At 64.4% G+C, this 46,544-nt stretch carries 46 protein-coding genes and 1 pseudogene; 38 read left to right on the forward strand and 9 right to left on the reverse strand.

Going from position 1 to position 46,544, the window contains the following annotated elements; genetic code table 11:
• Positions 1 to 2 precede the first annotated feature (2 nt).
• The 7 genes from mgtA (at position 3) to AB7E35_RS09650 (ending at position 8,313) form a co-directional block, all read left to right on the forward strand.
• Complete coding sequence (gene mgtA / locus AB7E35_RS09620) at positions 3 to 2,570, forward strand: magnesium-translocating P-type ATPase (protein ID WP_428167472.1); 2,568 nt, start codon at positions 3 to 5, stop codon at positions 2,568 to 2,570.
• Positions 2,571 to 2,676: 106 nt separating this feature from the next.
• On the forward strand, positions 2,677 to 4,029 hold the full coding sequence (locus tag AB7E35_RS09625; protein ID WP_428167473.1) for a replication-associated recombination protein A: 1,353 nt from the start codon (positions 2,677 to 2,679) through the stop codon (positions 4,027 to 4,029).
• Between the two features lie 204 nt (positions 4,030 to 4,233).
• Positions 4,234 to 5,163: a branched-chain amino acid ABC transporter permease gene (locus tag AB7E35_RS09630; RefSeq protein ID WP_428163678.1), complete on the forward strand. Its 930-nt coding sequence runs from the start codon at positions 4,234 to 4,236 to the stop codon at positions 5,161 to 5,163.
• Positions 5,164 to 5,176: 13 nt separating this feature from the next.
• Positions 5,177 to 6,253, forward strand: coding sequence for an ABC transporter permease subunit (locus tag AB7E35_RS09635; protein WP_428167474.1), 1,077 nt, complete (start codon positions 5,177 to 5,179; stop codon positions 6,251 to 6,253).
• 31 nt (positions 6,254 to 6,284) lie between these two features.
• Positions 6,285 to 7,097, forward strand: coding sequence for an ABC transporter ATP-binding protein (locus tag AB7E35_RS09640; protein ID WP_428163680.1), 813 nt, complete (start codon positions 6,285 to 6,287; stop codon positions 7,095 to 7,097).
• A gap of 12 nt (positions 7,098 to 7,109) precedes the next feature.
• Positions 7,110 to 7,838 (forward strand): ABC transporter ATP-binding protein, encoded by a 729-nt coding sequence (locus AB7E35_RS09645; protein WP_428163681.1) that lies wholly within the window; start codon positions 7,110 to 7,112, stop codon positions 7,836 to 7,838.
• 112 nt (positions 7,839 to 7,950) lie between these two features.
• Complete coding sequence (locus AB7E35_RS09650) at positions 7,951 to 8,313, forward strand: DMT family protein (RefSeq protein WP_428163682.1); 363 nt, start codon at positions 7,951 to 7,953, stop codon at positions 8,311 to 8,313.
• 70 nt (positions 8,314 to 8,383) lie between these two features.
• On the opposite strand, the gene AB7E35_RS09655 is transcribed toward AB7E35_RS09650, so the two are convergent.
• Both AB7E35_RS09655 and AB7E35_RS09660 read right to left on the reverse strand, forming a co-directional pair.
• Positions 8,384 to 8,830: a hypothetical protein gene (locus AB7E35_RS09655; protein ID WP_428163683.1), complete on the reverse strand. Its 447-nt coding sequence runs from the start codon at positions 8,828 to 8,830 to the stop codon at positions 8,384 to 8,386.
• Between the two features lie 26 nt (positions 8,831 to 8,856).
• Positions 8,857 to 9,384 (reverse strand): N-acetyltransferase family protein, encoded by a 528-nt coding sequence (locus AB7E35_RS09660; protein WP_428163684.1) that lies wholly within the window; start codon positions 9,382 to 9,384, stop codon positions 8,857 to 8,859.
• A 124-nt stretch (positions 9,385 to 9,508) separates the two neighbouring features.
• Here AB7E35_RS09660 and rpsP point away from each other — a divergent pair, with 124 nt between their 5' ends.
• The 6 genes from rpsP (at position 9,509) to AB7E35_RS09690 (ending at position 13,602) form a co-directional block, all read left to right on the forward strand.
• The gene (gene rpsP, locus AB7E35_RS09665) at positions 9,509 to 9,763 is read left to right on the forward strand and encodes a 30S ribosomal protein S16 (protein ID WP_428163685.1); all 255 of its coding nucleotides are present in this window, start codon (positions 9,509 to 9,511) and stop codon (positions 9,761 to 9,763) included.
• Between the two features lie 91 nt (positions 9,764 to 9,854).
• The gene (gene rimM, locus AB7E35_RS09670) at positions 9,855 to 10,427 is read left to right on the forward strand and encodes a ribosome maturation factor RimM (protein ID WP_428163686.1); all 573 of its coding nucleotides are present in this window, start codon (positions 9,855 to 9,857) and stop codon (positions 10,425 to 10,427) included.
• Positions 10,428 to 10,444: 17 nt separating this feature from the next.
• Entirely contained in the window at positions 10,445 to 11,212 is a 768-nt protein-coding gene (trmD, locus tag AB7E35_RS09675) for a tRNA (guanosine(37)-N1)-methyltransferase TrmD (RefSeq protein WP_428163687.1), read from the forward strand.
• 118 nt (positions 11,213 to 11,330) lie between these two features.
• Entirely contained in the window at positions 11,331 to 11,714 is a 384-nt protein-coding gene (gene rplS, locus AB7E35_RS09680; RefSeq protein WP_428163688.1) for a 50S ribosomal protein L19, read from the forward strand.
• Between the two features lie 136 nt (positions 11,715 to 11,850).
• On the forward strand, positions 11,851 to 12,534 hold the full coding sequence (locus AB7E35_RS09685; RefSeq protein WP_428163719.1) for a CoA pyrophosphatase: 684 nt from the start codon (positions 11,851 to 11,853) through the stop codon (positions 12,532 to 12,534).
• A gap of 78 nt (positions 12,535 to 12,612) precedes the next feature.
• A complete protein-coding gene (locus AB7E35_RS09690) occupies positions 12,613 to 13,602 on the forward strand; it encodes a CobD/CbiB family protein (RefSeq protein WP_428163689.1) in 990 nt (329 codons plus the stop codon).
• Between the two features lie 76 nt (positions 13,603 to 13,678).
• Here AB7E35_RS09690 and rsgA read toward each other — a convergent pair whose 3' ends face one another.
• From rsgA to AB7E35_RS09705, 3 genes are read right to left on the reverse strand one after another with little or no spacing between them, the layout of a single operon-like run.
• Positions 13,679 to 14,647, reverse strand: coding sequence for a ribosome small subunit-dependent GTPase A (gene rsgA / locus AB7E35_RS09695; protein ID WP_428163690.1), 969 nt, complete (start codon positions 14,645 to 14,647; stop codon positions 13,679 to 13,681).
• Between the two features lie 7 nt (positions 14,648 to 14,654).
• Positions 14,655 to 14,993 (reverse strand): 4a-hydroxytetrahydrobiopterin dehydratase, encoded by a 339-nt coding sequence (locus AB7E35_RS09700; RefSeq protein WP_428163691.1) that lies wholly within the window; start codon positions 14,991 to 14,993, stop codon positions 14,655 to 14,657.
• Positions 14,990 to 16,303: a M48 family metallopeptidase gene (locus tag AB7E35_RS09705; protein ID WP_428163692.1), complete on the reverse strand. Its 1,314-nt coding sequence runs from the start codon at positions 16,301 to 16,303 to the stop codon at positions 14,990 to 14,992. The genes AB7E35_RS09700 and AB7E35_RS09705 overlap by 4 nt, the downstream gene beginning before the upstream one ends.
• Positions 16,304 to 16,341: 38 nt before the next feature.
• Between AB7E35_RS09705 and orn the strand changes: the two genes are divergently transcribed.
• Together orn and AB7E35_RS09715 are read left to right on the forward strand one after the other, a co-directional pair.
• Entirely contained in the window at positions 16,342 to 16,932 is a 591-nt protein-coding gene (gene orn, locus AB7E35_RS09710) for an oligoribonuclease (RefSeq protein WP_428163693.1), read from the forward strand.
• Between the two features lie 305 nt (positions 16,933 to 17,237).
• On the forward strand, positions 17,238 to 19,109 hold the full coding sequence (locus tag AB7E35_RS09715) for a DEAD/DEAH box helicase (protein WP_428163694.1): 1,872 nt from the start codon (positions 17,238 to 17,240) through the stop codon (positions 19,107 to 19,109).
• A 38-nt stretch (positions 19,110 to 19,147) separates the two neighbouring features.
• On the opposite strand, the pseudogene AB7E35_RS09720 reads toward AB7E35_RS09715, so the two are convergent.
• From AB7E35_RS09720 to AB7E35_RS09730, 3 genes and pseudogenes are all read right to left on the reverse strand, one after another.
• Positions 19,148 to 19,265 (reverse strand): annotated as a pseudogene (locus AB7E35_RS09720) (alpha/beta hydrolase); the annotation flags it as partial.
• Positions 19,266 to 19,322: 57 nt separating this feature from the next.
• Positions 19,323 to 21,977: a DNA mismatch repair protein MutS gene (gene mutS / locus AB7E35_RS09725; RefSeq protein WP_428163695.1), complete on the reverse strand. Its 2,655-nt coding sequence runs from the start codon at positions 21,975 to 21,977 to the stop codon at positions 19,323 to 19,325.
• Between the two features lie 177 nt (positions 21,978 to 22,154).
• On the reverse strand, positions 22,155 to 23,678 hold the full coding sequence (locus AB7E35_RS09730; RefSeq protein ID WP_428163696.1) for a diguanylate cyclase: 1,524 nt from the start codon (positions 23,676 to 23,678) through the stop codon (positions 22,155 to 22,157).
• Positions 23,679 to 23,850: 172 nt separating this feature from the next.
• Between AB7E35_RS09730 and surE the strand changes: the two genes are divergently transcribed.
• The 23 genes from surE to AB7E35_RS09845 all read left to right on the forward strand — a co-directional run bounded on the left by surE (position 23,851) and on the right by AB7E35_RS09845 (position 46,289).
• Positions 23,851 to 24,633 (forward strand): 5'/3'-nucleotidase SurE, encoded by a 783-nt coding sequence (gene surE / locus AB7E35_RS09735; protein WP_428163697.1) that lies wholly within the window; start codon positions 23,851 to 23,853, stop codon positions 24,631 to 24,633.
• The gene (locus tag AB7E35_RS09740) at positions 24,633 to 25,409 is read left to right on the forward strand and encodes a protein-L-isoaspartate(D-aspartate) O-methyltransferase (protein WP_428163698.1); all 777 of its coding nucleotides are present in this window, start codon (positions 24,633 to 24,635) and stop codon (positions 25,407 to 25,409) included. Before surE ends, AB7E35_RS09740 begins: the two co-directional genes overlap by 1 nt.
• Positions 25,410 to 25,420: 11 nt before the next feature.
• Positions 25,421 to 26,263, forward strand: a complete 843-nt coding sequence (locus AB7E35_RS09745) for a peptidoglycan DD-metalloendopeptidase family protein (RefSeq protein ID WP_428167475.1) — start codon at positions 25,421 to 25,423, stop codon at positions 26,261 to 26,263.
• Complete coding sequence (locus AB7E35_RS09750) at positions 26,260 to 27,288, forward strand: RluA family pseudouridine synthase (protein WP_428167476.1); 1,029 nt, start codon at positions 26,260 to 26,262, stop codon at positions 27,286 to 27,288. Before AB7E35_RS09745 ends, AB7E35_RS09750 begins: the two co-directional genes overlap by 4 nt.
• Positions 27,289 to 27,457: 169 nt before the next feature.
• A complete protein-coding gene (scpB, locus tag AB7E35_RS09755; RefSeq protein ID WP_428163720.1) occupies positions 27,458 to 28,174 on the forward strand; it encodes an SMC-Scp complex subunit ScpB in 717 nt (238 codons plus the stop codon).
• Between the two features lies 1 nt (position 28,175).
• Positions 28,176 to 29,540 (forward strand): pseudouridine synthase, encoded by a 1,365-nt coding sequence (locus AB7E35_RS09760; protein WP_428163701.1) that lies wholly within the window; start codon positions 28,176 to 28,178, stop codon positions 29,538 to 29,540.
• A gap of 79 nt (positions 29,541 to 29,619) precedes the next feature.
• Positions 29,620 to 30,045, forward strand: a complete 426-nt coding sequence (gene ndk, locus AB7E35_RS09765) for a nucleoside-diphosphate kinase (RefSeq protein WP_428163702.1) — start codon at positions 29,620 to 29,622, stop codon at positions 30,043 to 30,045.
• Positions 30,046 to 30,133: 88 nt separating this feature from the next.
• Positions 30,134 to 31,258, forward strand: coding sequence for a 23S rRNA (adenine(2503)-C(2))-methyltransferase RlmN (rlmN, locus tag AB7E35_RS09770; protein ID WP_428163703.1), 1,125 nt, complete (start codon positions 30,134 to 30,136; stop codon positions 31,256 to 31,258).
• Between the two features lie 29 nt (positions 31,259 to 31,287).
• On the forward strand, positions 31,288 to 32,121 hold the full coding sequence (gene pilW / locus AB7E35_RS09775; protein WP_428163704.1) for a type IV pilus biogenesis/stability protein PilW: 834 nt from the start codon (positions 31,288 to 31,290) through the stop codon (positions 32,119 to 32,121).
• Positions 32,114 to 33,043 (forward strand): helix-turn-helix domain-containing protein, encoded by a 930-nt coding sequence (locus AB7E35_RS09780; RefSeq protein ID WP_428163705.1) that lies wholly within the window; start codon positions 32,114 to 32,116, stop codon positions 33,041 to 33,043. Before pilW ends, AB7E35_RS09780 begins: the two co-directional genes overlap by 8 nt.
• Entirely contained in the window at positions 33,044 to 34,321 is a 1,278-nt protein-coding gene (ispG, locus tag AB7E35_RS09785) for a flavodoxin-dependent (E)-4-hydroxy-3-methylbut-2-enyl-diphosphate synthase (RefSeq protein ID WP_428163706.1), read from the forward strand.
• 101 nt (positions 34,322 to 34,422) lie between these two features.
• A complete protein-coding gene (gene hisS / locus AB7E35_RS09790; protein WP_428163707.1) occupies positions 34,423 to 35,712 on the forward strand; it encodes a histidine--tRNA ligase in 1,290 nt (429 codons plus the stop codon).
• Positions 35,713 to 35,726: 14 nt separating this feature from the next.
• Positions 35,727 to 36,407: a YfgM family protein gene (locus AB7E35_RS09795; RefSeq protein ID WP_428163708.1), complete on the forward strand. Its 681-nt coding sequence runs from the start codon at positions 35,727 to 35,729 to the stop codon at positions 36,405 to 36,407.
• A gap of 5 nt (positions 36,408 to 36,412) precedes the next feature.
• The gene (gene bamB / locus AB7E35_RS09800; RefSeq protein ID WP_428163721.1) at positions 36,413 to 37,549 is read left to right on the forward strand and encodes an outer membrane protein assembly factor BamB; all 1,137 of its coding nucleotides are present in this window, start codon (positions 36,413 to 36,415) and stop codon (positions 37,547 to 37,549) included.
• 19 nt (positions 37,550 to 37,568) lie between these two features.
• Positions 37,569 to 38,912, forward strand: a complete 1,344-nt coding sequence (gene der / locus AB7E35_RS09805; RefSeq protein ID WP_428163709.1) for a ribosome biogenesis GTPase Der — start codon at positions 37,569 to 37,571, stop codon at positions 38,910 to 38,912.
• 77 nt (positions 38,913 to 38,989) lie between these two features.
• Positions 38,990 to 39,238, forward strand: coding sequence for an RNA chaperone Hfq (gene hfq / locus AB7E35_RS09810; RefSeq protein ID WP_428163710.1), 249 nt, complete (start codon positions 38,990 to 38,992; stop codon positions 39,236 to 39,238).
• Positions 39,239 to 39,302: 64 nt separating this feature from the next.
• Positions 39,303 to 40,484, forward strand: a complete 1,182-nt coding sequence (gene hflX / locus AB7E35_RS09815) for a GTPase HflX (protein WP_428163711.1) — start codon at positions 39,303 to 39,305, stop codon at positions 40,482 to 40,484.
• Between the two features lie 53 nt (positions 40,485 to 40,537).
• Positions 40,538 to 41,908: an FtsH protease activity modulator HflK gene (hflK, locus tag AB7E35_RS09820; protein ID WP_428167477.1), complete on the forward strand. Its 1,371-nt coding sequence runs from the start codon at positions 40,538 to 40,540 to the stop codon at positions 41,906 to 41,908.
• Positions 41,909 to 41,917: 9 nt separating this feature from the next.
• Positions 41,918 to 42,823, forward strand: coding sequence for a protease modulator HflC (hflC, locus tag AB7E35_RS09825; RefSeq protein WP_428163713.1), 906 nt, complete (start codon positions 41,918 to 41,920; stop codon positions 42,821 to 42,823).
• Positions 42,824 to 42,852: 29 nt separating this feature from the next.
• The gene (locus AB7E35_RS09830) at positions 42,853 to 43,038 is read left to right on the forward strand and encodes a DUF2065 domain-containing protein (protein WP_428163714.1); all 186 of its coding nucleotides are present in this window, start codon (positions 42,853 to 42,855) and stop codon (positions 43,036 to 43,038) included.
• Between the two features lie 74 nt (positions 43,039 to 43,112).
• Positions 43,113 to 44,270 carry an ATP phosphoribosyltransferase regulatory subunit gene (locus tag AB7E35_RS09835; protein ID WP_428163715.1) on the forward strand — a complete coding sequence of 386 codons (1,158 nt, stop codon included), beginning with the start codon at positions 43,113 to 43,115 and terminating at the stop codon, positions 44,268 to 44,270.
• Between the two features lie 46 nt (positions 44,271 to 44,316).
• Positions 44,317 to 45,693 carry an adenylosuccinate synthase gene (locus AB7E35_RS09840; RefSeq protein ID WP_428163716.1) on the forward strand — a complete coding sequence of 459 codons (1,377 nt, stop codon included), beginning with the start codon at positions 44,317 to 44,319 and terminating at the stop codon, positions 45,691 to 45,693.
• A 71-nt stretch (positions 45,694 to 45,764) separates the two neighbouring features.
• The gene (locus AB7E35_RS09845) at positions 45,765 to 46,289 is read left to right on the forward strand and encodes a phosphoribosyltransferase (protein ID WP_428163717.1); all 525 of its coding nucleotides are present in this window, start codon (positions 45,765 to 45,767) and stop codon (positions 46,287 to 46,289) included.
• A gap of 69 nt (positions 46,290 to 46,358) precedes the next feature.
• Here the strand turns inward: AB7E35_RS09845 and AB7E35_RS09850 are convergent.
• The coding region (locus AB7E35_RS09850; protein WP_428167478.1) for a hypothetical protein at positions 46,359 to 46,544 on the reverse strand (186 nt) is incomplete at its 5' end.

The following is a 46,544-nucleotide window of genomic DNA, read 5'->3' on the forward strand; positions in this document are numbered from 1 at the left end:
CGATGACCCTGGACAACGTGGAGCCACCAGCCGCCAGCGCAGGCCTGACCAGCGCCCAGGCGGCGCAGCGGCTGGCGCAATTCGGCACCAACCAGCTCAAGCCCCGGCGCCAGAATCTGCTGCTGCAGCTGCTGGCGCGTTTTCGCAACCCGCTGGTGCTGGTTTTGCTGGCGGCCAGTTCCATATCGGCCGCCACTGGCGACGCCACCAGCGCTGCGGTGATCGTGGTGATGGTGCTGCTGTCTGTGGTGCTCGACTTCGTGCAGGAACATCGCGCCGGACAGGCGGCACAAAAGCTGGCCTTGCAGGTCGCGCTCAAGGTGCAGGTGCTGCGCGACGGCCAGCCGCAGGAGCTGCCGGCCGCCGACCTGGTGCCCGGTGACGTGCTGCTGCTGTCGGCGGGTGACTTGATTGCGGCCGATGCGCAGGTGCTGGAGGCCAAGGACTTCTTCGTCAACCAGGCGCTGCTGACGGGCGAACCCTATCCGGTGGAGCGGCACGCAGGCCCCCCGGTGGAGGACGCGGCCTGGGATGCCGAGGCCGACAGCGCCATCTTCATGGGCAGCTCGGTGGTCAGCGGTTCGGCGCGCGCGCTGGTGATGCGCACCGCCAAGCGCACCGCCATCGGCCAGATTGCCACCAGCCTGGAAAAACCGCCGCCGCCCACTGCCTTCGAGATCGGCACGCGCCAGTTCGGGCTGCTCATCATGCGGCTGACGCTGCTGCTGGTGCTGTTCACGCTGCTGGTCAACGTGGCCTTTCACCGGCCGCTGCTCGAATCCTTCCTGTTTGCGGTGGCGCTGGCCGTGGGCCTGACGCCCGAGCTGCTGCCGATGGTGGTGTCGGTCACGCTGGCGCGCGGGGCGATGCGCATGGCAGAGGCGAAGGTGATCGTCAAGCGCCTGACCGCGATCCAGGACATGGGCGCGATGGATGTGCTGTGCACCGACAAGACTGGCACGCTGACCGAGGCGCGCATCCGGCTGGAAAGGCACGTCGATGCGCAGGGCGCCGACAGCGACAGGGTGCTGGAGCTGGCCTACCTGAACAGCTATTTTGAAAGCGGCCTGAAAAGCCCGATGGACGACGCCATCCTGGCGCACCAGCACATCGACGTGTCGGGCTGGACCAAGATCGACGAGGTGCCGTTCGACTTCGAGCGGCGCCGCGTGTCCGTGCTGGTGGAGCGCCGCGACGATCCGGGCAGCGACCGGCTGCTGGTCGTCAAGGGCGCGCCGGAAGACGTGCTGCGCCTGTGCACGCACTATGAAGTTGATAGCTTCTCGCGCTTGCCAGGCGTGGGTCAGCAGCCAAAAACATTCGATGATGCGGCGCGGGCACGGGTCCAGGCGCTGTTCGATCGCCTGGGCGCCGAGGGCTTTCGCGTGCTGGCCGTGGCCTACAAGCGCGAGCCCGAGACGCTGGTCGATGCCGTGGTGGATGACGAGAGCGAGCTGGTGTTCGCCGGCTTCGCTGCCTTTCTTGATCCGCCCAAGGCCAGCGCCAAACCCGCGCTGCAGGCGCTGGCCGCCGCGGGCGTAGCGGTGAAGATCATCACGGGCGACAACGAGCAGGTGGCGCGCCATGTGTTTGCCGAGCTGGGCATCGAGGTCACCGGCGTACTCACCGGCGCCGAGATCGGCGCCATGAACGATGACGCCCTGCGCGCCCGCGTGGAAGACGTCAACCTGTTCGCGCGCGCCAACCCGCAGCAGAAAAATCGCGTGCTGCTGGCTCTGAAGGCGCGTGGCCATGTGGTGGGTTACCTGGGCGACGGCATCAACGACGCGCCTTCTTTGCACACGGCCGACGTCGGCATCTCGGTGGACAGCGCGGTTGACGTGGCCAAGCAGGCCGCCGCCATGATCTTGCTGGAAAACGACCTCAACGTGCTGCATGCCGGCATCCGCGAGGGCCGGCGCACGTTTGGCAACGTGCTGAAGTACATCATGATGGCCACCAGCTCCAACTTCGGCAACATGTTCAGCATGGCCGCAGCCACGCTGTTCCTGCCCTTCCTGCCGATGCTGCCGCTGCAGATTTTGCTCAACAATTTTCTGTATGACCTGTCGGAGCTGCCGCTGCCGCTGGACCATGTGGACGAGGAAGACCTGGTCAGTCCGCGCCGCTGGGATATGGGTTTCATCCGCAACTTCATGATGAGCATCGGCCCGATCAGTTCGGTCTTCGACTTCCTCACCTTCTGGCTGCTGCTGAAGGTGCTCAATGCCGACGAGCGGCTGTTCCACACCGGCTGGTTCGTCGAGTCGCTGGCCACGCAGGTGCTGGTGATCTTCGTCATTCGCACGCGCGGCAGCCCCTTCCAGAGCCGGCCGCATCCTGCCTTATTGCTGACGTCGCTCGCCATCGTGGGCCTGGCGATGGTTCTGCCGTTCACCCCGCTGGCGACTGTGCTGGGCTTTGAGCCGCTGCCGCCCGCATTTTTTGGTCTGCTGGCCGGGCTGATGGTGGTCTATCTGACCCTGGTTGAAGTCATCAAGCGCTGGTTCTACCGCCGTCTGTCGGGCCATCGCGCACGGGCCGCAAGCGTCGGGCCTCTGGCGCACTGATCATTTTTGATAGCTGCTCGCGCAAGGTGGAAGGGCGTTAGGGCCTGATTTTGCCCGGGTTGATCGAGGAGAACGGTTTGGCCGCTACCATCGGCGTCTGCTCCCCATGCCAACCGTGAAGCCCTTGCACTCCGCCCACCAACCCCTGGCTGAACGCCTGCGCCCGCGCACCTTGGCCGAGGTGATCGGCCAGCAGCATGTGCTGGGGCCGGGCATGCCGCTGCGGCTGGCGTTTGAATCGGGGCGCCCGCACAGCTGCATCCTGTGGGGGCCGCCGGGCGTGGGCAAGACCACCATTGCGCGCCTGATGGCCGATGCGTTCGATGCGCAGTTCATCAGCATCAGCGCCGTGCTGGGCGGCGTCAAAGACATCCGTGACGCGGTGCAGCTGGCAGAAAACGCCCGCGGCGGGCTGCACGCGGGGCCGCAGGGCTCGCTGATCCAGGAGCCGCAGCGCACCATCGTGTTCGTCGATGAGGTGCACCGCTTCAACAAGAGCCAGCAGGACGCCTTCTTGCCGCACGTCGAAAGCGGGCTGTTCACCTTCATTGGCGCCACCACCGAGAACCCGTCGTTCGAGGTCAATTCCGCCCTGCTGTCGCGCGCCGCGGTATATGTGCTGCAACCGCTGTCCATCGACGAGCTAAAGCAAATTGTGGCTCTGGCCCAGGCGGAACAAGCGCTGCCAGCTATCGAAAATATAGCTATTGACCGGCTGGTGGCCTATGCCGATGGCGATGCGCGGCGCCTGCTCAACACGCTGGAGACCCTGGCCATGGCGGCCGCGCAGGACAAGCTGCCCGAGATCACCGACGCCTGGGTGATCAAGGTGCTGGGCGAACGCATGCGCCGCTACGACAAGGGCGGCGAGCAGTTCTACGACACCATCAGCGCGCTGCACAAGTCGGTGCGCGGCTCCGACCCCGACGCCGCGCTGTACTGGCTGGTGCGCATGCTCGACGGCGGGGCCGACCCGCGCTACATGGCGCGGCGCATCGTGCGCATGGCCTGGGAGGACATTGGCCTGGCCGACCCGCGCGCCATGCAGATCGCCAACGAGGCCGCGCAGACCTACGAGCGCCTGGGCTCGCCCGAGGGCGAGCTGGCCCTGGCGCAGGCCGTCATCTACCTGGCCGTGGCGCCCAAGAGCAACGCGGGTTACATGGCCTACAACAAGGCCCGCGCCTTCGTCAAGCAAGACAGCACGCGGCCCGTGCCGCTGCACCTGCGCAACGCGCCCACGCAGCTGATGAAGCAGCTGGACTACGGCCGCGACTACCGCTACGCGCACGACGAGGAGGGCGGCTTTGCCGCCGGTGAAACCTATCTGCCCGACGGCATGGAGCCGCCGGGCTTTTACGCGCCCGTGCCGCGCGGGCTGGAGATCAAGATCGGCCAGAAGCTGCAGGAGCTGCGCGCGCGCAATGCGGCGGCGGCCGATCCGCCGCAGCGCGATTGACCCGGCAAGCACACCTTGCAAGCAAGGGAAAACACCGTCCGAACGCTGGTTCGGCGCCGCACATCCCGTGACAAAATTCTTGCACCAAACCCGCGCAGGCCTTTGACTGGCGGGTTTTTTGCTGGTTGACCGACAGGCGCGCAAAGCAGCACCGATGGGCGGTGCCTTGCCAGGGCGCCCGTGGCACGACAAAGGACCTGATTTATGGACATCTTGCTGCAGCAGATCATCAATGGTCTGGTTCTGGGCAGCATGTACGCCTTGATAGCCCTGGGCTACACCATGGTGTACGGCATCATCCAGCTGATCAACTTTGCGCATGGCGAGGTGCTGATGGTGGGGGCGCTTACCAGTTGGAGCTGCATTGGCCTGATGCAGCAGGCCATGCCCGGTGCGCCCGGCTGGGCCATTTTGCTGCTGGCCACCTTGATTGCCTGCGTGGTGGCGGCGGCGCTTAACTTCACCATCGAAAAGATCGCCTACCGGCCGCTGCGCAACAGCCCACGCCTGGCGCCGTTGATTACCGCCATCGGCATGTCCATCCTGCTGCAGGCGCTGGCAATGATCATCTGGAAGCCCAACTACAAGCCCTATCCCACGCTGCTGCCCTCGGCGCCGCTGCAGGTGGGCGGCGCGGTCATCACCACCACGCAACTGCTGATTCTGGGCGTGACGGTGGTGGCGCTGGCCGCCATGGTGTACCTGGTCAACTACACGCGGCTGGGCCGGGCCATGCGCGCCACGGCCGAGAACCCGCGCGTGGCAGCGCTGATGGGCGTCAAGCCCGACATGGTCATCTCGGCCACCTTCATCATCGGCGCGGTGCTGGCGGCCATTGCCGGCATCATGTGGGCGTCCAACTACGGCACGGCGCAGCACACCATGGGTTTTTTGCCGGGACTCAAGGCGTTCACCGCGGCGGTGTTTGGCGGCATTGGCAACCTGGCGGGCGCGGTGGTGGGCGGCCTGCTGCTGGGGCTGATCGAGGCGATTGGCTCGGGGTACATCGGCACTCTCACGGGCGGGGTGCTGGGCAGCCACTACACCGACATCTTCGCCTTCATCGTGCTCATCATCATCCTGACGCTGCGCCCCTCGGGCCTGCTGGGTGAGCGCGTGGCCGACCGCGCCTGAGGAGCCAGCAGCCATGAAGAACAACAAAATCCAGTGGATTCTTGGCGCCATCGCGCTGCTGGTGCTGCCCCTGGTGCTGCAGTATTTCGGCAACGCCTGGGTGCGCATTGCCGACCTGGCGCTGCTGTACGTGATGCTGGCCCTGGGCCTGAACATCGTGGTGGGCTACGCGGGCCTGCTGGATCTGGGCTATGTGGCGTTTTATGCCGTGGGCGCCTACATGTTCGGCCTGCTGGCATCGCCGCACCTGGCGGACAACTTTGCCTGGTTTGCCGCGCAGTTCCCCGATGGGCTGCACCTGTCGCTGTGGCTGGTGATACCGCTGGCCCTGGTGCTGGCGGCGGCCACGGGGGTGCTGCTGGGCATTCCGGTGCTCAAGCTGCGTGGGGACTACCTGGCCATCGTCACGCTGGGCTTTGGCGAGATCATCCGCATCTTTCTGAACAACCTGGATCATCCGGTCAACATCACCAACGGCCCCAAGGGCCTGGGGCAGATTGATTCGGTCAAGATTTTTGGGCTGGACCTGGGCAGGCGGCTGGAGCTTTTGGGCTACGACATCAACTCCGTCACGCTCTACTACTACCTGTTTCTGGCGCTGGTGCTGGTGACCGTTGTGGTGTGCTACCGGCTGCAAGACTCGCGCATCGGCCGCGCATGGATGGCCATTCGCGAGGACGAAATCGCCGCCAAGGCCATGGGCATCAACACGCGCAACATGAAGCTGCTGGCCTTTGGCATGGGCGCGTCGTTTGGCGGCGTGGCGGGGGCGATGTTTGGCGCCTTCCAGGGCTTTGTGTCGCCCGAGTCGTTCAGCCTGATGGAGTCGGTGATGATCGTCGCCATGGTGGTGCTGGGCGGCATTGGCCACATTCCTGGCGTGATTTTGGGCGCGGTGCTGCTGTCCGCACTGCCCGAGGTGCTGCGCTATGTGGCCGGCCCGCTGCAGGCCATGACCGACGGGCGGCTGGACGCATCCATCCTGCGCCAGCTGCTGATTGCGCTGGCCATGATCACCGTCATGCTGCTGCGCCCGCGGGGGCTGTGGCCCGCGCCCGAGCATGGCAAGAGCCTGGCCCGCAAGTCCTGAAGCTTGTGGCAAAAACCGGCAAAGCAAACACATGGCAGACACAAGCGACCAGGCACGCAACACCGCAGACGACGGCAATCCGGTGGTGCTGAAAGTGGCCGGCATTTCCAAGCGTTTTGGCGGTCTGCAGGCGCTGGCGGACGTCGGCATCACCATCCGGCGCGGCCAGATTTACGGCCTGATAGGCCCCAACGGCGCGGGCAAGACGACGTTCTTCAACGTCATCACCGGCCTATACACGCCCGATACGGGCAGCTTTGAGTTGGCGGGCCGGCCCTACGAGCCCAAGGCAGTGCACCTGGTGGCCAGGGCGGGCATTGCGCGCACCTTCCAGAACATTCGCCTGTTTGCCGACATGACGGCGCTGGAGAACGTGATGGTCGGGCGGCATGTGCGCACGCGCTCCGGCCTGCTGGGTGCCATCTTGCGCACCCCAAGCTTCAAGGCAGAAGAGGCGGCCATTGCCCGGCGCGCCCAAGAGCTGCTGGACTACGTGGGCATCGGCAAGTTGGCCGACTACAAGGCGCGCACGCTGAGCTATGGCGACCAGCGCCGCCTGGAGATTGCCCGGGCGCTGGCCACCGACCCGCAGCTGATCGCCCTGGACGAGCCCGCCGCCGGCATGAACGCCACCGAAAAGGTGCAGCTGCGCGCGCTGATCGACCGCATCCGCAACGACGGCCGCACCATCTTGCTGATCGAGCACGACGTGAAGCTGGTGATGGGCCTGTGCGACCGCGTCACGGTGCTGGACTACGGCAAGCAGATTGCCGAGGGCGCGCCCGCCGACGTGCAGAAAAACGACAAAGTGATCGAGGCCTACCTGGGCACCGGTGGGCACTGAGGGATGCGAGCAATGGTCGAAGAAAACAAACCCGTTTTGCTGCAGGTCAGGGGCCTGAAGGTGGCCTACGGTGGCATCCAGGCCGTCAAGGGTGTGGACTTTGAAGTGCGCGAGGGCGAGCTGGTGTCGCTGATCGGCTCCAACGGCGCCGGCAAGACCACCACCATGAAGGCCATCACCGGCACGCTGGGCATGAACGACGGCGACATCGAATACCTGGGGCGCAGCATTCGGGGCAAGGGCGCGTGGGACCTGGTCAGGCAGGGCCTGGTGATGGTGCCCGAGGGACGCGGCGTGTTCGCGCGCATGACCATCACCGAAAACCTGCTGATGGGCGCCTACACGCGCCGCGACAAGGCGGGCATTGCCGCCGACATCGAAAAAATGTTCACCATCTTTCCGCGCCTGCGCGAGCGCAAGGATCAGCTGGCAGGCACCATGTCGGGCGGCGAGCAGCAAATGCTGGCCATGGGCCGCGCGCTGATGAGCCAGCCCAGGGTGCTGCTGCTCGACGAGCCCTCCATGGGCCTGTCGCCCATCATGGTGGACAAAATTTTTGAAGTAGTGCGCGATGTGTATGCGCTGGGCGTGACCATCGTGCTGGTGGAGCAAAACGCCAGCCGGGCCCTTGCCATTGCCGACCGCGGCTACGTGATGGAGTCGGGCCTGATCACCATGACCGGCGCGGGCCAGGAGCTGCTGCACGACCCGCGCGTGCGCGCTGCCTACCTGGGTGAGTGAGGCTGGGCGAGTGAGGGTATTCAGCGCTGCAGTGCTTTGTTTTTCATAGCTGCTCGCGCTTGTTGCATATGCGCTAGAGTGCGATTTGGCTTGTAAACAGTATTGATGCGCCATGCACACCCTGCAGTCCCTGCCCATTCCCCTGCAAACCATCTTGCTGCTGGTGGCCAGCAATGTCTTCATGACCTTTGCCTGGTACGGCCACCTGAAGAACCTGGCCACCGCGCCCTGGTACGTGGCGGCGCTGGTCAGCTGGGGCATTGCGCTGTTCGAATACCTGTTGCAGGTGCCGGCCAACCGCATCGGCCACACGCAGTTCAGCCTGGGGCAGCTCAAGATCATGCAGGAGGTGATCACGCTGACGGTGTTTGTGCCCTTTGCGGTGTTCTACATGAACGAGCCGCTGAAGTGGGACTACCTGTGGGCGGGGCTGTGTCTGGTGGGTGCGGTGTATTTCATCTTTCGTAGCGCCTGATGGTCGCTGCGAAAATTGCTATTAAATAAAGAGCTTTCAGCGCTTGATTCATAAGCGCTACAGGCACTTTTTATTGTGAAATTTTGCGCGCTTCCTCGATCTGGTATTCAAAGTAGCGCTGGAAGCTGAAGGCAATGCTGGCCATTAGCACCGTGGTGCCCACCAGCAGCGACAAGCCGATGGCAAACACCGTGAACCAGTGGGTGCGCCCCGGCGGCGCGTCGGGCGCGGCAGCGGGGTTGAAGCGCGCGTTCCATTTCTCGGCAGGCATCAGCCCGTACACGATGGCGCGCAGCGCGCAGCCCGCGATGGTGAAGCCCAGCAGCGGAATCAGCGCCCAACTGAGCTGGTCGTCCTGCCCCCACTGCTGCACGCGCTGCAGGCCGTACACCCCCAGCGCCGTGGGCACTGGCAGCAGCCAGCCGGGCAGGTCGCCCAGGCCATGCAGGTAAAAGCGGTGCAGTCCCAGGGGGCCGCCCACAAAGGCGAGCCAGGCGGCGATGGTCTTGTTCTTCATGTACGGTGATTATTGGCGCGGCGTGATCAGGAGGCTTCGGGGGCGGTGCTGTCGCCCGCGCCCAGGGGCTTTTGCATCAGCACGATGTCGCGCCAGGCGCCGAACTTCCAGCCCACCGAGCGCATCACGCCCGCTTCGGTAAAGCCCGCGGCGCGGTGCAGCCCGATGGAGCCGGCATTGGCTGAGTCGCCAATCACCGCCAGCAGCTGGCGCACCCCCGCGGCCTCGGCCTGCGCGGCCAGGGCATCGAGCAGCAGGCGGCCCAGACCCTGGCCGCGCAAGTCGTCGGCCACGTAGATCGAGTCTTCGGCTGAAAAACGATAGGCCGGGCGCGGCTTGAACCAGTTGCAGTAGGCAAAGCCCAGCACCCGCCCCGCGTCTTCGGCCACCAGGTAGGGCAGCCCCTTGGCCAGCACGTCGGCGCGGCGCGCCGCCATGTCCTGCGCCGTGGGTGGGTCGATCTCGAAGGTGCCCGTGCCGTGCAGCACGTGGTGGGCGTAGATGGCGGTAATGGCGGTGACGTCGTCGTCCCGGCTGGCGCGGATGGTGGGCATTTTTTGCGTTGTGGATATAATCGCGGGCTTTGCAGCGTGTCGCTGGCCGGGTGGCCAAGTCGCGTGTCTCAAACGCCGCAAAAACTCGTGCAGCCCGTGCTGCTCACCACCCGAAGGATTCATTATGGTCGTCATTCGACTCTCCCGCGGCGGCTCCAAGGGCCGTCCGTTTTTCAACATCGTTGTCGCCGACAAGCGCGTGCGCCGCGACGGCCGCTTCATCGAGCGCCTGGGTTTCTACAACCCTTCCGCCAAGGGCGGTGAGGAAGGCCTGCGCATCGCCCAGGATCGCCTGACCTACTGGACGGGCGTGGGCGCGCAACCCTCTCCCACCGTGGAGCGTCTGATCAAGCAAGCCGCCAAGCAGCTGGCTGCCTGATTTTTTCGCAGTCCCTCTAAGGGCGGGCTCCGTTGGTAAAACTGACGGAACCCGCCTTTTTTATTTGTCGCCAACCCGTTTTATTGCCGCCATGCCCCAGCTGCCCGTTCTGGAACCCGCACAACTGCCCGACGACGCCGTGGAGGTAGGCCGCATCACCGATGCCTGGGGCGTGAAGGGCTGGTTCAAGGTGCTGCCCTACAGCAACGACCCCGAGGCGCTGCTGGCCGCCAAATCCTGGCTGCTGCAGCCCGCGGAAAAGGGTGGCAAGAGCTTTTTTGCCGGCACCGTGCAGCTGCCCATCCGCCAGGCGCGCACGCATTCCGACTCCGTCGTGGCCTGGGCGCAGGGTGTGGACGACCGGGACGCTGCCGAGGCGCTGCGCGGCGCGCGCATCTTCGTCTCGCGTGCTGCCTTTCCGGCCGCGGGTGATGACGAGTATTACTGGGTGGACCTGATCGGCCTGGCCGTGGTCAACCGCGAGGGCGTGGTGCTGGGCACGGTGCGCGACCTGCTGCCCACCGGGCCGCAAACCACGCTGGTGCTGACCTACGAGCACGAGGGCAAATCGCACGAGCGCATGATTCCCTTCGTGTCCGCCTATGTGGACAAGGTGGATCTGGCCGGGCGCTGCATCACCGTGGACTGGCAGCCCGACTACTGAGCCAATCGATCCACGCCATGCGTTTTGACGTCATCACCCTGTTTCCCGAGCTGTTCGGGCCGTTTCTTGCCAGCGGCGTGACGCGGCGCGCCTACGCGTCGGGCCAGGTGCAGGTGCGGCTGTGGAACCCACGCGACCATGCTGACGGCAACTACCGCCGCGTGGATGACCGCCCGTTTGGCGGCGGCCCGGGCATGGTCATGATGGCCGAACCCCTGTCGCGCTGCCTGGCGGCCATCCGCGCCGACCGCGCCGAGGCGGAGGGCGCCCAGGCACCGCTGGTGCTGTTCTCCCCGATTGGTCAGCGCCTGGATCACGCGGCCGTGCAGGGATGGTCTGCGGGCGCGGGCGCCGTGTTGCTGTGCGGGCGCTACGAAGGCGTGGATCAGCGCTTCATCGACGCCCATGTCGATGTGCAGATCAGCCTGGGCGACTTTGTGCTTTCGGGCGGCGAGATCGCGGCCATGGCGCTGCTGGATGCCGTGGCGCGCCTGCAGCCGGGCGTGCTGCATGACGAGGGTAGCCATCAGCTGGACAGTTTCAACCCCGCGCTGGACGGCCTGCTGGACTGCCCGCACTACACCCGGCCAGAGGAGTGGGCGGGCCGCGCCGTGCCCGCGCCGCTGCTGTCGGGCCACCATGCGCACATCGAGCGCTGGCGGCGCGATCAGCGCCTTTTGATCACCGCGCGCCACCGTCCGGATTTGCTGCAGGCTGCGCGCGAGCGCGGGCAGCTCACGCGCGCGGACGAGGCGGTTTTGGCGCAAAACCAAGCCGCGCTATAATCGCGGGCTTTTCGATCCTCTGGCCGGCCGCTATGAGCCATAGTCCTTCATAGCCACAAGGCGCCAATAGGGGCGCCAAGCCAATTCTGGCGCGGACACGATCGTTGGAAAACTAGCCATGAACCTGATTCAGATTCTCGAGCAGGAAGAAATCGCCCGCTTGAACAAGACCATTCCTGCATTTGCGCCCGGCGACACCGTCATCGTCAGCGTGAACGTGGTGGAAGGCACCCGCAAGCGTGTGCAGGCCTACGAAGGCGTGGTGATCGCCAAGCGCAACCGCGGCCTGAACAGCGGCTTCACGGTGCGCAAGATCTCCAGTGGCGAAGGCGTGGAGCGCACGTTCCAGACCTACAGCCCGCTGATCGCCGGCATCGAAGTCAAGCGCCGTGGCGACGTGCGCCGTGCCAAGCTGTATTACCTGCGCGAGCGCAGCGGCAAGTCGGCACGTATCAAGGAAAAGCTGCCGTCCCGCATCAAGCCCGCTGCCACCGCCGCGTAAATCCCGCAGCGTCGGCATCTGTGCCATCGAGCCGCTACAGTGCGAAAGCCTGTGGCGGCTTTTTTGTTTCCGCTTCATCGCCAGAGAACCCGCCGTGAACTCCCCACGCCCTCGCTCCGAAGACGCTGCGCCAGTCATGCCGGCACTGTCCGCACTGCCTCATTTCGACCCGCGCGACGTGCCGCTGGTGGGGGTGGATGACCATCTGCCCGCAGTGCCGGCGCAAGCCCAGACGCCCGAGGCGTTGCGCCAGCGCTTTGCCGCGCCGCCGCCCTGGGTGCCCGAGGTGCAACGCGAGCGCAAGTTCATGGAGCGCGAGCCCGCACTGGCTGCGGTGCTGGTGCCGATCGTGCTGCGCGAGCGGCCCACGGTGCTGCTTACAGAGCGCACGGCGCACTTGTCCACCCATTCCGGACAGGTGGCCTTCCCGGGCGGGCGCAGCGACCCCGAAGACCGCGACGCGGCCGCTACCGCACTGCGCGAGGCACAGGAAGAGGTGGGCCTGGAGTCCGCCCGCGTCGAGGTGCTGGGCAGCTTGTCCACCTACATCACGGGCAGCGCTTTTGTCGTCACGCCAGTGGTGGCGCTGGTGCGACCAGGTTTTACGCTCCAGCCCAATCCGCATGAGGTGGCTGACGTGTTCGAGGTGCCGCTGGACTTCTTGCTCAACCCTGCACACCACCAGCGCCATGCGCTGCAGTGGCAGGGGCTGCGGCGCGAGTGGTTCGCCATGCCCTACCAGGACGGTGCCAGGACGCGCTACATCTGGGGCGCCACCGCAGGCATGCTGCGCAACTTCTATCGTTTCCTGATGGCCTGAAGGGCCTTCTGGTGGCGGGCTGGCGCGGGGTCACAGCATGTGCACAAGCGCGTCAACAGGCGCCAGTATGATTGCCGCATGAGTTTCTTTGCCATCCTGTTCGCTTTGCTGATCGAGCAGGCACGCCCCCTTGCCCGCAGCAATCCCATCCACGAAGGTTTGCGTGCCTGGGCGCTGTCGGTCGGCCGCAATTTCGACGCGGGCCAGGCGCACCACGGCTGGGTGGCCTGGAGCATGGGAGTGCTGGTGCCGCCGCTGGTGGTGCTGGGGGTGCATTGGGCGCTTTTCTATTTTTTGGGCTGGCCGCTTGCGTTGCTGTGGAACGTGGCGGTGCTCTACGTGACGCTGGGCTTTCGCCAATTCAGCTACCACTTCACCGGCATACGTGACGCGCTGGAAGAGGGCGACGCCGCCGATGCTCGTGCCCGCCTGGCGCAATGGAAGCAGGTGGACGCCAGCGAGCTGCCGCGCAGCGAGATCGTGCGCCACGTCATCGAGCATTCGGTGATCGCGGCGCACCGCCATGTGTTTGGCGTGCTGGCATGGTTTTCCATCCTTGCCGCGCTGGGGCTGGGGCCCACCGGGGCGGTGCTGTACCGGATGGCAGAGTTTGCGTCGCGCCACTGGAGTGCGCGCGTCGGCGCAGCCACGACGCATCCGCCCAGCGCGTCGCTGCAGCAGGCGTCAGCCCAGGCATGGATGGTGATCGACTGGCTGCCCGCGCGGCTGACGGCGCTGTGTTTCGCGGTGGTGGGCAGCTTCGAGGAAGCCATCGAAGGCTGGCGTTTTCATGCTCAGCGCTTTCCCAACGACAACGACGGTGTGGTGCTGGCAGCCACGTCCGGGGCCATCAATGTTCGTCTGGGTGGCGAGGCGCTGCGCAGCCGTGCCGGGGCGCCGGTGCAGCCGGGTTTCGAGGCCGATGCCGAGATCGGCGACAGCGACTTCACCCCCGGCCGCGAGCCCGAGGTGGGCCACCTGCGAAGCGTGGTGGGTCTGGTCTGGCGGTCGGTGGTGGTGTGGATGCTGTTGCTGGCGCTGCTCACCTTTGCACGGTTGCTGGGGTGACAGCTGCCCGCGCCTGTGCCTGGCGCATGCAGGCAGTGGCCGGGCTGCCGGGGTTGCAAAGATCCCGAACAAGCGGTCAATACGGGCTTTGGCTCAGCTCTGCAAACAGCTCGCCATAGATGCGGTGGCGCTGTGGGCTGATGGCCTCTGCGTCCCGTCCTTCGCGCACCTGCGCCATCACGGCGCAGCCGGGTTCGTGCAGGTGGGTGCAGTTGTAGAAGCGGCAGCCGCCCGCATGCGCGGCAATGTCGGGCATGTGGCGCGCCAGATCGGGCGGGGCGATGTGACGCAGGCCAAACTCTTGAAAACCGGGGGAGTCAATCAGCGCCGTGGTGCGCTGTGCGTCAATCCAGTACAGCGTGGTGGTGGTGGTGGTGTGCCGGCCTGAGTTGAGTGCCTGCGAGATCTCTCCCGTCTGCACTGCAGCGCCGGGCACCAGCAGGTTGACCAGCGTGCTTTTGCCCGAGCCCGAGGGGCCTAGCACCAGCGTGGTCTTGCCCGCCAGCAGCGGCATCAGCACATCGCGATCCACTGCGCCCGATTCGGTCAGCGACAGCGGCAGCACCCGGTAGTGGTGCCGCGTGTCTTGCTCCCCGCCCATGTGCCGGTAGGGCCACAGACGCTCCCAGGCGCGGGCGAAGGGCTCGACCAGGTCGCTTTTGTTGAGTGCGATCAGCGGCGTGATGTGCGCGGCCTCGGCGGCAATGAGGGCGCGCGCAAGCTGGCTTTCGGAGAATACGGGCTCGGCCGCTATCAGGATCAGCACCTGATCCAGGTTGGCCGCAAATGATTTGGTGCGCACCTCGTCCTGGCGGTACAGCAGGTTGCGCCGCTCCAGCACCCGCTCGATGGTGCCTTCGTCGCCCTGTCCTCGGCCCTGGCCGGGCGCGGCGGGCTGCCACAGCACGCGGTCGCCCACGACGGCCTGGCTTTTCTTGCCGCGGGGGTGGCAGATGCGGCGCTCGCCACCCGGGCTTTCGACCACGCAATGGCGGCCGTGGCTGGCGACCACCAGGCCTTCGAGGTGTGCTGGGGGGGGGCTCATGGGGTTCTCAGTCGGCCAGCAACGCGTCGATACGCGCGGCGCAGTCGATGTCGGTGGCAGAAATGCCACCCACGTCGTGCGTGTTCAGGCGCACCACACAGCGGTTGTAATGCACCGATAGATCGGGGTGGTGGTCTTGCGTGTGCGCAATGAAGGCCACGGCGTTCACAAACGCAATCGTCTCGTGGTAGTTGGCAAAGCGGAAGGTCTTCTCCAGGGCCAGTTCGGCACCATCCCCGGACAGTTGCCAATCTTGAAGATCGACCATTTTTGCTACGATTTCTGTAGCTTTCAGCGCGCGGCGGGTATGGGCTGACCAGTCTTTTTTTATCAACATTGAGCTCATGGCTGCAAGGCTGCGGGCAGGCGCGCCAGGCGCTCCGTGGCAGGCGGGTGGGAGTAGTAGAACCTGGCGTACACCGGATCAGGCGTCAGCGTGGAGGCGTTGTCCTCGTAGAGCTTGAGCAGTGCAGATGCCAGGTCGGCGCCACTGCTCTGGGTGGCCGCGTAGGCGTCGGCCTGAAACTCGTGGCGGCGCGAAATCTGCGCCAGCAGCGGCGTGACAAACACTGTGAATACCGGTGCCGCCAGCAAAAACAGCAGCAGCGCCAGCGCGTCGTTGGGCGCGCCACCCGGCAGGCCGGGCAGCATCAGGTTGGGCTGCACGCCCAGCCCCGTGTAGAACCAGGCGCGCGCGGAAAGCCAGCCCAGCAGCGCGAAGCCTGTCAGGCTGATGGCGAACATGCCGATCAGGCGGCGCGTGATGTGCTTGTGCTTGAAGTGGCCCAGCTCATGCGCCAGTACGGCTTCGACCTCACCCGGCGATAGCTGCTTGAGCAGCGTGTCATAGAAAACCACGCGCTTGGCGGCGCCAAACCCTGTGAAGTAGGCGTTGGCATGCGCGCTGCGGCGGCTGCCATCCATCACAAAAAGCCCCTTGGCCGCAAAGCCGCAGCGCTGCATCAGTGCCGTGACGCGCGCCTTCAGAGACTCGTCCTGCAGCGGTTGAAACTTGTTGAACAGTGGCGCAATGAATAGCGGAAACACTACCATCAGCAACAGATTGAAGCCCATCCAGGTGCCCCAGGCCCACAGCCACCACAGCGGCCCCGCTGTGCCCATCAGCCAGAGGACGAGCGCCGCCATTGGCAGGCCGATAACGGCGCCCAGCAGCGTGGACTTGAACAGGTCTGCCAGCCAAAGGCGCAGCGTCATCTGGTTGAAGCCAAAGCGCTGTTCGATCACGAAGGTCTGGTACAGCGCGACCGGCAGGTCGATGGAGCCGCCAATCAGCGCAAAGCAGGCCAGCAGCGCCAACTGCTGCACCATGCCGCCGCCCAGCCAGTCCAGCAGCGCCTGGTTGAGTGCATCCAGCCCACCCAGCAGCGTCCAGCCCAGCACCACGGCGGTGGTCAGTGCCATCTCCAGCAGGCCAAAGCGTGCCTTGGCAATGGTGTAGTCGGCAGCCTTCTGGTGCGCGGCCAGCGGGATGCGGTGGGTGAAGGCCGCGGGCACGACGCCGCGATGCCGGGCCACGTGGCGCACCTGGCGCGAGACCAGCCACAGGCGTAGCGCCAGTCCCGCCAGCAGCAGGGCGGCAAAGACCAGCGTCGTCAGGGTGGAGGGTGCGAGAAAAGAGGCGTTGGTGGGAGGCATGAGCGCGGGAGTTTAGGCCATCGGCGACAATTGCCTGCATGTCTGATACCGCCAACCCTGCTGCCAACCCCACTGCCGCCGTCCTTGCCAAATCTGACCAGAACCTTGTCTGGCTGGACTGTGAAATGAGCGGCCTCAACCCCGAAACCGAACGCCTGCTGGAGATCGCCGTGGTCGTCACCAGCGCTGACCTGACGCAACGTGTGGAGGGGCCGGTCTTTGCCATCCATCAAGCCGACGCCGTTCTGAATGCCATGGATGCCTGGAACAAAGGCACGCACGGGCGCAGCGGCCTGATCGAGAAGGTGCGCGCCTCTACCATCACCGAGGCCGATGCCGAGCGCGAACTGCTCGCCTTCCTCAAGAAATATGTGCCCAAAGGCGTGGTGCCCATGTGCGGCAACAGCATCGGGCAGGATCGGCGCTTTCTGGTCAAGTACATGCCCAAGCTGGAGGCGTACTTTCACTACCGCAACGTGGACGTGAGCACCCTCAAGGAACTGGCCAAACGCTGGAAGCCCGACGCCTACAACTCTTTCAAAAAAGCGCAGCGCCACACGGCCCTGGCCGATGTGCACGAGTCCATCGACGAGTTGCAGCATTACCGCACCCATCTGCTGGCGGTGTAACGCTACTTTCATAATTGTTTGCGGGAAAACCCGGAACGTGTGATAATCGCCGGCTTGCGTTAACACGATCAGCAAGCCCACGCAATTTCAAGCACGGGCTGCCCGCATAGCGCAATATTTGCGCATCTCCCTTCTCACACTGGGCTGCAAGCCACTCATAAAACAGCTTTTGCTGTTTTGGTGTCTGCATCAATAGCCCACCCGCCCGGCCCCTTTGCCGGCGCAGGTTTCGTTAGATGGTTGATGTTTTGATGAACCACTGACGAAGCCGCCGCGGATTGCATCCGCGCGCTTCCACATACGACATGACAGATACCATGCACCTGCAGGGCGAAATCGCGCCTGCACAATCCTCTATGGCCGCTTCATTTGAGGCGCCTGATTCCGGCCCCGTTTCCGGGTCTGTTTCCACTCCCGCCGCCGCTGCGCCTGCCTTGCCGGCAGGTTTCATCGAGCTGGGCCTGGCGCCCGAACTGGTGCAGGCTGTGGCCGACCTGGGCTACACCGAGCCCACGCAGGTGCAGACCCGCGCCATTCCGCTGGCCATGGGCTCGGGCGAAGACGCCCAGTTCATCGACCTGATGGTGTCCAGCCAGACGGGTAGCGGCAAGACCGCCGCCTTTTTGCTGCCCGTGCTGCATACGCTGGTTCGCCAGCAGGCCGAGGCTGAAGCCGCCGAACGCGCCGCATTCGAGCGCGCCGCAGCCGACGCCGCCGCGCGCGGCGAGGCAGCCCCCAAGCGTGCCAAGCGCAAGAACCCCCTGCAGCCGCGCAACTTCAAGGCGGCCACGCCCGGCGCGCTGATTCTGTGCCCCACGCGCGAGCTGGCCCAGCAGGTGGCGCAAGACGCCATCGGGCTGGTCAAGCACTGCAAGGGCCTGCGTATCGCCAACGTGGTGGGTGGCATTCCTTACCAGCTGCAGATTGCCAAGCTGCAAAACGCCAACCTGGTGGTGGCCACGCCGGGCCGCCTGCTGGACTTGCAGCGCTCCATGCAGATCAAGCTCGATCAGGTGCAGTTTCTGGTGGTGGACGAGGCCGATCGCATGCTCGACCTGGGCTTCTCCGACGACCTGGCCGAGATCAACCAGCTCACCGCTCAGCGCAAGCAGACCATGATGTTCAGCGCCACGTTCGCGCCGCGCATCCAGCAGCTGGCCATGCGCGTGATGCACGACGGTGGCGCCTCGGTCAAGAAAATCCAGATCGACTCGCCCCAGGAAAAGCACGCCAACATCAAGCAGATGCTGTACTGGGCCGACAACGCCCAGCACAAGCGCAAGCTGCTGGACCACTGGCTGCGCGACACCTCCATCGACCAGGCCATCGTGTTCGCCAGCACCCAGGTGGAGTGCGACGGGCTGGCCAACGACCTGCAGCAAGAGGGCTTTTCTGCCGTCGCGCTGCACGGCGCCCTGAGCCAGGGTCTGCGCAACCGCCGCCTGATGGCGCTGCGCAACGGCCAGGTGCAGATCCTGGTGGCCACCGACGTGGCCGCACGCGGCATCGACGTGCCCACCATCACCCACGTCTTCAACTTCGGTCTGCCCATGAAGGCCGAGGACTACACCCACCGCATCGGCCGCACCGGCCGCGCCGGTCGCCAGGGCCTGGCCGTCACGTTTGCCGAATTCCGCGACCGTCGCCGCATCTCCGACATCGAAGGCTACAGCCGCCAGCAATTCAAGGCCGACGTGGTGGCCGGCCTGGAGCCTGTGCAGCGCCCCCCTCAGTCGCGTCCTGACTTTGGCGGACGTGGGCCTGGCGCGGGCCGCGGCTCGCGCGACCAGCGATTTGGCCGTGGCGGCAATGACCGCGGTCATGGCGATCGCGGCGGCTTTGGCGATCGCAACGGCTTTGCGGACCGCAAGGGCCCCGGCGACCGTGCCGGCTTTGGTGACCGCAACGGCTTTGCGGATCGCGGCGGGTTTGCAGATCGCAATGGCCCCGGTGGTGACCGCGGCGCGCGAGGTGGCAGCTACGGCGGCCGCCGTGATGCCGAGGGCTTCGGGCGCAAGAGCGGCTTTGGCGATACCGGCCGCGGCAATGGCACTGGCTCGGCAGCGCCGCGCGGTGACTTTGGGCGGCCAGCTGCGTACGGCAAGCCCCAGGGCGCCGGCAAACCCTTTGTGCCGCACGACGCACGCAAGCGCTCGGCGCCGCGCACCAGCCGCTGATCACGTATCTTCAGCGACGGCCTGAAAGCCCACGCCGGATTCAGCAGCGTGGCTTGGATGGCGGCAGCCCTTTCCAGGGAGTGCCATGGGAAACCAGTGGCTGCCGTCCAGCATCGTGATGCGCCCGCAGGTGACGCGCCGCGTCATGTCCATACCCTTGCCTGATTCCCCCTTTGGCCTCTGGCGCCAGCTGGGGCGTTCACGCCTGGGGTGTCAATGCCCCGCCAGGTTCTTGAGCTGGTACAGCGCGTCCAGCGCCTCCCGTGGGCTGAGCTGGTCGGGGTGGATGGTGGCCAGCGCGGCTTCGACAGGGCTGTGGGCCGTCACCTCGGGCTCCGGGGGCTGGGCAAACAGGTCCACCTGCAGTTCGCCTTCGCCGGCGCGTTCTTCGAGCGCCGCCAGCGCATGGCGTGCGTGGTGCAGCACCGGTGCGGGCACGCCGGCTAGTTTGGCCACCTGGATGCCGTAGCTGCGGCTGGCGGGGCCGGGTTGCAATTCGTGCAGAAAGACAATGTCGGTGCCCGCCTCGGCCGCGGCTACGTGCATGTTGACGGCGTGGCGTGCCTTGGCGGGCAGCTCGGTCAGCTCGAAGTAATGCGTGGCAAACAGCGTGAAGGCGCGGGTCTTGTCGTGCAGGTGCGTGGCGATGCCGCTGGCCAGGGCCAGGCCGTCGAAGGTGCTGGTGCCGCGGCCAATTTCGTCCATCAGCACCAAACTGTGCGGCGTGGCGGCGTGCAATATCTGCGCGGCCTCCACCATCTCCAGCATGAAGGTGGACTGCGCATTGGCCAGGTCGTCGGCCGCGCCAATGCGGGTGTGGATGGCGTCGATCGGCCCCAGCCGGCAACTGGCGGCGGGCACATGGCTGCCCATGCTGGCCAGCAGCACGATGAGTGCCACCTGCCGCATGTAGGTCGATTTACCGCCCATATTGGGCCCGGTGATGATCTGCATGCGCGTGTTGGCGTTCAGTCGCGTGTGGTTTGCGATGAAGGCGCCGCTCGAGACCTCGGCCAGGCGCGCCTCCACCACGGGGTGGCGGCCGGCCTCGATCTCGATGCAGGGCTCGGGCACGAACTGTGGTGCGCACCAGCCCAGCGTGAGCGCGCGCTCGGCCAGGGCGCACAGCGCGTCCAGCGTGGCCAGCGCCTGGGCCAGGCGGGTTAGCTGGGGGATGTGCGGCTGGAGCTGGTCCAGCACCTGTTCGTACAGCCATTTCTCGCGGGCCAGTGCGCGCTCGCTGGCCGACAACGCCTTGTCCTCAAACGTTTTCAGCTCGGGCGTGATGAAGCGCTCGGCGTTTTTCAGCGTCTGGCGGCGGCGGTAGTCTTCGGGTACTTTGTCGAGGTGGCTGCCGGTCACTTCGATGTAGAAGCCGTGCACCTTGTTGAACTGCACGCGCAGGTTGGGAATGCCGGTGCGCGCTTTCTCGCGCGTTTCCAGGTCGAGCAAAAAGGCGTCGCAGTTGGTCTGGATGGCACGCAGTTCGTCCAGTTCGGCATCAAAACCGCTGGCGATCACGCCGCCGTCGCGCACCAGTGCGGCGGGCTCTTCGGCAATGGCGCGTTGCAGCAACTGTGTGCACCCTTCGGGCGGTTGCAGGTGGCTGAAAATTTCAGCCAAATAGGGCTCTGGCGCTTGTCCATTCAACGCTAGCAGCTCTGCTTTTTGTAGCGTTTTGGCCAAGCCCACGAGTTCGCGCGGGCGTACCTGGCGCAGCGCAACGCGGGCGGTGATGCGCTCTACGTCGCTCACCCCTTTGAGTTCTGCGCGCAAGCTGGCCCAGGGGGCTGAGCCACTACCGGCGCCACCCGCACCGCGCAGGGCGGTGGTGGCTGACAGGCGCTGGCGCGCCTCGGTGCGGTCGCGCCGGGGTTCGAGCAGCCAGGTTTTCAGCAGGCGGCTGCCCATGCCGGTCATGCAGGTGTCGAGCAGCGAAAAGAGCGTCGGCGCATCATCGCCGCGCAGCGTCTTGACCAGTTCGAGGTTGCGCCGCGTGCTGGCGGGCAGGTCGATCAGGTCGCCCTCGCGCTGCACCTGCACGCTGTGCACATGGGTGAGCTGGCGGCCCTGTGTGTGTTCGGCGTATTGCAGCAGCGCGGCAGCGGCGGCATGGGCATCGCCCAGGTCTTGTGCGCCCCAGGCCTGCAGGCTGGATGCACCCAGGTGTTCGAGCAGCTTGCGCACGCCCAGGGCGCCGTCAAACTGCCAGTCGGGCCGGGGGCTCAGGGGGCAGGAGAGGGCGCCCGACTGGCGCAGTGCCTGTAGCTGCTGTTCAAAGCGGTCGGTCACGCCCGCGCTGTAGATCAGCTCGCTGGGCGCCACGCGCGCCAGCCAGGCGCCGAGCTCGCCCAGCGCGCATTCAGCCAGAAGCACGCGGCCCTGCGTCACGCTGAGCCACGCCAGGCCGCAGCGCGCGCGCGGTGCCTGGTGCACGGCCAGCAGCAGTGATTCGGACTTGTCGGACAGCAGCTCGGTATCGGTCAGTGTGCCAGGGGTGACCACGCGCACCACCTTGCGCTCGACGGGTCCTTTGGCCGTGGCCACGTCGCCTACCTGCTCGGCAATGGCCACCGATTCGCCCATCTTGATCAAGCGGGCCAGGTAGGTTTCGAGCGCATGGAAGGGCACCCCCGCCATCACCACCGGCTGGCCAGCCGACTGGCCGCGCTGCGTGAGCGTGATGTCGAGCAGGCGCGCGGCCTTTTCGGCGTCGTGCCAGAACAGCTCGTAAAAATCGCCCATGCGGTAGAGCAGCAGCGTGTCGGGGTAGCCGGCCTTGAGGGCCAGGTATTGCGCCATCATCGGCGTGTGGTGGCGCAGGTCGGCCTCGGCGGGGCGCGGTGCGGGCGCGGTGTTGCCGGTCATCGTGGTGCGTGTTTCCTTGGGGGCTGTGCGTGGATGGTGGCGCATGGCCTCGTCACGGCGCCTTATTTGCAGGGCCTGGCGGCCAGCATCCACCAAAAACGGGCCAGAGTGTAAGCGCCGCTGCCCGTCCCGGCAGGGGGATGATGCGCAAGGCCTTCTCTGATCGTCAAAACGCGCTCAGGCGGCCATCACGCGGTTTTTGCCAGCGCGCTTGGCCAGGTACATGGCCTGGTCGGCGCGGCGGAGGGCGTCTGCGCTGTCTTGCTCACCCTCCAACTGGACGACGCCAGCGCTGAAGGTGATGAGCACGCGCTCTTTGTCTTTGAGGAAGTAGCGCGTGGTCAGCTCGCGCTGCAGACGTTCCATGGCCTTCACGCCTTCGGCCAGCTCGGTGTCGGGCAGGATCAGGACGAACTCTTCGCCGCCGTAGCGTGCCAGCTGATCCTGGGGCCGCATCACCTCGCGCGTGACCTGGGCCAGGTGTACCAGTGCTTCGTCGCCGGCGGCGTGGCCCAGGCGGTCGTTGATGGTCTTGAAGTTGTCCACGTCCAGAAGCGCCACGCACAGCGGTGAGTCCTGGCGGCGCGCGCGCGCAATTTCGCGCTCGATGGCTTCGTCAAAGCCCTTGCGGTTGAGTGAGCCGGTCAGCGGGTCGTGCCGTGCCTGGGTGCTGGCGCGGATCAGCTCTTGCCGCAGTTGATCGACCTCGGCGTGTTTGGCCTCGGCGCGTGCGCGCAGCTCTTGCAGTTCGCCGCGGGTCACGCGGCTGTTCAGGGCCATGGCGCGGGTGGTGGCCATGACTTCTTCCAGCAAGGGGGTGATGTCCTGCAGTTGCGTCGCCTGGCCGATGCGCTCGGCGCAGTCCTCCAGCTTCTGGTTGTAGGTGCTGCTGGATTCGTCCATCTGGGCCAGGCGTTCGATGAAGGTGGCCAGCAGTTCGCGCACCTGGGCCTGCGCCTGCACCATGCGCTCCTTGGCCTCGGTCTGCTTGAAGATCACGTCTTTGAGTCGGCGTTGCACGTCGTCGAGCCGGCGCAGCGTCAGCGGCGGGGTGGAGGCCGCCAGCAGCGCCTCGACCTGGCCGCGCAGCCACTCGTCATCTGCGCTCAGCGTGGCGATGTTCTCGAACACGAGGTGCAGCAGCCCGAGCAGGTTCATCCGGATGGATGCTTGATCTTCAGCGGCGAAGGACAGCCGGTAGTTGAAGTTGCCCAGCATCAGCTCGGCCGTGGACACGGGAGGCGCAGGGGCGCGCAAAAAGGCGCTGAGCTGCGTGGCCAGCTCCAGTACACGGGCGTCATCCTGGCCCAGGGCGGGCAGGGTGTTGTCCACCAGACGCGCCAGGTTCTGCGCCAGCACGGGCGGCAGGTGCGCAGGGACGGCCTCGACCGGCTCGGGCGCAGAGACCGGCGACAGCCCCAGGTTGGCATAGCCGACGATCACGTTTTGCAGCCGGGACCAGTCCTGCTGGGCGATGGCCGCCTCCAGCTGGCCCAGCAGGCGCTTTTGCACGGGTGTCTGCCCTGGAATCACGCGCAGGATCTGGCGCAGCTGCATCACCGGAAAGGCCGGCGGGCTGGGGGTGCCTGCCACTTCTTCGTACAGCGCCTGGTAGTTGTCGGGGGTGGGGGGCAGTCGGCGAGCGGCCAGCTGTTTCAGGGTTTCGCGTGCGATTTCGGACGGGGACTTGGGCGGAGCCATCTAAGGGCAGACGGGGAGGATGTACACGGGGACAGTGTGGCAGAGCGTAACCGGCTTGGATAGTGCCGACCGGGCCAGATGTGCCCGCGCCTGCGACGGGAGCGCCAGACGCGCCAGCGCCGCGGGTGCGGGCATGGCCTCCTACAATGCGCCTCACCGATTTTTTGTCACCATGAAAATCCTTTTATCCAACGATGACGGCTACCAGGCGCCAGGCATTGTGGCGCTGCATGAAGCACTCAAAGCCATTGCCGATGTCGAGGTGGTCGCTCCTGAACACAACAACAGCGCCAAATCCAACGCCCTGACGCTGCATTCGCCGCTGTACGTGCATCGTGCGGCCAATGGTTTTCGCTACGTCAACGGCACGCCCGCCGACTGCGTGCACATTGCGCTGACGGGGCTGTTGGGCTACCGGCCCGACCTGGTGATCTCGGGCATCAACAACGGCGCCAACATGGGCGACGACACCATCTACTCCGGCACGGTGGGCGCGGCAATGGAGGGGTATCTGTTCGGCATCCCGGCCATGGCTTTTTCGCAGGTGGACAAGGGCTGGGGCGAGATCGAGTCCGCAGCACGCAAGGCGTGCGAGATCGTCGAGCAGATGTGCCAGCAAAAGCTGGTGGGCGAGGCCCCTTGGCTGCTGAACATCAACATCCCCAACATGCCTTTTGAGGCACTGCGGCCTTTGCGCCTGTGTCGTCTGGGCCGGCGCCACGCGGCCGAGCGCGTCATCGAGCAGCAAAGCCCACGCGGCGAAACGATGTACTGGATCGGCGGCGCCGGGCCGGCCAAGGACGCGGCCGAGGGCACCGACTTCCATGCCACGGCCCATGGGCATGTGTCCATTACGCCCCTCAAGGTGGATCTGACCGATCACGACGCGCTGGGTTACTGGGCACAGACGGCTGCACGTCTGGTGCCTGCCGCCGAACCGGGCACGGTCGCCTGATGCAGCGCCGGCCAGGATTTCCAGCGCGCATCGACTGGCCCTCGCAGCCTGCGGCGCGGCTCGCGGTTGTGCCGCAGAGGGCGCAGCGTGACGCTGCCGCGCTGCCCATGCCGCAGGGCGTGGGGCTGGATTCGGCGGCAGTGCGCGCACGCATGGTGCAGCGGCTCGCGGCATCGGGCATCACCGCAGCGCCGGTGCTGCAAGCCATGGGGGCCGTGGAGCGGCATCGCTTTGTCGATACGGCGCTGGTGAATCAGGCCTACGAGGACACGAGCCTGCCCATAGGCCTGGGCCAGACCATTTCCAAGCCCAGCGTGGTGGCACGCATGACCGAGTTGCTGCTGGGCGCGCAATGCGCAGGCACCAACGCTCTGGGCCGGGTACTGGAGATCGGTACCGGCTGCGGTTATCAGGCAGCTGTGCTGTCGCGGCTGGCGCGCGAGGTGTACACCATCGAGCGTCTGCGCGCGCTGCACGAAAAAGCGCGCGATCACCTGCGCCCGCTGCGGCTGGCCAATGTGCACCTGATTCTGGGGGATGGCATGCTCGGCTACGCTGCCGGTGCGCCCTATGCGGGCATCATTTCCGCCGCGGGCGGCGACAATCTCCCCAGTCACTGGTGCGAGCAGCTTGCCGTAGGCGGGCGGCTAGTCGCGCCCATCGCCGGCGCTGGCGGGCAGCAGATGTTGCTGGTCGTTGACAAAACATCTCAAGGCCTGAAGCAAAGCGTGCTCGAAGCCGTGCATTTCGTCCCCCTAAAATCTGGAATCGCCTGAAGGAATTGCTTATGTTGGTATCGCGTGGTCTTGTTCATTTGGGGTGTGTTGTGCTTGCTGGCGCGTTGCTGGCGGGCTGCAGCACTCCGATCAACAGGGCGCCGGTAGAGGATCGCGGCACTTTCTCCTCTGGCGGGGTGGCACCCGCCGCACCGGAAACCAAGCCGCTGCCCGGTGCTGAAAACGCCGGCAAGCCCGGTTACTACACCGTCAAGCCCGGAGACACCCTGATTCGCATCGGCCTTGAAAACGGGCAAAGCTGGAAAGACATTGCCCGCTGGAACAAACTGGACAACCCTGACCTGATCGAAGTGGGGCAGGTTCTGCGCGTGATTGCGCCGGGGGCAGCAGCGCCCGCACCGTCCGTGGCGGCAGACTCTGGCGTGGTTACGCGGCCGGTAGCGTCCTCGCCCGTGGCACCTGCGGCCAGTGCTGCCAAGCCGGCCGCTTCCACCGCTTCGGCGTCGCCTGCTGCGGGCGCAGCCGAAGACGTGGGCTTTATCTGGCCGGCGTCGGGCTCCGTGCTGGCCGGTTTTGATGAGGCGCGTAACAAGGGGCTGGACATCGGCGGCAAGGCGGGCGAGCCCGTGCTGGCCGCGGCCGATGGTCGGGTGGTCTATGCCGGAGCCGGTTTGCGCGGGTACGGCAACTTGGTGATCCTGAAGCACAACAACATCTATCTAACCGCCTACGCCCACAACCAGACCCTGCTGGTCAAGGAAGACCAGAACGTGCGCCGCGGCCAGAAGATCGCCGAGATGGGCAGCACCGACGCCGACCGCGTCAAATTGCATTTTGAGATCCGCCGCCAGGGCAAGCCTGTGGATCCCACACGCTATCTGCCTGCGCGTTGAGCACGCCGGTGTCGGATGAGGGCCTGCCCTGGTTGGACGACGAGTCCGGCCCGCCAGAGGGCAGTGACGGCGCCAGCCAGCTATCTGCCGAAGCGCCGGTAGAGTTGCGCGAGGCGACGGCATCCGCCGCGCAGCACCAGCTGCGCCTGGACAAGGCGCTGGCGGATCTGGTGCCGGAGTTTTCCCGCAGCTATCTGCAGCAGTTGCTTGGACAAGGCTGCGTGCGCCTGAATGGCCAGCCTGTTCTCAAGCCTGCCCACAAGGTCCGGGCTGGAGACCATGTGGTGGTCGAGATGCGCCCTACGCAGCAAAGCCAGGCATTCAGGCCTGAGCATTTGCCGCTGGATGTGGTGTACGAAGACGACCACCTGCTGGTGGTCAACAAGCCCGCGGGGCTGGTGGTGCACCCGGCGCCGGGCAATTGGGGCGGCACGCTTCTCAATGCCCTGCTGGGGCGAGATGCCCGGGCGATGCAGGTGCCGCGCGCAGGCATCGTGCACCGGCTGGACAAAGACACCAGTGGCTTGATGGTGGTGGCGCGCAGCCGGGCGGTGATGGACGCGCTGGTGCGCATGATTGCGGCGCGTGAGGTCAGCCGCCAGTACGTTGCGCTGGTCTGGGGGGCGTGGTCCGGGCCGGTGCACCGCAGCGTGGATGCGCCGATCGGGCGCGACCCGCGCAACCGCTTGCGCATGGCTGTCGTTGATCTCGCGCAGCATCCTGGCAAGCAGGCGCGTACCGATTTTGACTTGATCGACACCACCGGCGAAGTGTGCTTGGTGCGGTGCACCTTGCACACCGGGCGCACCCATCAGATCCGCGTGCACATGGCCTCCATCCGCCACGCCTTGGTGGCTGACACCTTGTACGGCGGCTCTTGCGGCGGCCCCATGCAGCGGCAGGCATTGCACGCGTTTCGGCTGGCGTTCCGTCATCCTGTCACGGACGAATCGATGGAGTTCCGTGTGCCGCTGGCTGAGGATATGCGACTGGCGCTTGACTTTTGGGGGCTGCGCTACAATTGATCGCGTTTACGGCTGTCTTGCCGTGGGTGCCCGGCCAACCAGTTTTGAAACTACGCCGACCCAAGTAAGGCGCGATGCCATTCGCCGCATCTCGCGCCGCCAATGTTCTCCAACCCCTGGTGCCAGTTCCGCCTTGGCGTGCGGCTGCCTTTTTCGGAACTGTTGGATCATGAATTCGGTGGATGCCAAACGGGTTCTTGAAACCGCCCTGATTTGCGCCCCGCAGCCCGTGTCCGTTCGCGAACTGCGAAGCTTGTTTGACGATGCGCTGGGCGCGGATACCGTGAAGATGCTGTTGCTGGAACTGCAGCAGGATTGGGCTTTGCGTGGTGTCGAGCTGGTACAGGTGGCAACAGGATGGCGCTTTCAAAGCAGGCCGGAGATGCGCCAGTACCTGGATCGGCTGCATCCTGAAAAACCTCCGCGCTACACGCGGGCGGCGCTTGAGACACTGGCCATCATCGCCTATCGCCAGCCCGTCACGCGTGGCGACATTGAGGATATTCGGGGTGTCACGGTCAACAGCCTGATCATCAAGCAACTGGAGGACAGAGGCTGGGTGGAAGTGATAGGACACCGCGAAACGGTGGGGCGCCCGGCTTTGTTTGCGACCACGCGGCAGTTTCTGGACGACCTGGGGTTGCAATCGCTGGATCAGCTGCCCACCTTGGGGGATGCCGAGGTGCAGGCCAGTGTTTTTGATGCGCTGGGTGATCTGCCTGATCGGCCCGATGCCCTGGCGCTCAACGACGCGCCGCTTGAGGCAGAAGTAGAAATTGATGCGGCCTTGCATGCGACGTCATCGTCTGCGCAGGGCGCTACACAGACTGGAGACGCTGCCGGCATCGCTGTCGCGCAGGCAGACGATGATGCCGCAGGAAATTGACATGAACGAATCGCACAAAACCCTTGAGGGCGTACAGCCCGCCGATAAGACGCTGAACAACCCTGGCGATCAGCACGCCAAGGTTCGCAAGCCGCGCACGCCCAAGGTGGCCCAGCCTGCGGCTATGCCGGACGCCGCGGTGGAGTTGCCCGCCCACGCGTGTGCCGAGGGCGACGCGGTTCCGCCATCGGACTTCGGGCAGGATCCGGGCCGGCATCCCAGCGGCGTGCGCAAGGCGCCACTGCGCGATCACGGCAAACGCGGCGCCAAGGCGCAGGCACAAGGCGACGGCTACCGCTTTGCCGACGTGGTGTCCGGCCAGCTGGATCAGGACGAAGGCAACGCCGAGGTCGCGTTGCCCAAGCGTGTTCTGCTGCCTCAGGTGGAGACACCCAAGCTGCACAAGGTGCTCGCGCAGGCGGGCATGGGCTCGCGCCTGGAGATGGAGCAACTCATTCTCGAGGGGCGTATCTCCGTCAATAACGAGCCGGCCCACATCGGTCAGCGTGTGCAGTTTGGGGACCAGATCAAGGTCAATGGCAAGCCGATCCGCTTCAAGATTGCACCGCCGCCCGTTCGGGTCATTGCGTACCACAAGCCGGTGGGCGAGGTGGTCACGCACGACGATCCGCAAAACCGCCCCACGGTGTTTCGCAAATTGCCACGGCTCCAGCAGGGCAAATGGCAATCGGTGGGGCGGCTGGATTTGAACACCGAGGGCTTGCTGCTGTTCACCAGCTCTGGCGAGTTGGCCAACAAGCTGATGCACCCGCGGTTCGGACTGGAGCGTGAATACGCAGTGCGTGTTCTGGGCGCTTTGAACGACGAGGAAAAGCAGCGCCTGCTCGACGGCGTGCAGCTGGAGGACGGCATGGCTTCCTTCGGCTCCATCGATGAGGGCGGCGGCGAGGGGGCCAATTGCTGGTATCGCGTCACCATCTCCGAAGGCCGCAACCGCGAGGTGCGGCGCATGTTCGAGGCGGTGGGCCACGCCGTCAGCCGCCTGATCCGCATCCGATACGGCGCCATGATGCTGCCGCGTGGTCTCAAGCGCGGCGCATGGCTGGAACTGGATGAGCGCGACATCCAGGCACTGATGCGCGCCGTGGGCGTCTCCGCCCCACCGAGGGCGCCATCGGGCGGCAGTAGCGGGCGGGCCGGCGGCGAGCGTGCTGGCGAGCGCAAGCCCATGGGGCCCAGGGCGTCTGGCGGGCGGGACAAAACGGGTGGGCGTGCTGGTCGCTCGTCGAACAGTTCGCAGCCCGACCCCATGAGGACTTCGGTGGGCTACATCGGTGCGGACAGTTTCTCGCGCCACCTTCAGCAGCAACAGCGCAGCGGCCGGGGGCGGCGCAGCGGTCGGTGAGGGATTGGCGCAAAGCTAGAATCAATGGCTTTGCCTGCAAGGCAATAGTTACCTCAACCACCTACCTAGGAAAATCAACATGGCTATCGAACGCACCCTGTCCATCATCAAGCCCGATGCAGTCGCCAAGAACGTGATCGGTCAAATCTACGCCCGCTTTGAAGCGGCTGGCCTGAAGGTCGTTGCCGCCCGCATGATCCACCTGTCTCGCGCCGAGGCTGAGCAGTTCTACGCTGTGCACAAAGAGCGTCCCTTCTTCAAGGATCTGGTGGACTTCATGATCTCCGGTCCCGTGATGGTGCAGGCCCTGGAAGGCGAGGACGCCATCCTGAAGAACCGTGAGCTGATGGGCGCGACCGACCCCAAGAAGGCTGCTCCTGGCACGATTCGCGCCGACTTCGCAGACAGCATCGACGCCAACGCGGTGCACGGCTCTGATGCCGCTGAAACAGCCGCGGTTGAAGTGGCCTTCTTCTTCCCCGGCCTGAACATTTACTCGCGCTGATACGGCAGCTGTGTGCGCCGGGCGGGCTGTTTCAAGCCGGGCCCCGCGCGCGCAGTGCGCTTTGTGGGCGTGGGACATCCTTGACGTTATGACCACGAACCTTCTGGACTTTGACCTCGACGGCATGGCTGCTTTTTGCGAGCGGTTGGGGGAAAAGCGTTTTCGAGCGACGCAGCTGTTTCGCTGGATCCACCAGCGCGGCGCGAGTGACTTTGACCAGATGAGTGACCTGGCCAAGTCCCTGCGCGAGAAACTCAAGGCTTGCGCCCATGTTGCCGGGCTGCCAGTCGTCAGTGAGCATGTCTCTGCGGATGGCACCATCAAGTGGTTGTTTGACGTGGGCGATGGCAATGCTGTGGAGACGGTCTTCATCCCTGAAGACGACCGCGGCACGCTGTGTATTTCCTCGCAGGCCGGTTGTGCCGTGGGTTGTCGTTTTTGCTCCACGGGGCATCAGGGTTTCAGCCGCAATCTCACCACCGGCGAAATCGTTGCCCAGCTCTGGTTTGCCGAGCACGCACTGCGCCAGCGCCTGGGCCGGGACGAACGGGTGATCTCCAACGTGGTGATGATGGGCATGGGTGAGCCGCTGCAGAACTACTCTGCCCTGGTGCCGGCGCTGCGCACCATGCTGGACGACCACGGCTATGGGCTGTCGCGCCGTCGCGTCACGGTGTCCACCTCGGGCGTGGTGCCCATGATGGACCGCCTGGCGCAGGACTGCCCCGTGGCGCTGGCGGTGTCGCTGCATGCGCCCAACGATGTGCTGCGCGACAACCTGGTGCCGCTGAATCGCAAATACCCCTTGCAGGAGCTGCTGGCAGCTTGTCGGCGCTACCTGGAGCATGCGCCGCGCGACTTCATCACTTTTGAATACTGCATGCTCGATGGCGTGAACGACCAGCCCGAGCATGCGCGTCAGTTGATTGCGCTGGTGGATCGCAAGGCGCCGGGCGGTGGTGTGTCCTGCAAGTTCAACCTGATTCCTTTCAACCCGTTTCCCGCATCCGGGTTGCAGCGTTCGTCCCAGGCAAACGTGTTGGCTTTTGCCCAATTGTTGAGCGATGCCGGTATCGTCACCACCGTGCGCAAGACGCGCGGCGATGATATTGATGCGGCCTGCGGCCAACTGGCTGGCGATGTCAAGGATCGCACCAGGGTCAACGAGCGCATGGCCAAGCTGCGGGTCATCGGGCTCAAGCCGATTGCCTGAGGCACGCTTCCAACTTTGAAAGGCACTTCATGACGTTGTCGGGTACGGATCGCAGTCGGGGGGCACGGTGGGTGTTGGCCATGGGCATCGCCGCGGCCTGTTTGGCGGGGCTGGTTGGATGCTCTCTGCCGGCATCGTCGGGGTTGGACGCTGATGCCACGGCATCGCCGACCGGCGTTGGTGAACCCGATGTGCGTCGGCGCGCGCGCATCCGCCTGGAGCTTGCCGCCAACTACATGCAGATGGGTCAGACGGAGGTCGCGCTGGACGAGGTGCGCCAGGCCATTGCCACCGATCCGTCCTATGCCGATGCCTATCACCTGCGCGGGCTGGTGTACATGAGCCTGGGTGAATTGAGCCTCGCCGAAGACAGCCTCAAGCGCGCCCAGGGCATGAAGCCGTCGGACGCAGACATCATGCACAACTATGGCTGGCTGCTGTGCCAACGCCAGCAGTACGAGCAGGCCAACCAGCTTTTCGAGCGCGCCCTGGCGGTGCCCAGCTACGCCTCGCGCAGCAAGACCCTGATGTCTCAGGGCCTGTGCCACCAGCGTGCGGGCCGTGTTGCCGACGCGCAGCAGACCCTGCTGAAGGCCTACGAGATCGATGCCGGCAACCCGGTGGTGGGCTACAACCTGGCGTCCATCCTGTTTGACCGCGGTGAAAACAAGCGGGCGCAGTTCTACATACGCCGCATCAACAATAGCGACCTGGCCAATGCGCAGTCGCTATGGCTGGGAATCAAGGTCGAACGCGCGCTGGATGAATTTGTGGCCATGCGGCAATTGGGCGATCAGTTGCGCAAGCGCTTCCCCAACGCCAAGGAAACACTGGCTTTTGAACGAGGTGCCTTCAATGAGTGAGCCGGTAGGTATGGCCGCGGCGGATGAGGTGACTGCGGACGGGGCAGGCATGGCGGGCGGTGCATCCGCGGGGGCAATGCTCAGGCAGTTGCGTGAGTCCGCTGGCGTTTCCATCGAAGCACTGGCAGGAACCCTGAAAGTGCCGCTGGCGCGGTTGCAATCGCTGGAGGCCGACCAGCACGATGCCTTCACTGATCTTGTCTTCATGCGTGCTCTTGCGTCCAGCGTATGCCGGGCATTGAGGGCGGACGCAGCGCCCGTGCTGGCCCTGCTGCCCCAAGGCCAACCGGTGCCGCTGGCGGTGGGCAACGGCATCAATGCCCGCTTCAAGGATTCCAGCCAGCGGCCGGGCAGGCCAGGTGCTTTGGACGCCCCCAAGTCGCGCGTGTTGGGCGTTGCCGTGGCAGTCTTGCTGGCTGGCGCACTGGCCATTGCCTTTTTGCCCAAGGGAGACGGTGGCGCGGATGAGGGCGTGGCTCTGAACGCACCATTGCCGTCGCAGCCTGCGCAAGAACCCGCGCAGCAGGCAGGCGACGCAGCGGCGCCAGCAGACCAGGCGATGGCTGTGGCGCAAGAGCCCGCGTTGACGCAAGCGCCCAGCCAGCCCGCGGTGGCGCGGCCGACGGCTGCGGCCGATGGCGTCGCGCCGATCAAAGACACCTCGGCTGCAGAGGCAGCCAACTCAGAGGGCGTGCTGGTCATCCGCGCACGCACCGAGTCCTGGGTGCAGGTGCGCAATGCTGCGGGCGGTGTGGTAGTGCAAAAAATTCTGCTGGCAGGCGAGAGCTTTTCTGCCGCCGGTGATCCTCCGTGGTCGGTGGTGATCGGCAAGGCGGACGCGACCGACGTCATCGTGCGCGGCCAACCGCTGGATCTCAAGGTCATTGCCCGTGACAACGTCGCGCGTTTCGAGGTGAAGTGAATGAATCAGTCTGACTTGGTGGCACCCATTGCCATGGCTGCGCCCCTGGCGCGACGCTCGCGCCAGGCGCGCGTCACATGGGGCAGCCGCGTCGTCACGGTGGGCGGCGACGCGCCGGTACGCGTGCAATCCATGACCAATACCGACACGGTGGACGCGATCGGCACGGCCATCCAGGTCAAGGAGCTGGCGCAGGCCGGCTCCGAGTTCGTGCGCATCACGGTGAACACACCCGAGGCAGCAGCGGCCGTGCCGTACATCCGCGAGCAGCTCGATCGCATGGGCGAGACCGTGCCGCTGGTGGGTGACTTCCATTACAACGGCCACCGCCTGCTGACCGAGTTTCCGGACTGCGCCCAGGCATTGTCCAAGTACCGCATCAACCCGGGCAACGTCGGCAAGGGTGACAAGCGCGACAAGCAGTTTGGCCAGATGATCGAAGCGGCGGTGCGCTGGGACAAGGCCGTGCGCATCGGCGTGAACTGGGGCAGTCTGGATCAGGAGCTGCTGGCCGGGTTGATGGATACCAACAGCCGCCGCGCACAGCCCTGGGATGCGCGCCAGGTCATGTACGAGGCGTTGATCACCTCGGCCATCGAGTCGGCCCGGCGCGCCGAAGAGATGGGCCTGAATGGCGACCAGATCATCCTGTCGTGCAAGGTCAGTGGCGTGCAGGATCTGATTGCGGTGTACCGCGAGCTGGCGCGCCGCTGCGACTACGCACTGCACCTGGGCTTGACCGAGGCTGGCATGGGCACCAAGGGCATCGTGGCCTCGACCGCGGCGCTGTCCATCCTGCTGCAAGAGGGCATTGGCGACACCATCCGCGTGTCGCTCACGCCCCAGCCGGGCGAGGCGCGCACGCAGGAAGTGGTGGTGGCCTCCGAGATACTGCAGTCGCTGGGGCTGCGCGCCTTTGTGCCCAGCGTCACCGCGTGCCCCGGCTGCGGGCGCACCACCAGCACCACATTCCAGGAGCTGGCCAAGCAGATCGACGACTACCTGCGCGCGCAAATGCCCGTGTGGCGCATGCGCTACCCGGGCGTGGAAAAGCTCAAGGTGGCCGTCATGGGGTGCATCGTCAACGGCCCGGGCGAGAGCAAGCACGCCGACATCGGCATCAGCCTGCCGGGCACCGGCGAGGCGCCCGCCGCGCCCGTGTTCATCGACGGCGAGAAGGCCCTGACCTTGCGTGGCGACAACATCGCGCGCGAGTTCCAGGACATCGTGAACGGCTACATCGCCCGCCGCTTTGGTAATGGCGCGGACGCGCAGTGAAGCCCGGCCATTCACGTAAACTATAAAAAACATAGCTGCCAGCGCTTGATAGACAAGCGCTACAGGCCAATTTGACCCATATTCAAGATACCAATAACAAGATGCAGAAGCTGGTTGCCATCAAGGGCATGAACGACATCCTGCCGCCCGATTCGGCGCGCTGGGAATGGCTGGAGGGGGTGGTGCGCTCGCTCATGGCGCGCTACGCCTACCGCAATATCCGCACCCCCATCGTCGAGCCCACGCCGCTGTTCGTGCGCGGCCTGGGTGAGGTGACCGACATCGTCGAAAAAGAGATGTACTCCTTCGAGGATCGCCTGAACGGCGAGCAGCTCACGCTGCGCCCCGAGGCGACGGCGGGCGTGGTGCGTGCGGTGGTCGAGCATTCCATGCTGTACGACGGCGGCAAGCGTCTGTACTACATGGGCCCCATGTTCCGCCACGAGCGACCCCAGCGCGGGCGCTACCGCCAGTTTCACCAGATCGGCGCCGAGGCGCTGGGCTTTGCGGGCGCCGAGGCCGACGCCGAGATCATCCTGCTGGCCCATGCGCTGTGGGCCGAGCTGGGCCTGAAGAACGTGCGCCTGGAGCTCAACAGCCTGGGCCAGCCCGATGAGCGCCGCGCCCACCGTGCCGCCCTGATTGCGCATCTGGAGCAGCACCAGGATCTGCTGGACGAGGACGCGCGCCGGCGCCTGCACAGTAACCCGCTGCGCATTCTGGACACCAAGAACCCCGCCATGCAGCCCGTGGTGCAGTCCGCCCCCCGACTGATCGACTTTCTGGGCGAGGCATCGCTCAAGCACTTCGACACCGTCAAGGCCATTTTGGATGCCAATGGCGTGGCCTGGAGCCTGAACCCGCGCCTGGTGCGCGGCATGGACTACTACAACCTGACGGTGTTCGAGTTCGTGACCGATCAGCTGGGCTCGCAGGGCACAATCTGCGGCGGTGGCCGCTACGACTATCTGATCGAGCAAATCGGCGGCAAGCCGGCGCCCGCCGTGGGCTGGGCGCTGGGCGTGGAGCGCGTGCTGGAGCTGCTCAAGGAGCAGCAGGCGCAGGCCCCTGAGCCGCTGCCCGATGCCTACGCGGTGGTGCCCGATGCATCGTCCCTGCCCACGGTGATGGCGGCCCTGCAGCAGTTGCGCGTGCGGGGCGTGGCGGTGCAGATGCACAGCCCGGCGGCGTCGGGCGAGGGCATGGGCAGCATGAAGTCCCAGTTCAAGAAGGCCGATGCGAGCGGCAGCCGCTTTGCCCTGGTGTTTGGCCCCGACGAACTGGCGCGCGGCGCGGTCACCATCAAGCCCCTGCGTGATGGCGGCGAGCAGACCGAGCGCCCGCTTGCCACCCTGGCCGAATGGGCGGCCAACCTACAATCCCCGCGCTGAACGGAACCCGCAACATGGCAAACCACTTCGACCTACAAGAACAAGAGCAACTCGACCAGATCAAGCATTTCTGGAACACCTGGGGCACGCCCATCACCTGGGCGCTGATCGTCATCCTGGGCGCATTTGCCGCCTGGAATGGCTACCGGCTCTGGCAGGGCCGCCAGGCCCAGCAGGCCACGGCACTGGCGGAGGCGGTGCAGTCGGCTGCGCAGGCACGCGACGTGGCGCGGGTGGAGCAGGCCTTTGGCGACCTGAAGTCCGGCTATGGCGGCACCGTGCAGGCCGGCCAGTCGGGTCTGCTGGCCGCCAAGGTGCTGGCCGATGCCGGTCGGTGGGACGACGCCAAGGCTGCGCTGGCCTGGGTGGCAGAAAAAGCGTCGGACGAGGGCCATGCGGCACTGGCCAGGTTGCGGCTGGCCTCTGTACTCATCGAGCAAAAGTCCCATGACGAGGCGATGGCTCAGTTGTCGGGGCGCTTCCCGCCTGAATTTGCTGCGGCAGTGGCTGACCGCAAGGGTGACGTGCTGGTGCTGCAAGACAAGAAGGCAGAGGCCATCGCCGAATATCAGCGTGCGTATCTGGCTTTTGATGAGCGCATCGATTACCGCAGCCTGGTGGAGGCCAAGCTCAACGCGCTGGGCGCCCAGGTGCAAGCCGTGGCGTCTGCCGCCGCAACGGGGAGTGCGCAGTGAACGCGATCCGCAAAAACATCAAGGCGCTGGCTGCCGGCACAGCACTGGTCGGCCTCCTGGGGGTGAGCGGTTGCTCGCTGTGGGCGCCATCCCGCCCCAAGCCCGCAGAATTGGGCCCCAATGTGCCGGTGCTGGGCGTGCGCCAGGCCTGGACGGCACGGGTGGGTGCAGTGGAGGATGTGTCGCTCGATGTGCACGTCAACGGCAACACGGTAACGTTGGCGTCCGCCAATGGAGAAGTGGCAGCGATCGACGCGCGCACCGGCGGCGACATCTGGCGCGCCCAGCTGAATGTGCCGCTGGGCTCTGGCGTGGGCAGCGATGGCCGCTGGACGGCGGTGGTGTCCAGGGGGGCGCAGGTCATCGTCATGGACGGTGGACGTGAAATCTGGCGCAAGTCGCTGCCGGCGCAGGCCTACACCGCGCCGCTGGTGGCGGGCAATCGTGTCTTCGTGCTGGCCGCGGATCGCTCCGTGTCTGCTTTTGATGCAGCCACGGGCTACAAGCTGTGGAGCCAGCAGCGTCCTGGCGAGCCGCTGGTTCTGCGCCAGGGCGGTGTGCTGATGGCGGTGGGCGACACCCTGGTTGCGGGCCTGTCGGGCCGTCTTGTCGGCTTCAACCCGGATAACGGCACGGTGCGCTGGGAGGCGCCGCTCGCCAGCCCGCGCGGCACCAATGATGTGGAGCGACTGGTGGAGATTGTCGGCCGCACCAGCCGTGTGGACGACAGCGTGTGCGCGCGGGCTTTCCAAGCGACCGTCGGTTGCATCGATGCAGCGCGCGGCACAGTGCTGTGGACGCAGCAGGCCAGCGGCGGCGAGGGCATCCACGGGGACGCCGCCATGCTGTTTGGCACGGAGAGCAATGGCACGGTCGTCGCCTGGCGCCGCGCCGATGGCTCCCGCGCCTGGACTTCCGACCGGCTGCGCTTTCGCAAGCTGACTGCGCCGCTGCTATTGGGCCGATCTGTGGTGATCGGCGATGACACCGGGCTGGTGCATCTGCTGTCGCGCGAGGACGCAGCGCCGCTCAACCGCCTGACCACCGATGGGTCGGCCATCGCGGCAGCGCCCGTGGCGGCGGGGGACACCCTGGTCGTGGTGACGCGCAAGGGCGGCGTCTATGGTTTCCGTCCGGATTGACCGGACATAGGACACAGTGATGAAGCCTGTCATCGCCCTGGTGGGGCGGCCCAATGTGGGCAAATCCACCCTGTTCAACCGGTTGACGAAGTCGCGCGACGCGATCGTGGCCGACTTCGCCGGTCTGACGCGTGATCGCCACTATGGCAACGGCAGGCAGGGCAAGCACGAGTACATCGTCATCGATACGGGCGGTTTCGAGCCCGATGCATCCAGCGGCATCTATCGCGAGATGGCCAGGCAGACCCAGCAGGCGGTGGCCGAGGCCGATGTGGTGATCTTCGTGGTCGATGTGCGCGGAGGTCTGTCTGCCCAGGATCACGACATTGCCAATTACCTGCGCCGTCTGGGTAAACCTTGCGTACTGGCCGGCAACAAGGCCGAGGGCATGCAGGAGAGTCCGCATCTGGCGGAGTTCTACGAACTGGGCCTGGGCGAAGTGCATCCGGTATCGGCGGCCCACGGTCAGGGTGTACGCAGTCTGGTGGAACTGGCGCTCAAGCCCCTGGCGCTGCCGGAGGTGGACGAAGACGAATCGGCCGAGCAGAAAAATGTCATTCGCCTTGCCGTGGCGGGCCGACCGAACGTCGGCAAGTCCACCTTGATCAACACCTGGCTGGGCGAGGAACGCCTGGTGGCCTTCGACATGCCGGGCACGACACGCGACGCGATATCGGTGCCTTTTGAGCGCAGCGGCCAGAAGTTCGAACTGATTGACACCGCTGGTCTGCGCCGCAAAGGCAAGGTGTTCGAGGCGATCGAGAAGTTCTCGGTCGTCAAGACCCTGCAGGCCATCGAGTCTGCCAATGTAGTGCTGCTGCTGCTGGATGCCACGCAGGGCGTGACCGACCAGGATGCGCACATCGCGGGCTACATCCTGGAAAGCGGCCGCGCCGTGGTGATTGCCGTCAATAAATGGGATGCGGTGGACGACTATGGCCGCCAGCAGTTGGAGCGATCCATCGAGACGCGCCTGTCGTTCCTGAAATTTGCGCCGTTGCACTTCATCTCGGCCAAAAAGCGACAGGGCCTGGGGCCACTGTGGGCTTCCATCATTCAGGCCTACAAGTCTGCCAACCGCAAGATGCCCACGCCGGTGCTGACCCGTTTGCTGCTGGAGTCTGTGCAGTTTCAGAGCCCCAAGCGCTCGGGCATGTTCCGCCCCAAGATGCGTTACGCCCATCAGGGCGGCATGAACCCTCCGGTGATCGTCATTCACGGCAACTCGCTCGAGCACGTCACGGATGCCTACAAACGCTTTCTGGAAGGGCGTTTCCGCAAAGAGTTCGACCTGGTCGGAACGCCGCTGCGCATCGAGATGAAAACTTCCGCCAACCCCTACGCGGACAAAAACGAATCCTGAACCCCTGAGCCGGGTGAGTCACCTTGGCTGTGGTAAGGTGCTCTTTTACAACAACAGTTTTGAACACGGAGAATATCGTGAGCAATAAAGGTCAGCTTCTTCAAGACCCCTTCCTGAACGCTCTGCGTCGTGAGCATGTGCCGGTGTCCATTTACCTGGTCAACGGCATCAAGCTCCAGGGTCAGATCGAATCTTTCGATCAGTACGTCGTGCTGCTGCGCAACACGGTGACGCAGATGGTTTACAAGCACGCCATCTCCACCATCGTGCCTGGACGTGCGGTCAACTTCTCCACGGCAGAAACCGCCGACGGAGACAACCAATAAATCCCCCGTTGCAGCGGGAGGTTGCACCGGGTCTCGGGCGCCTCGCCTTCGAGGGCACGCAGCCTTGAGTTCCATTAAGTCATCTGATCCCGATTCCACGCCGGTTCTTCTGGTGGGCGTGGACTTCGGGCTGCCCCACTTTGATGCTGATTTGCAAGAGCTGGGCCTTCTGGCCCAGACGGCAGGCCTGCGCCCTGTTGCGCGTCTGACCTGCAAGCGCAAGACTCCCGATGCGGCCTTGTTTGTCGGCAGCGGCAAGGCCGATGAAATTCGCCTTCTGGCGCAAATGCATGATGCCAAAGAGGTGCTCTTTGACCAGTCGCTGAGCCCTGCACAGCAGCGCAACCTGGAGCGCTATTTGCAGCTGCCGGTCAATGACCGCACGTTGTTGATTCTTGAAATTTTTGCGCAACGTGCACGCAGTCACGAGGGCAAGCTGCAAGTTGAACTGGCGCGCCTGCAATACCTGAGCACGCGGCTGGTGCGGCGCTGGTCGCACCTGGAGCGTCAGCGCGGCGGCATTGGTACGCGCGGCGGCCCGGGTGAAACGCAGATCGAGCTGGATCGCCGGATGATCAACGAGGCGATCAAGCGCACCCGGGAACGGCTGGTAAAGGTCAAGCGCCAACGCGCCACGCAGCGGCGTCAGCGGCAGCGGCGCGATACTTTCAACATCTCGCTGGTGGGGTACACCAATGCGGGCAAATCCACACTGTTCAATGCATTGGTGAAGGCGCGAGCCTACGCGGCTGACCAGTTGTTTGCCACCCTGGACACCACCACCAGGCAGCTTTACCTGGATGAGGCGTCGGGGTCGGCGTCTTTGTCTGACACGGTGGGGTTCATCCGCGATCTGCCCCACGGTTTGGTGGATGCCTTTCAGGCCACCTTGCAGGAGGCCGTGGATGCCGACCTGCTGCTGCACGTGGTGGATGCGGCCAATCCGGGCCATCCCGAGCAAATTGCCCAGGTGCAGCGGGTTCTGGCCGAGATCGGCGCCGCACAGATTCCGCAGCTTCTGGTGTTCAACAAGTACGATGCCGTGGCACCCGAATTGCGCCCATCTCAGCGACAAGACATGTATGAACTGGACGGTCGGCAGGTGCCACGTATTTTTGTCAGTGCTCGCGAGGGCGAGGGCATTGTCGCACTGCGCGAGCAACTGGCACAAATGGTGCGCAGCGCCGCAGCCGGGCTTGAGATGCCCCCAGCGCAGGGTGTTGAATTGCCGGATGCGGCAGGCTGATTGGGCAAAATGCAGAAACTTTGGTTGTCATCAGAGAATAAGAGAACTTGTGCATGAACCTTCATAACCACTCCTCCCGTTGGGCGCTGTTGCCCGAGCGCATCCGGGGGATGTTCAACCTCAACGATCCCCGCTGGGGCCGTGGGGACGACAAAGGCGAGGGTGGTCAGCGCCCGGATTCCGAGCGGCCTCCCGCTGATAACCCACAAGGTGGACGTGGGCGCAACCAGGGCCCTGCTGCAGGTCAGCCTCCCGATCTGGATGAACTCTGGCGTGACCTGAACCGCAAGCTGGGCACGCTGTTTGGGGGGCGCGACGGCGGTGGTAGGGGCCCTTCGAATAACGGTGGCGGTTTCCAGCCCGACATGAAGAACGCGGGCGTGGGCGTGGGGCTGATCGCTGCCATCGCCGTCCTGATCTGGCTGGGAACCGGTTTCTTCATCGTGCAGGAAGGCCAGCAGGCTGTCATCACACAGTTTGGCAAGTACAAGAGCACGGTCAACGCAGGTTTCAATTGGCGCCTGCCGTATCCCATTCAGCGCCATGAACTGGTGTTCGTGACACAGATTCGTTCGGCAGACGTGGGTCGCGACAGCATCATCAAGAGCACGGGCTTGCGTGAGTCCGCCATGCTCACGGAAGACGAGAACATCGTCGAAATCAAGTTCGCTGTGCAATACCGTCTCAACGATGCCCGGGCATGGCTGTTTGAAAGCCGCAACCCTGCCGATGCCGTGGTGCAGGCAGCAGAAACGGCAGTGCGAGAAGTGGTCGGCAAAATGCGCATGGACACGGCGCTGGCCGAAGAGCGCGACCAGATCGCGCCGCGTGTGCGCACTCTGATGCAGACCATTTTGGATCGCTACAAGGTGGGCGTGGAGGTGGTTGGCATCAATCTGCAGCAAGGCGGCGTGCGCCCGCCCGAGCAGGTGCAGGCTGCGTTTGACGATGTGCTGAAGGCCGGGCAGGAGCGTGAACGTGCCAAGAACGAGGCGCAGGCTTACGCGAACGATGTGATTCCGCGCGCAACCGGTACCGCATCGCGTCTGATCGAAGAGGCCGAGGCCTACAAGGCTCGCATCGTGGCGCAGGCGCAGGGCGATACACAGCGCTTCAGCGCAATTTTGGCCGAGTACCAGAAGGCGCCCCAGGTGACGCGTGATCGCATGTACCTCGAGACCATGCAACAGATCTACGGCAATGTCACCAAGGTTTTGGTGGAGTCGCGCCAGGGCTCCAATCTGCTGTATCTGCCGCTGGACAAGATCATGCAAAGCGTTGCGCAGACGCCCTCGGCAGGCGCCGCTCAGGATGCGCCCCCCATTTCCGGCACCAGCGGCTTGCCCCCGGCTGCCTCGACTCAACTGCCTGGCGAGCCACGCGCGCGTGACGTCAATCGCTCGCGCGAACGCGAATCCCGATAGGAGGATTGTGTGAACAGAATAGGTTTCATCGTTTCTACCGCCCTGGTGGCGCTGGCTTTGCTCAGCTCCATGTTGTTCGTGGTGGATCAGCGTCAGTTTGGCGTGGTGTATGCACTGGGCCAGATCAAGGAAGTCATCACCGAGCCTGGGCTGAATTTCAAGCTGCCGCCGCCATTCCAGAATGTGCGCTACATCGATAAGCGCCTGTTGACGTTGGACAGTTCGGACACCGAGTCCATGCTGACGGCTGAAAAGCAGCGCGTCGTGATCGATTGGTATGTGCGCTGGCGCATCAGCGACCCATCGGAATACATCCGCAACGTGGGTCTGGACGAGAACGCCGGTGCACTGCAGCTCAACCGTGTGGTGCGCAATGCGTTCCAGGAAGAGGTCAATCGCCGCACCGTCAAAGAATTGCTGGCTGACAAGCGCGATGCGCTCATGTCCGACGTCAAGCGGGAGGTGCTGGAGGCCGTTCGCGGCGCCAAGCCCTGGGGCGTTGACGTGGTGGACGTGCGTATCACTCGCGTGGACTATGTAGAGGCCATCACCGAGTCTGTTTACCGCCGCATGGAGGCCGAGCGCAAACGTGTCGCCAATGAACTGCGATCCACCGGGGCCGCAGAGGGTGAAAAGATCCGTGCCGACGCTGATCGTCAGCGCGAGATCACCATTGCCAACGCCTATCGCGACGCACAAAAGATCAAGGGCGAAGGCGATGCCGAAGCATCTCGTCTCTACGCTCAAGCTTTCGGACGTGATCCGCAGTTCGCTCAGTTTTACCGCAGCTTGGAGGCCTACAAGGGCAGCTTCAATCGCAAGAGTGACGTAATGGTGCTTGATCCTGCGTCTACGGAGTTTTTCAAGGTCTTTCGAGGCTCTGCGCCTGGAGCGTCCGCTGCTTCGCGCCAATAGACCGGCTGCGAAAACCTGGCGAATACCGCGTGGATTGGTTGAGCAGTTTTTGTTTGGGCCTAGGCCTGGTGCTGGTGATTGAGGGGGTTTTCCCCTTTGTGTCTCCTGCTGGCTGGCGCAGCATGCTCAGTCAGTTGTTGAAGTTGCGCGACGGGCAGATTCGTTTTTGTGCGTTGCTCAGCCTGCTCGCTGGCGGTCTGTTGCTGCTGTTATAGCGGTGCGGGCGTTTGACTCGGGGCAGTTGTTGCCCAGCCGGTAGAATCACTTTTTTAACAGCTTCACCCTTCCCATGTCTGCCTGGGTCCTGCCGGATCACATTGCCGATGTTCTGCCCTCAGAGGCGCGGCACATCGAAGAACTTCGTCGCGGGCTGCTGGATACCGCCCGCAGCTATGGATACGAGTTAGTCATGCCTCCACTGCTGGAGCATCTGGATTCCCTACTTACGGGCACGGGTGAGGCGTTGGACTTGCAAACCTTCAAACTGGTGGACCAGCTTTCGGGTCGTTCGCTGGGTTTGCGCGCAGACACCACCCAGCAAGTAGCCCGTATTGACGCTCACCTGTTGAATCGTCCGGGTGTTACGCGGCTTTGCTACTGCGGTCCCGTCCTTCATGCCCTTCCAGATCGTCCTCATGCGACACGCGAGCCATTGCAATTTGGCGCGGAGATTTATGGGCACCCTGGCATTGAGGCCGATATTGAATCGCTGCTGTTGGCCCTCGAATGCCTTCGCAGCGCCCAGGTGCGGGACGTTAGTGTTGATTTGGCTGATGTACGTATCGTGCGCAGCCTGCTGTCGGGCCTGCCTGTTGCACTGGACACCCTGAGGCAAGTTCATGCTGCATTGGCCGTCAAGGATGCAAGCGAGCTAGCATCGCTGACCCGTGACTTCCCCGCGCACTCCCGTGAAGGGCTGCTGGCCCTGTTGCAACTGTATGGCGATGCTTCTGTGCTGGACGAGGCCGAGATTGCGCTCAAGCACATAGCTGGTGCGGGCAAGGCGCTATCGGATTTAAGGGCTATCGCAGCGCGGATCAGCAGTGCACAAGTCACTTTTGACCTTGCGGACTTGCGTGGCTACACCTACTACAGTGGGCCGCGTTTTGCCATCTACGCGCACGGTGCCAGCGATGCGCTCGTGCGTGGCGGTCGTTACGACGAAGTGGGCGCAGTATTCGGACGCAACCGGCCGGCAGCTGGCTTCAGTCTGGATGTCAAACAATTGGTGGGTGTTGTTCCGCCAAGGGCTCTTAAGCCGGCCATTCGCGCGCCATGGGGAGATGAGCGGGACGTTAACGAGGTAATCGCCGACTTGCGCCGTCGGGGTGAGACGGTCGTGTGCGTGTTGCCCGGCCATGGCAGCGAGGTGGATGAGTTCCACTGCGATCGTGAACTGGTTCTCGTGGACGGCCGATGGGTCGTTAGATCCATTGGCACTGTCTGAGTCCTTGGACTCTTTGAATTTCTTCAGTATTTGAATCGGGTTAGACATGAAATCAAGCAAAGGTCGGAACGTCGTTGTCGTCGGCACCCAATGGGGAGATGAGGGTAAGGGCAAGCTGGTGGATTGGTTGACTGAGAGCGCCCAAGGTGTGGTGCGCTTTCAGGGCGGCCACAACGCGGGTCATACCCTGGTCATCAATGGCGTCAAGACGGCGTTGCACTTGATCCCCAGCGGCATCATGCGTGCGGGCGTAAAGTGCTACATCGGCAATGGCGTGGTGTTGTCTGCAGCAAAGCTTTTCGAAGAAATCGAAGGGCTGGAGAAAGCCGGCGTCGAGGTGCGTTCGCGCCTGCGCGTCAGCGAGGCCTGCCCGCTGATCCTGCCTTTTCATGCAGCGCTTGATGTGGCACGCGAAGCAGCGCGCGAGCACGGTGGGGTCGAGAAGATTGGTACCACTGGCCGCGGTATTGGGCCGGCATACGAGGACAAGATTGCCCGACGTGCATTGCGTGTGCAGGACATGAAATATCCCGAGCGCTTTGCAGCCAAGCTGCGCGAGCTGCTGGCCCTGCACAATCACGTGCTGACCACCTTCCTGGGCTCGGGCAGTTTCCAGTTTGGTGACGCGCTCAAGCCTTACATCCAAGATGGCAAGGTGCAGTTCGAGCCGGTTTTTGAAGAGGCGATGCGCCACGCCGAAATGCTCAAACCCATGATGGCCGACGTGTCGCGTGAACTCAACGAAGCCCATGTGGTAGGTGCCAATCTGCTGTTTGAAGGTGCGCAAGGCACCTTGCTGGATGTGGATCACGGCACCTATCCCTATGTGACTTCCAGCAATTGTGTGGCTGGCAACGCGGCAGCCGGCTCGGGTGTGGGGCCGGGTCAGTTGCATTACATCCTGGGTATCACGAAGGCTTACTGCACGCGCGTTGGCGGTGGCCCGTTTCCCACTGAACTGGAATGGGAAAAGCCCGGCACGCCTGGCTATCACATGAGCATCGTAGGTGCCGAGAAGGGTGTGACCACGGGACGCAGCCGTCGGTGTGGCTGGTTTGATGCTGCTTTGCTCAAGCGCAGTGCGCAAGTCAACGGCTTGTCGGGTCTGTGCATTACCAAATTGGATGTGCTGGATGGCTTGCAAGAGCTCTCTTTGTGTGTCGGCTATGAACTCGATGGTGAGCGCATTGATTTACTTCCCATGGGTGCAGAAGACATTGCACGCTGTGTACCTGTCTATGAACAAATAGAAGGTTGGTCCGACTCAACAGTGGGCGTCACTAACTACGACGAATTGCCTGCCAATGCCCGCCGGTATCTGGAGCGCATTGAGCAGGTCACGGGTGTGCCCATCGCCATGATTTCGACTAGCCCTGACCGAGATCACACGATCTTGATGCGCCATCCCTTCTCGGCAGAGTGACTGTTTTTTAGTCAAATTCGGCGCTTTCCATTTCTGAAAAGTGTTAGCGGCTATTTATTTAGGAGCATGGAATGCTGACAGAAGACGGCAAGCACCTCTACGTCAGTTATGACGAGTACCACAGCCTCATTGAGAAGCTAGCGCTCAAGGTGCATCAATCGGGGTGGGGGTTCGACACAATCTTGTGCCTCGCTCGCGGAGGACTGCGTCCAGGCGACATCTTGAGTCGCATCTTCGACAAACCGCTAGCCATCATGTCCACCAGCTCTTACCGGGCAGAGGCTGGTACTGTTCGAGGTAATCTGGATCTAGCGCGTTTCATTACGACGCCCAAGGGTGATATCGCTGGGCGGGTTCTGTTGGTAGATGACCTGGCTGACTCTGGTCACACGCTTCAAGCGGTGATTGACATGTTGAAGACCAGCTACAAACCCATCACGGAGTTGCGCAGCGCCGTGATCTGGACCAAGGGCCTGTCTGCTTTCAATCCAGACTACTCCGTCGAGTTCTTGCCGACAAACCCGTGGATTCATCAACCTTTCGAGAGCTACGATAGCCTGACGCCTGATAAGTTGCTGGAGAAGTGGCGTTGGTAAGCAGTTCGAAAGCAGCGTTGAGGCGGAAAGACGAAAAACTTTTCACCGCAATCGTTTTTTGGTATACAATCACAGATTCTCTGCAAAACAGCCGTTGTTATAAACATCAACATCAGGTGGTAGCGGGATGATAAAAAACCTGCCTTGTTTTGTTTCTCGGTTTAAAACTGGTGTATGATTCAAGGCTTCGCTGTTGAAGCGGACTGTGGCGTAAGTTGTGGTTTGCGGTGGTGGTGAGAAATTAGAAAGACACTC

Origin of the sequence: Diaphorobacter sp. (assembly GCF_050251835.1) — a bacterium.
In the GTDB taxonomy this organism is placed as follows: domain Bacteria; phylum Pseudomonadota; class Gammaproteobacteria; order Burkholderiales; family Burkholderiaceae_C; genus JBFXIE01.

Coding starts and splice junctions, on each gene's coding strand:
- mgtA (WP_428167472.1), top strand. CDS start 3: ATGACCCTGGACAACGTGGAGCCACCAGCCGCCAGCGCAGGCCTGACC.
- AB7E35_RS09625 (WP_428167473.1), top strand. CDS start 2,677: ATGCCAACCGTGAAGCCCTTGCACTCCGCCCACCAACCCCTGGCTGAA.
- AB7E35_RS09630 (WP_428163678.1), top strand. CDS start 4,234: ATGGACATCTTGCTGCAGCAGATCATCAATGGTCTGGTTCTGGGCAGC.
- AB7E35_RS09635 (WP_428167474.1), top strand. CDS start 5,177: ATGAAGAACAACAAAATCCAGTGGATTCTTGGCGCCATCGCGCTGCTG.
- AB7E35_RS09640 (WP_428163680.1), top strand. CDS start 6,285: ATGGCAGACACAAGCGACCAGGCACGCAACACCGCAGACGACGGCAAT.
- AB7E35_RS09645 (WP_428163681.1), top strand. CDS start 7,110: ATGGTCGAAGAAAACAAACCCGTTTTGCTGCAGGTCAGGGGCCTGAAG.
- AB7E35_RS09650 (WP_428163682.1), top strand. CDS start 7,951: ATGCACACCCTGCAGTCCCTGCCCATTCCCCTGCAAACCATCTTGCTG.
- AB7E35_RS09655 (WP_428163683.1), bottom strand. CDS start 8,830: ATGAAGAACAAGACCATCGCCGCCTGGCTCGCCTTTGTGGGCGGCCCC.
- AB7E35_RS09660 (WP_428163684.1), bottom strand. CDS start 9,384: ATGCCCACCATCCGCGCCAGCCGGGACGACGACGTCACCGCCATTACC.
- rpsP (WP_428163685.1), top strand. CDS start 9,509: ATGGTCGTCATTCGACTCTCCCGCGGCGGCTCCAAGGGCCGTCCGTTT.
- rimM (WP_428163686.1), top strand. CDS start 9,855: ATGCCCCAGCTGCCCGTTCTGGAACCCGCACAACTGCCCGACGACGCC.
- trmD (WP_428163687.1), top strand. CDS start 10,445: ATGCGTTTTGACGTCATCACCCTGTTTCCCGAGCTGTTCGGGCCGTTT.
- rplS (WP_428163688.1), top strand. CDS start 11,331: ATGAACCTGATTCAGATTCTCGAGCAGGAAGAAATCGCCCGCTTGAAC.
- AB7E35_RS09685 (WP_428163719.1), top strand. CDS start 11,851: ATGCCGGCACTGTCCGCACTGCCTCATTTCGACCCGCGCGACGTGCCG.
- AB7E35_RS09690 (WP_428163689.1), top strand. CDS start 12,613: ATGAGTTTCTTTGCCATCCTGTTCGCTTTGCTGATCGAGCAGGCACGC.
- rsgA (WP_428163690.1), bottom strand. CDS start 14,647: ATGAGCCCCCCCCCAGCACACCTCGAAGGCCTGGTGGTCGCCAGCCAC.
- AB7E35_RS09700 (WP_428163691.1), bottom strand. CDS start 14,993: ATGAGCTCAATGTTGATAAAAAAAGACTGGTCAGCCCATACCCGCCGC.
- AB7E35_RS09705 (WP_428163692.1), bottom strand. CDS start 16,303: ATGCCTCCCACCAACGCCTCTTTTCTCGCACCCTCCACCCTGACGACG.
- orn (WP_428163693.1), top strand. CDS start 16,342: ATGTCTGATACCGCCAACCCTGCTGCCAACCCCACTGCCGCCGTCCTT.
- AB7E35_RS09715 (WP_428163694.1), top strand. CDS start 17,238: ATGACAGATACCATGCACCTGCAGGGCGAAATCGCGCCTGCACAATCC.
- mutS (WP_428163695.1), bottom strand. CDS start 21,977: ATGACCGGCAACACCGCGCCCGCACCGCGCCCCGCCGAGGCCGACCTG.
- AB7E35_RS09730 (WP_428163696.1), bottom strand. CDS start 23,678: ATGGCTCCGCCCAAGTCCCCGTCCGAAATCGCACGCGAAACCCTGAAA.
- surE (WP_428163697.1), top strand. CDS start 23,851: ATGAAAATCCTTTTATCCAACGATGACGGCTACCAGGCGCCAGGCATT.
- AB7E35_RS09740 (WP_428163698.1), top strand. CDS start 24,633: ATGCAGCGCCGGCCAGGATTTCCAGCGCGCATCGACTGGCCCTCGCAG.
- AB7E35_RS09745 (WP_428167475.1), top strand. CDS start 25,421: ATGTTGGTATCGCGTGGTCTTGTTCATTTGGGGTGTGTTGTGCTTGCT.
- scpB (WP_428163720.1), top strand. CDS start 27,458: ATGAATTCGGTGGATGCCAAACGGGTTCTTGAAACCGCCCTGATTTGC.
- AB7E35_RS09760 (WP_428163701.1), top strand. CDS start 28,176: ATGAACGAATCGCACAAAACCCTTGAGGGCGTACAGCCCGCCGATAAG.
- ndk (WP_428163702.1), top strand. CDS start 29,620: ATGGCTATCGAACGCACCCTGTCCATCATCAAGCCCGATGCAGTCGCC.
- rlmN (WP_428163703.1), top strand. CDS start 30,134: ATGACCACGAACCTTCTGGACTTTGACCTCGACGGCATGGCTGCTTTT.
- pilW (WP_428163704.1), top strand. CDS start 31,288: ATGACGTTGTCGGGTACGGATCGCAGTCGGGGGGCACGGTGGGTGTTG.
- AB7E35_RS09780 (WP_428163705.1), top strand. CDS start 32,114: ATGAGTGAGCCGGTAGGTATGGCCGCGGCGGATGAGGTGACTGCGGAC.
- ispG (WP_428163706.1), top strand. CDS start 33,044: ATGAATCAGTCTGACTTGGTGGCACCCATTGCCATGGCTGCGCCCCTG.
- hisS (WP_428163707.1), top strand. CDS start 34,423: ATGCAGAAGCTGGTTGCCATCAAGGGCATGAACGACATCCTGCCGCCC.
- AB7E35_RS09795 (WP_428163708.1), top strand. CDS start 35,727: ATGGCAAACCACTTCGACCTACAAGAACAAGAGCAACTCGACCAGATC.
- der (WP_428163709.1), top strand. CDS start 37,569: ATGAAGCCTGTCATCGCCCTGGTGGGGCGGCCCAATGTGGGCAAATCC.
- hflK (WP_428167477.1), top strand. CDS start 40,538: ATGAACCTTCATAACCACTCCTCCCGTTGGGCGCTGTTGCCCGAGCGC.
- AB7E35_RS09835 (WP_428163715.1), top strand. CDS start 43,113: ATGTCTGCCTGGGTCCTGCCGGATCACATTGCCGATGTTCTGCCCTCA.
- AB7E35_RS09840 (WP_428163716.1), top strand. CDS start 44,317: ATGAAATCAAGCAAAGGTCGGAACGTCGTTGTCGTCGGCACCCAATGG.
- AB7E35_RS09845 (WP_428163717.1), top strand. CDS start 45,765: ATGCTGACAGAAGACGGCAAGCACCTCTACGTCAGTTATGACGAGTAC.